Origin of the sequence: Desulfobacula sp. (genome assembly GCF_014237455.1) — a bacterium.
In the GTDB taxonomy this organism is placed as follows: domain Bacteria; phylum Desulfobacterota; class Desulfobacteria; order Desulfobacterales; family Desulfobacteraceae; genus Desulfobacula.
Window position 1 is genome coordinate 1 of sequence record NZ_JABZFL010000093.1, and the last position, 46,524, is coordinate 46,524.

A 46,524-nucleotide genomic window follows, 5' to 3' on the forward strand; every position below is an offset into this window, starting at 1 on the left:
CCTCTTTCGCTGATTAATGTTCAGCAGTTTACCGCAGACAAGTTCATAAAGTTCTTTTATACTGCCGGATATATCAAAATATCCTTTTACATAAGCTTCCCCAAGAGAAAATGCATCGGGAGAAATCAGGGCTTTAAAAAACTTTCGGTCTTTAATTAAAATTTTGTGCTTAATATCCTGCAGGGCAGTTGAATATTTGTTTCCATTTATGTCAATAATTTCAAGGGGAACCATTTCTTTATTAAGCGTTTGAATAATTTTTTTTATGAAAAAAGATTCTTTTTTAACTATAGGTTTCATAATTTCGCCTTTCATAGAAGATTGAGATTATAAAAAACCAATTTTATACTGGACTCAAAAATTTTGAGTTATTATATTAAATATTTTAAAAATATAAAAGGGAATCTTAAAAAAAATGGGTTTTATTTGTTGCAACTGGTTCAGGTTATTGCTTTGAGGATATTTCGAGTTTCCAAAAGGGCCTTGGAAATATTATTTCTTTTCCTTCCTAAATGAATTCGAATACTGTCTTTTTTAATGAATTCAAAAAGGACCAACCCCTTTAGTGTTGTGTTTAAAAAATCCAGCGGTTTTTTTCTGTGTTTTTCAGAAAAAGAAAGGATCAAGGTATTGGGCGTGATATCAAGCCGCTGAACTCCTGCCTGGATACAATAAACCCTCAGCATAATTTTTAAGAGCATATTTTCAGCCTCTTTGGGCAGTTTGCCATATCGGTCTGTAAGCTCTTTTTTCATATCTGTTATATCTGAAATCCTGGTAATTTTTGATAGGCGCCTGTATAGGGTTAATCGCTGTTCAACAGATTCTATATAATGATCGGCAAATCCCGAAGACATAGAGGCGTTGATTTCCGGCTCCAATGGCTCAATGATATCTTCTCCTTTCAGGTCATGCACCGCTTGGTCCAGCAATTTTAAAAACAGGTCATATCCAACGGCCGCAATGTGGCCGGACTGGGACGCACCGAGGGCTGTGCCTGCCCCTCTAATTTGAAGATCCTTCATGGCGATCTGAAATCCTGATCCCAGATCCTTGTATTCCATCAGTGCAGACAACCTTTTTTTGGCATCTTTTGTCAGCCTGGTTTCATCGGAAATAAACAGATACGCATAGGCCTGATGGTCCCCGCGCCCGATTCTGCCCCTCAGCTGGTAAATTTGTGACAGTCCGAATCGTTCAGCCTTGTTAATTATTATTGTATTTGCCGAAGGGATATCAAGACCGGATTCAATAATGGTTGTACATACCAGAACATCAATTTCAAAATTTACAAACTTGAACATCACCGTTTCAAGGTCATTTTCCGAAAGCCTGCCATGAGCCACACCGATCTTGGCTTCCGGAACCAGTTTTTCCAAATTCTGTGCTGTTTTAAAAATGGTTTTGATATTATTATGGACAAAAAAGATTTGACCTTTTCTTGAAAGCTCTCTTTGAATGGCATCCTTTACAATGGAATCTTCATATTTTGAAATATATGAAATTATCGGCTGCCTGTCTGCAGGAGGGGTTGTGATGACACTGATATCCCTCATGCCGGTTAAAGACATGTGAAGGGTTCGAGGAATGGGAGTCGCTGTTAACGCGAGGACATCCACACCAATGCGTTTCTTTTTTAACGTTTCCTTGTGCTTCACACCAAAACGCTGTTCCTCATCAATCACCAAAAGTCCTATGGATTTAAAATCAACATCTTTTTGCAGAAGCCTGTGAGTTCCAATGACAATATCCACAAGGCCTGAACTAATTTTTTTAACTATTTTTATCTGCTCTTTTTTATTGCGAAACCTTGATAAGCATTCAATATTGACAGGATAATTCTCAAACCGATCACTGAATGTTAAAAGATGCTGCTCTGCCAATATAGTGGTTGGCACCACAACTGCAACCTGTTTACCGTCATTTACAGCTTTAAAGGCTGCCCGGACAGCAACTTCTGTTTTACCATACCCGACATCTCCACAGACCAGCCTGTCCATTGGAATACTGGATTCCATATCTAAAAGTACATCATCAATAACCTTTAGCTGATCACGGGTTTCTTCATAAGCAAACGCCGCTTCAAAATCATTATAATAATTATCCGGCCTGCTGAATGCAAATCCCTTGTTAACCTTTCGCTTTGCATAGAGATTTAATAAATCTGCTGCAAGCTTTTCAACTTCTTCTTTTGCTTTGGCTTTTGACTTTATCCATGCCTTGGACCCGATTTTATCAAGAATCGGTGTATAGCCATCCACTCCGATATACTTGCCGATCATTTCAATGCGATCCACCGGCAAATATAGTTTATCGTTATCCTGATAAAAAATAAGGATAAAATCCTGGAAAATTCCATTTAGTTTTAAACTGCACAATCCCTCATATTGGCCCACACCATGTTCAAGATGAACGATAATATCACCATTTTTCAACTCTTCGGGTGTGATGAATTGAGTCTTTAAATCTCTTCTTGCTTTTATCTGTCTGCGAATTCTCTTTTTGCCGAAAATTTCATTATCGGTTACCAAAGAAAATCCCTCTTCTTTTAGAACAAAACCAGATGATAAATTTCCAATTATATAATAAATCCCTGATTTTTCATTTATGGCAGTGCTGAATGTCCGGCAAAATCCTGGTTCAATCCCATAAGGCTTTAACAATGAAATTAATCTTTTTGATTGAGATTCCTGACTGATCACACACAATATGTTCATTCTGTTGTCAAGTTGATCATTGAACCACTCAACCAAAGGCAATAAAGGGTTGTCTTTGGTTCCCTGTCTTTTTAATAATGAAGACAGACCCGTATTGTCCTGATAATCAAATATAACTGCCGGATGATCTGAATTGAATGGTTTGTTTGTAACGTTCAATTGTTTAAATGACGTATGTTTTTTTGTGTTAATGTGAAATTTTATTTTAGTCCATTTTAAGTAGATGGAATCCGGTTCAACACAAAGCCTGCTTTCAGATGCTGTTGTTTTGTAATTGAGCAGTGCTTTATTTTCAAAATCATTTGCATTAAATTCCAGTTCTTCAGGAGAGTCCAACAAAAAATGAGTATTTTCAGGGATATAGTCAAAGAATGTATCAAGATCCTCATAAACAATGGACAACATGCTTTCAATACCCGCGAATCTTCCAAATTCACGGGTTTCATTAACAACCTGTCTTGTTTTTGATGCATCCAATCGGGCAATAGTTCCAGCCTGTCTGATCCGTGCAAGAATATGAGGCAGATTTTCCCGGGTTATGATGGCTTCGGTTGCAGGAATAATAACGGTTTCATAAATTTCTTTAATCCCACGCTGGGTAAATGGTGAAAAATAACGGATAGACTCTGCCAGATCCCCAAAAAATTCAATTCGAACAGGATATGTTTCACCGGGAGAAAAAATATCCAGGATGCCGCCACGGACAGAATATTCTCCCGGATCTTCTACAAGAGATGTCCTGGTATAACCGCCGGATTCAAGTTTTTTGATCAAAGCGTCTCTATCAATCTCCTCATTGGCGATGACCAATTCTGCAAAGTCATTGATTTCTTTTTTAGGAATCAACTTTTGCAAAATTGTATCTACAACTGTTACAATGATTAACGGCTCTGACGTTGAGTTCATGATTTTGGACAAAGCGGCAAGCCTGTTTGTAGATGTCTCTCTATGATATGACAGGGATTTGAATGGCAGTATATGATACCCCGGAAAAAAAACAAGTTGATCTTTTTTATCCGGCAAAAAAAAAGAAAAATCATCAATAAAGCACAGGGCCCTTTTTGTATCTTTTAAAATGACAACGATTGGAACCTTGGCGTCTTTAAATAATTGAGCTGTTAAATAGGCTTTATGAGATCCGTCTGTGGGGGTGATAACCACACAATTGTCTGCGGTTTGAATTTTTTTGATTAATTGATTTGACATGTTTATCTGAAAATACTCTATTAGACGGCTATATAGTTTTCCTTTAACCTTTAGGTCACACGTAAAAAATTATGGTCTTGATTTAAAGGAACTTTTGAAAAGAATCAAGAACTAAATTTAGAAGAAATTATTTGAACTTGTTTGCCAGATCATTATCAATCACATAGATGCATGCCTCGTTCGCCCCTTGGGACGTATACCCGAATTTATGAGAAAGGTTGTCTAAAAGGAATTTCACATCTTTTTTAATCCGTTTGTCATGGGCTTTAAATTTATCCGTGTCAAAATCCTTGATGGCATTCCTGAAATTTTCATTTTCGATAAAAGGTTCGAGCACTCTTTTTTTCAGGTTATACACATACCGGTCATATAAGGATTTAAACAGCTTGGTTTCCGTAATATTTTTCCCCTCTATCATGATTTCCTGGGAAAGAGCTCGGGTTGTATACGCCTTTAACACATCATTTCGGAGTTCATGTCTTCGTTTTTTGTCCATATTCTCAGACAAAAGTCTGTTTTCAATACTTTCAAGAAATTCTTCGGTCACATGGATCTCCTCTTTTGTAAAAATACACTTTATAACTGAATTTAACTCGTTTGTAACAGCAGAAATATAATTTTTGATATCTTTGGCAATCTGTTCCTTATTGTAATAGTACAATGATTCTTTAACCTGCTGAAGAATACAATAATCATACATTCTTAATAAAGATTCAAGGAATCCCTGGGGAATCATACTTTTTGGCTGATCGTCAAGTTTGTTAAAAAAAGTGCATAAATCGGGCATATTGATCAGCTGGTCTTCTTTGGCATATTTTGAGTAAAACTGATCAAATATTTTAATGGACTCTCGACCTGACAGTCCTTCTTTCCCGTAAATTTCCGATTCAGAAATAATTTTTTTAAGCATCTTATTGTCCAGGGATTTAACGTCATCCTCTTCCAGCCATTTTGGAACATTACCTGAAAAGAGTTCCATCTTTAAAAGCATCAACTTTTCATCACAAAAGTTCTTATACTTTGCTGGATCTTTAATCCATTCAGCCAGGGCCTGGGATTTTTTACCGATTCTTGTGCAGATGATAATCCTTGCAAAATTTTCCAGAACCATTGGAAGAAAACTGCCTTCAATATGCCGACCGAAAATATTATTATAAATTTTAACTTCTGTTTTTATATCAAGAACATAAGGGATATCAATATATTGAATCCTGTCTTCAAATGAAGGAAAATCACGGATACTTCTTTTATCTTCAGGGTTCATCAATGCAAAAAACAATGAATTTACCCTTTCTTCGATATCTTCTACTTTATGAAGCCCTTCACTGATAATGTTATGAAGTTCAACCATGCGATCGATGTTATGGGCCTTGATATCCATAAGGGCATAAATCCCATTGTTGATTTTTGCAAATCTTGAATAGAGATAATTGACCACATTGGAATCCTGGAACAGGGTATTGATCCTGTTTTGCAGCATCTCATTTGAAACAACGTTTTGTTTTAGCGGCCTGTCACCCGGATTAAAGACGCTGATACCGTTTCCAAGACGGCGGTTAAAATGGTAAGGCCTGGCATAGAGCATCTTAAACACTTCTTTGGGGTTGCCCAACCGTTCCAGCAAGGAATGATAGATAGACGAGCAAATAGTGCAGACATCTTCTTTAAACACCCACTCATACTCTTTTTCTGTAAAAAGGCGCCATTTGAACTCGTCATTTTTAATCAGTTCATCTAAGAGTATTCTTCGCTGATCTTTAGGTATCACAAGAAATGGATTGTCATGTGAGATGCAGGGCACTTCAATATATTCGGCATCTGTGCCGGTAAATAATTTTTCATTTGATTTTCGTTTAAAACGAGTATCCTCTCCTTGTTCAACATAGTGGAATAGTTTTTCAAATGCAGATACGTTCAGAGACTTATCTTTGTCCTGGAGTTTCTTAATATCCAAGCGCCATACGATCTCATACCTCAGGCCTTCTTCAGTGTTGGCATATTTTTCAAATTTATTTAATAAATTATTTAAGAACGTGCTCTTTCCGCAGCCATGGGGCCCATAAAAAATATATATCCGATTCTGCTGAGCGCCATGTCGCAAATACTCCATCTGTTTCATAAACCGGTTGGCAAAAAGCATATCCGTGAAATAAGAATTTTCAGAATCCTCAACAAAAAGTCTGGAACAATCATAATTTGTAAAGGTTAACCTGTCGATATCCCTTGTTATGGTTTCTTCGGATTCATCAACATAAAATTTTATCATATCATGGAAAGCCTGAAAGATATTTCTTAAAATCCGGGAAGGCTTAGTGTTTAAAATATTTAAAAACTCTTCAAACGGGACAGGCTTAAGACTCTGGTAATCGGTTATATTTTTATCCAATAGATCAAGGGTTTGATCAACTGAAATTTCTTTTGAAGGTTCGATTTCCATATTTAATTATAACTCCCGTTTAGAAAGTTTGCGGTTTTCCATCACATAAATCATTCTTTTCCATTTAACAGGTTCTGGTTTTTTCCCTTTGGTTTTAGAAGAACCAGGGTCCCAAAAATTGGCATGATCCGTTGCAGTCTTTCCTGACACCACGGGTTCGCTGGTCTCAAGATGCACAGGGCCTCCCCATAAATATTCTATGCCTACCATGGTATTTTCAATAAAATCCATCTTTAGAGGTTTGTTTTCAAATTTGTGATTCAGATACAAAATTCCTTTTTTACTGCTGGCCTTATCCACAAATATTTCCGGGGGGTGGTACAGCGTATCAATGATCATTTCCTTGTAATCTTGTGCTTTTTTAGATTTAATATAAAATTCCCAGGTCATCCTGGAGTTATTGAACCGTTTTCCTGCAACAAAAAGATCATGTTCGGCAATAAACTCCTGGTCAATAAATGTATTTATAAAAGTAAAATCATTAAAATTTTCACGAACTTTTAATACAAACTGCGCCCCTGAATTTTTACTTTGGTCATACTTTTTTCTCCCGGCCTCATCGTTTAAAAACATATAATCAAACGAATAACATCCCTTATCTTCCATATTTTTAATATGTTGAAACAGTCTTAGTCCAAGTGCATAGGGATTCAATCCGACTTTTGGCATAGACGTTACAGCGGCATTAACTTTGGCAAAGTCTGTTTCATGGCCGCAGATTCTGTCATCCCTCATAAAAAGATATTCATGCCAATAGCTTGCCCAGCCCTCATTCATAATTTTTGTTCTAATCTGTGGTTGAAAATATAAAGATGTATTTCTAATGATTTGAATTACAGATTTGATCCACTCGTTTTCTTCTTCTTTTAAAAATGGGGAGAACCGGAGAACATACTCCATGACATCCTGATCCGGCTTTGCTTTGATAGAAATCTCCTTTTTATAGAGCTCCTCAAATTCAGGGTATCTCCCGATCACCTGCACAAAAAAGTCTTCATTGGTTTTGCGGATACCATTATATCTTGTAATTTCTTTTAAATACTCATGATGGGATATATTTTTAATCCTTTGTAAAAATATATCAAAATAAAAGTCCGCCTTACTCAAGCGCTGCCTGGTATCCTTCATGATATACTGATTAAGTTCTTTTTGATACCCTACCAGATTATCAATCCCCCGGGAAAATTCAATAATATAATCAACCCATCTGCCCTTTTCAGACCTAAATTGAGCAATCAGCCGTTTATCGGACAATGCCTGCCCTGTTAAATCTATATCCCATGTATTTTTATAAAAAAAATTGTTCTGAAAAAAATCAATGTGCCCGAGGACATGGTAAAAAATCATTACATTAAGCCAATCAGGATTATTATCATTGTAAAATGAAATGGCCGGACGGGTATTTATGACAGTTTCATATGGATTTGAAGGATAGGCTTCGTACATGCCTTTTCCTGACAAGACCCTCACATCATGTACCCAGTAGTCATAAAGAGTCGGAATCATCACTTTGGGACTCAGTTCAATCATATCCCGATTGGTCACAATATATTCAAGCGTTTCATCATCAAACGTCAAGCCGTGATCGCGAGCCCTGAGTTTGCATTCTTCCATAATCCCTTTGACGTGTTGACTTACAAGCTCCATAGTTGTCTCACTTTCGGGTTTAGATCGCCGCCTCTTTCATGAAATAAGTCTTTTGATGCCTTGAATAATTCTCGAGTCATCTGCTTCTTCACCCATTACATCCAGTTTGATCAAATTGCCGTATTTATTAAGTATGCCGGAGGATTTCAAATACTTTTCCACTTCAGTCTGTTTTGAACCGACATAGGAATGTTCTACAACAGAAACACCTACTCTGGACACATAGTTCAGCATTTTTTTAATCTCGGCAATGGTCTGTTTCCCTTCTTTATCCCAGTCATCTCCGTCTGTCCCGTGAAAAACATATATATTATAATCCCGTGCCAGATTTTCTCTTTCAACAATTTCATTTACCATTTTGAAAGCCGTAAATACCTTGGTGCCACCCGCCACTTTATAAGAATAATATTTATAAAAATCAGACACCTCCTTGGCTTCCGTATCATGAAGGACAAACCGTGTTTCCACCTGTTTTTCATATTGGTATAAAAGCCAGGAATACAGCATGACATGCTGAGATACCACAGTCTGGGTCACTTTCCCGCCCATTGATCCTGAATAATCTCTTAAAAAAAACACAAGCGCCTGAGATTCATAATCTTTTTCTCTGGATAAGATCCTGTAAATCAGGTCCTGTGGGGAAATAATAAATTTTGTCATATCAATATTACTGACATCAGGGATATTCCCAAGGGTAATATTGGTTTCAACGATCTGCTTCAACGTTGCTTTTTTGTCAAGTACCTGACCGACACCTTTGTTTTTATCCGTCAAATCGTACACATATCTTGCCAGGGTTCTTTTTTTACCTTTGTCCTTTAAATTCGGCAGTTGAAAATCCTGGGATAATACCTTGCCAAGCTCATAGGCATTGGATTCAAGTTCGTGCTCTCCTCCCTCGCCTTCTCCAGGGCCTTCTCCCGCACCTTCTTCTCCATTTTCACCTTCTTCGGGACGGACCGGCTGTTCCCCAATAATATCACCTTCTTCACCCTCACCTGTTCCACCGGTAGGGTCTCCTTCGCCAGGCTCTTGGTTCAGGTGGATGTCGTCATGGATAAATTTTTCTTCAACCGTAGTGGGGACAATGATAATTTTATCTTTTCCACCAGAACCCGGTTTGACAATTCTTCCGATACGAATTTTTCGCTTAAATCCGTCTTCTTCTCTTCTTCTGTCTCTTTCAAGGAGTTCATCAAGGGTTATCATTATAGTTTACCTCCCTTGGTTATTTGTCATCCTCTTGACTACAGAAATATTCAATGGTTTTTTGGGCGCATGTTCTGCAGTACCCAAGTTTTTCATTCATGGTATAAATCATTCTGTCATAGAGCTTTTGATTTTCTTCATTTGTCCTGTTGGCAAGGGCACCAATTAAAGAACCTGCCCCGGCAATGTCTGATTTCAACCTGACATCGGTAATTGCCTTGACCAGTTCAAGATTGTCCATGAAATCATAGTTTGCATCCACGGAAAGCTTCTGACCATAAATCTTTCTAATGGTGTTCCTGAAAGAAGCTCTTTGCTCTTCAGTTTTCAAGGCAAGTCGTTCTTCAACATTTTTGATATATCTTTCATCTATTTTAAGGGCTTTGAGTTCACCTGTCTGGGGATCTTTATACTTCCACATCATGTCCGGACCAAGATGCTCTGCATCAACGCCAATAATCATGTTTACATAGTTCATCACATCCTTTTTAATCGCCAAAGGTTCATCCATATAAGCATTGAACATCTCGGTCATAATTCTTTCGCGATACAGCCCCCTTGCAATTTTCAAATCTTCCATAAATTTTGCTCGGTCAGAAGGTTCCTGGACATAATCCAGAACCGTTCTTTCAAGGGCATTGAAAATATCCAGGGCAAACATGCACTGGCCTTCATTGGTTTCAGAACTCTCCAACAAAAGCTGTACCGCCCGTCCAAGATTTCTCTGTCCAAGGCCTTTTTGGCCAAATCTCTTGGTGATATCCGTATCCCGATTTAAGGCATCAATCAGCTCGGCAAGGGTTTTAAGGCTCTTTTCTCCGGCCACCTCCCCTGCTGCAAGCTTCATGATTTCAACAGGGGTCAGTTTGTCGGATCTGGGCAATCTTGTCAGAACAACACCCACGGAAGCGGCATGATTCAAATTGGGGTCCTGATGCAGGACTTTTGAATCAAGGGATCTTTTTGTGTCTGTACCAATAGCATACTCTGTTAAGGTTTTCTGGATCTTATAGTCTGTATTATGTGCGACATAACAAATTCTGCACCGGTCAACAATCGGCGCTTCTTCTCTTTCGGAAATAAAGGTATCAAATTCTGAATTATTACTGGTGGCAACAATCAACGTGTCAATTGGCCACTTGAACCCGTCCAGTTCGATCGTCCGGTTTTGAATCACCCCAAGATAAACCTGAACCAGATCTTTTTTGTTTTTAAAAATTTCATCACTGAAATGAATGCCGCCGCCCGCCACCCTGGCAAGTGCCCCTCTCCTTAAATCGAATCGATAGGGGTTGTTTGAATCGGAAATATGAAGAAGCCGTTGAATAGATTCTTCACCCATGAGATCCACAGCAGATGATGTGATCTTATCTTTGGCAGGATATTTGCCTGTAATCGTACCAAGACTTTCAATTAATGGAACCGGCACAATTTCAATAAAAGACAGCATCTTCGTAATATCATTATCCGTATGTTCCCGGATTTGATTAAGGATATAAGCAGAACAGGCGCCCAAAGGGCGATATTTATCATAAAGGGCTTCTATCTGTCTGGCAGTAAATTTAAACTTTTTGGAAAGATACTCTTTTGCCTTGTCCTTGGTTTCACAAAGGCTCATCGCCAGGATCATGGGATCTTCATAGGTCTGGGATTCAATAAAATCAATCTTACCATAGCCTCCAAGCTGATCCAGATTAATATATTTGAATGTATATTTTCTATTTTGAGAGATACTGAGAAATTCCCTGTATCGTGCACAAAGATATTCTACTAAAAAAGTTTTACCATTGCCAGGTTCACCCACTAGAACAAATGCCATTTCCCTTGAAGATCCGCCTTCTGAAGCATCTTTTACAAATGAAACAAAACTGTTTATTTCATCATACATGCCGACCAGATGTTTTTTTCCCTGACTAAATATATCAAACTGATATGTTGTTTTCCCTTTGACTGTAATCTTCTGAATACCCGCATCAAGGATCATCCGGGAAACTCCCTGAAAGGCATCTTCAAACAATCGTTTTCCTTTTTTAACTGCATCGATATGAGATATTAAAGACTTTGGATTGGTTTTGCCGGCCATTTTACCCTCCCTGGGCAGCAAGGAGGCTTATGCTGCCATTCAAAATTGGTTTGAATTTCTGTTCATTTTCTGCCAATGGCAGATGTTATACACATAAGATAGATACTAGCCTACCGTTGTTCATTATAAATAGAGCGGATTGCGATTTCTATTTATACTTGCCTTAAATATAACAATATAAAAAAAATGAGTCAAATGATTTGCTTTCTTCGGAATTTATTTAGACAATTGAAAACGTTCAGCTAAATTATTGGCAACAGCTGTTCCCCCAGAGCAAGGTCCTCGGGAGTCGTGATTTTAATATTCGGTTTAAACCCTTTTATGATAACCACCTTATGACCCAAATGTTCTACCAGAGAGGCATCATCGGTTCCTGAAAAAGACGTTTTTATTGCATGATCGAATGCCCGCAACAGCAAGTCCAGTTTGAAAGTTTGAGGGGTCTGGGCTTTATAGAGATTTTCCCTGTTTACTGTTTTTTGAATAACCAGGCCGCCAGATACCTCTTTTACCGTGTCTGTTATCTTAACAGCGGGAATACAGGCACCATATTCAATGGCATTTTGGATACATTCTTTAATCATATTTTGATTTACAAAAGGCCGCACACCATCATGAATCATTACAATAGCTTTTTTCTCACCGTTTATTTTATCACGAATGTGTATCAGAGCATTTAAGACAGAGTGTTGTCTTTCTTTTCCTCCTTCAACCAGATGAATCTTTTTTTTAAATCCATATGGTTCAACAATACGGCTTTTGCAATAGACTTCGTCACCTCTTGGAACAACAAGAATAATTTCATGAACATGCTCACACGTATCAAACACCATGACGGTTCGAGCGAGAATTGGGATTCCGTCCAAATGAAGATATTGTTTTTTAGTCTTCGACCCCATTCGCAGGCCTTTTCCTGCGGCAACAACGATAGCAAAATGTCTTAATTCATCCATTTCAACTCAAATAAGACAATTCTTTGGGCAAGGGAATTCCTTTTCCCATATGGTCTTCTCCATAATTCACATCAGCAAGAGTTTTTAAATCATTTAATGCCCGCAAGTCACCTTTAAACTGAACGGTTTCTACCTCTTCTTTTTTTATTTTCCCACCGGCCCATTGAATATCCAGAACACTTGCAGCATCAAAAATATCATTATTTACAAGCATCTTGACCTCACCGCCATAATGTTGAACAATTTTAGCGACCAAAAGACTTGGACGACTGTGAAATCCACGATCCATTGGAATTCCAACTTCTATAATCGACGTTTCCATGTTTTCATTCAATATTTCAGAAGCCAGGGTTTTGCCTGAAGATAAAAATTTTCTGGCATAAAACAAGCAGTAATTAACCGCCCGATCCAGTAGAACATCCGGATCGATTAAATCGGATAAAGAGACACTGACATTTTTATATACATCCTTAAACCCAATGTCATACATATGGCGTTCATAAAAATGTAATAATCTGCCTGCCACTTGAAGGAGGTGAAATACAATGGAAAAATGACTGCGGAGTTGCTCAAGCATAATATTTTCTGATGATGATCTTGTATTTACCACATATGAATCAAACGAAGATTGGATATTATGAATCAACATTTCATATCTTCTAATGCTCACCTCATTGATTTGTTCAGGTACCAGTTCATTTATTTTTTTTAAATCATAACGCTCGTAAAATGCCAGTTGATCGAAATCTTTTACAACTTCTAAAAATTCACTGGCAATCCGTGTCAAGTTCTCTCTTTGCTGATTTTTGGCATTAAAATCATCGATATTGTGGTCCAGCTGTTGTGTAGATGAAATTCCAGGAAAATAACTCAGATCATACCCCGTATCCGGTATATTGATCTTCAGACGGAGGGCTTCCTCTATGATCACAGGCGCCGCAAGCTTTATGGATTCCTGTAAGATTTTCAGTGTATCAAATGCTTCAAGCTTAAAGGTCTCGTAACGGTTTTCTTCAAAAAGATAAAATTTAAACCGATTGAGGATATGCCTTTGAGAATAGCAGGCCAATGCAAGATGCCGAATGGTTGCAGACAATTCACGATAAAATACCCATTCTTTATTTTTTTTAGCGCCATGAAAATCCAAAAAATCTTCAAGGATATGAGAGGTGGTAATAAGCTTTGAGTATAATTTTTTTGTGAAGATATAATCATCATCATCAAGTCTAACAATAAGCAGAATGCATTTCAGATATTCATAAGAAAAAATATTGGCTTTTTCCTTAAATGAAATATCACAAATAAAATTCATAATTAATAACCCAATATTAAAAATAAAAAAAGCGGCCTGACCAGTTGATAAGCCGAATTCTGTTACCTGCTCTTGTTACCTTAAACAGGTCAACGATCATTCATCTGGGATGTACGTTGCCGCACACCTCATGCGACCTACCCGAAAACTTGGGCGGACAACCCTCAAGCGTTTCCCTATTTGGTCTTGCACCGAACGGGGTTTGCCAAGCTTTTCCAGTCACCTGGAAAACTGGTGCGCTCTTACCGCACCGTTTCACCCTTACCTGGATTGGATACCAATCCGGGCGGTCTACTCTCTGTTGCACTTTCCTTCACGTCACCGTGACTCCACGTTATGGAGCGTCCTGTCCTGTGGTGTTCGGACTTTCCTCCAGGTTAAAAACCCAGCGATCGTTTTGCCTGGTCAGACCGACTTTTTACGTATTTATATAATAAAGGATTCTACTGCATTGAGGGCATGAAATCAATGAATTACCGCGTTGTACTTCAATATATAATTGAGGGGGTATGTTCATAAAACACCCCATGCATACCTCATTTTTTACATTCACTACGGCTGACCCCTTATTCATCTTTGATATTTTCACAAACCGGGTCATCAACGAAGGATCCAGATTTTTACCAATTTCTTTCTGCCGGGTAAGATATTCATCAAGAAGTTCTCTGTCATCCGTTGATTTTTTTTCAATGTCTTTTTGTTCGCCTTCTATTTGATCCTTAAGAAGATGGTACTCTTTTTCACTTTCCTGGACGATTGCTTCCGTTTTTTCTTTTTCATCAAGATATTCCAACAATTCGGTTTCCAAAGCATCCTTGCGTTTCTTATTATCGTCCACTTCTCTTAAAAAAAGCTGATATTCCTTATTGGTCTTTACCATCCTCAATTTTTCATTACTTTTAATAATACGATCATCAACAACTTGAATTTCTCTCTCAATATCTTTGCAAGCGGTCCTGTCACTTAAAAGGTTTTCTTTATTTTCTTCCAAGGCATTTCCAAACTGCTTTAGCTGACCACTTAATTTCTCTTTTTCCTTTTTAACTTTTTCCAGGACAGATTTCAGCCTGACAATCTGAGTTTCAGCTTCCTGAAGTTTGACCAGGGTTTTTATATTCTGTTTGGAAATATCATTCATAATGTTATCCTTAAACTATAGTAAATGGATCTTTTTCTTTTTTAAATTTTTTTATTTGTATATTTAACCCGGCTGTTTGAATCGCCTGACTTAATTTGTCAGAAAGCAAATCTATCGCCAAATGTTCAGAACCAAAATGCCCTACATCAATAAGCCCCTTTGAATATTCTTCAACACGCCTTGCTTCGTGATATTTAATATCCCCGGTGATATAAACATCAGCATCAGATCTTAGAAACACATCAACCAGGGAGCCGCCGCTGCCCGTACAGATAGCAATAGTAGTTACGGGTAAATCCATGTCTCCCGTTACTCTCAGATGGGTCAAATTAAGCTTTTCTTTTACCTGGTGAACCACTTGTTTAAGCGAAGTTTTCGATTTAAGGTACCCGATTCTGCCGATACCGATCATTTCATCCATTGGCATAGATGACGGACTTTCTATCAAAAAAACTTTTGTTTTTTTGATACCAATTTTTGTTGCAAAATAATCATTTAACCCGTCATTGGCTTTATCTAAATTTGTGTGGACTGAAACAATACTGATTTTATGTCTTGCGGAAATTTCGATTGCACTGCCCGGCATTTTATTAAAATCAATAGATTTTTCACCCCGGATCATCAAAGGATGGTGAGTAAGCACAAGGTCACAATTGCTTTCTTTTGCAGCAGTCATTAATGCCATGGAAACATCAAGTCCAATCATCACTTTTTTCACTTCCCAGTTCAGATTACCAGCCTGAAATCCTGAGTTGTCCCAATCTTCAGCGATATCAAAAGGTGCGATTGTATTAAGCAGTTCCACTATATCCTTTGCTCTCACCATGATAAACCCATCTAAAAATAAAAAAAGCGTGGTAAAATACCACGCTTTTGATTTTGTATATCCGATTGATATTCTTCAGGCACATTCATATATGAATTGAGTATCCTTTTGAGTTTTCAGTTCCAATCATAAAATATGCCTTTAATCTATTTAAATGGTGGGCCCACCTGGAATCGAACCAGGGACCGACCGGTTATGAGCCGGTGGCTCTGCCAAACTGAGCTATGGGCCCGTTCACTCACACAATCCTGGAATATATATAAAAACAAATTTTGTGTCAAGATTTAATTCTCAACCAATTTAATTTTCAATAAAGGTCTTGAGCTTCTTACTTCTTGTCGGATGTCTGAGCTTTCTTAACGCTTTTGCTTCAATCTGACGAATCCGCTCTCTTGTCACAGTAAAATCCCTTCCAACTTCTTCTAATGTATGATCTGATTTTTCGCCAATACCAAACCGCATTCGAAGAACCTTTTCCTCACGTGGTGTCAAAGTGGCAAGGATCTTCCTGGTTTGCTCTGCCAAGCTGAAATCAATGGCTGCATCTGAAGGAATGGAAAACTTCTTGTCTTCGATAAAATCGCCAAGATGGCTATCTTCTTCTTCTCCAATAGGGGTTTCAAGAGAAATAGGTTCTTTGGCAATTTTTAATACCCGTCTAACTTTTTCAATGGGGATTTCCATCTTTTGAGCAATTTCTTCCGGCGACGGCTCCTTTCCCATTTCCTGTACAAGGTATCGGGATGTTCGAATAAGCTTGTTTATGGTTTCAATCATATGGACGGGGATTCGGATGGTTCTGGCCTGATCTGCGATAGCTCTTGTGATGGCCTGCCTGATCCACCATGTGGCATATGTAGAAAATTTATATCCTCTTCTATATTCAAATTTATCGACCGCCTTCATCAAGCCGATATTGCCTTCCTGAATTAAATCAAGGAATTGTAATCCTCTGTTCGTATATTTTTTTGCAATACTGACCACCAGTCTTAAATTTGCTCTCACCAGTTCCCTTTTTGCAAAATCGGCATTTCTACGCCCTTTGTTGATACACTCGGTAATCTGTTTTAAAAACCGGGAATCTCCTTTGATTTCATTTTTTCTCCAAGAAACCTGAGTTAAGATAGAACAGATATCCTGATATAATATTACAAGTCGTTCCTTTTCAATATCAGACCTGGATGATGCCCACTTTATAAATATTTTTTCATCAGAGAGTTGATCAAGCATTTTTTGAGTTTTAACATTAAAAGTTCCAGCACATTTTTCAAACAGATCATCAACTTTGTCAAACCAGTCAATGGTATTCTTAATATTTTTTTCAATATTATTAATAACATTGGATTCAAATCGCCATCTTTTTAATTCCGTAAATATGATTTCCGTGTTATTGAATATCTCTTTGGAAAAGGTTTCATATTTTTTAGATCCTTTTTTCTCTTGGTACAATAGATCTCTTTTATTTAAATTTTTCTGATGAATGTCTTTTATTATTTTTATAGAATTTAAAAATTTTTCCTGTTTGGAAACCTCATCAACGACTCCATCCCCTTCATCCACATCCCTTAAAACATGCTTAGGGCGCATGGATTTTTTTTCCATTTTATCTCCATAAATAAAAATTGTGGATAATGATATCGGACAATCCAACATGGCTCGCAGGATGTTGCGTTCCCCAAGCTCAATTTTTTTGGCAATTTCAATCTCACCCTCACGGCTGAGCAAAGTAACCATTCCCATTTCTTTAAGGTACATTTTCACAGGATCAGTAACAGCACCAAATTCAATATCCGAACGGGTCTTTTTAGAAGAAAAAAGATCTTTGGCTGCTTTTTTCTTCTCATTTTTATCATTCTTTTCCTTTTCTTTTTGAGATATTTTTTTGGTTTTGCCTTTGGTGGTCTTTCGGGTTGCTTTTTTAGTCGTCCCTTTTGCAATTTTCTTGGCTGTAGTTTTCTTGGCTGTAGTTTTCTTGGCTGTGGTTTTCTTGGCTGTGGTTTTCTTGGCTGTGGTTTTCTTGGCTGTGGTTTTCTTGGCTGTGGTTTTCTTAGCAGTAGCTTTCTTTATTTTTTCCTTTTCCTTATCCACAAGCTTGATCCCAAGCTCTTTAAATCGCACAACAACATCTTCAATCTGATCCAATGATTTTAGATCATCGGACATTGCATCATTAATTTCAGCAAAAGAGAGAGAACCATTTTTTTCACCTTTTTTAACAAGTTTTTGTAATTCTTTCTTGCTAATCATTACATTCTCTCCAGATTTATTTGTCTTACCTGCCATAAAATGCCTCCCAAAGGCTTAAAGTTAGAACCGATCATGTAATTGCTGAATTTCTGCCTGCTTTTGCTTCAACAGATCCATCAAATCAGAATCACAGCCCTTTTCCGCACTTATAATTTTACTGTTTAAAGTATTTTCCTGTTTTGTTCTTACTCTTATAATTCTATTCATTAGAGACAGAGCTGTTTTACGAATATCTTCTGAAGCAGAATCATTCATGGCATAAGACGCTATAAATTCTTGATCCTCATTAGTTTCCATTCTTGCCATAACATCTGTAATGAAGGCTTTTTTACCAGGATCTACACTTATAATTTTCTTTGCTATGCGCTTTAGTTTTTCAGAATAAAAATAATCTAAAACTTCTCTGTTTTTTATTTCATCTATGATTTCAGGATAATTCAGCATCAGTGAAATCATCTGTTCTTCTCTTCGATCAGATTCCAGCTTATCATCATCTTTTTTTTCATCTATCAAAGATGACCTTTTCGCAGTACGGTTTAAATAGAGTTCTCTGACCTTCTCCAAGACTGCTTTTTCATCTATGTTCAATGTTTCGGCAAGTTCTTTTACATATAAAGATCTTAATGCACTATCCTGAATCAAAATTAACTGCTGTTTCATATCATCTAAAATTCTGATCCGGCCCTCAACAGACAGCCCGTGTGTATCAATGGAGACCTGTAAAAGAAATTGCATGATGGTTTTGGCATTTTTTGCCAGTTCATTAAATGCTTCGTGTCCATGTTTTACCACATAGGAATCCGGATCATCCCCCTCCGGAAGCACAAGCACTCTTGTATCAACGCCCTCTTTCAAAAAAATTTTAATACTTCTTTTTGCTGCACTGATTCCGGCAGCATCAGAATCAAAAACAAGCACTATTCTGGAAGCATATCCTTTAAGTATCCTCACGTGATCTGGTGTTAAGGCAGTGCCAAGACTTGCTACGGTATTTTTAATACCGTGTTGATAGAGTGACAAAAAATCAAAATAACCTTCAACAATATAAACAAACCCTGCCTGTCGGCAAAATTGTTTTGCTGCATGAAGGCCATAAAGAATACGACTTTTGTTATATACAGGTGTTTCCGGGGAGTTCATATATTTGGGCATAGCATCATCCATCACCCTGCCGCCAAAACCAGCCACCTGCATATTCACATCAAAAATGGGGAACATAATCCGGTTTCTGAACCTGTCATAATACCCGGTTTTTTGTTTTCTTTCCAAAATCAAACCGCATTGAACTGCCATATTTTTAGAAATTTTTCGATCTCTTAATACCTTAACAATGGATTCCCAGTTGTCAGGAGCAAAACCCAGTCTGAATTGCTGAATAATATCTTCAGAAATATCTCTTTGTTTCAAGTATTTGCTTGCCTTATCCCCCGGGTTTAAATTTTTTAACTCATCAAAATAAACCCCCATAACGGTTTTATTTAACCGGAACAAGCCCTCTTTAAGGTGAAGTTCTCTTCTTTTTGCAGGATCAATTTCTTTTGTTTCAATTGTTATATTATACCTGCGAGCCAGCATTTTTGCAGCCTCAGGAAAAGTAATCCCGTGATATTTCATAATAAAGGACAATACATTTCCACCCGCAGTGCAGCCGAAACAATGAAAAATCTGTTTGCTTGCATTTACCGAAAAAGAGGGGGTCTTTTCAGAATGGAATGGACATAAGCCAAAAAAATTTCTCCCGGATTTTTTTAAAATAACGGTCTCTGAAATGACATCAACAATATCTGAAGTATTTAGGATCTCTGAAATTTTTTCTTCAGGAATATACATCTTGGTGGCGTTGACTCCAAAATTTAACGGTTATGCAAGTAAAATAAGCTAAGTATTTAAAATCACATGTCAATAATTATCTTTAGGGATAATTGTTATTTTGAAATCCCAATGGCCTCTTTTAAATCAAGGCTTCCTTCGTAAAGAGCTCTACCGGTAATAACACCGGTTACACCTTTATTTTCTATTTCAAGAAGGTTTTTAATATCCTGAATAGTACTGACCCCGCCGGATGCTACAATGGGAATTGAAACTGCATCTGCCAGGGCTGCTGTTTCTTCAATATTCGGACCTGTCTGCATGCCGTCCCTGTGAATATCAGTAAAATTGATTGCCGCAACACCGCAGGACTCAAACTCCTTTGCAAGATCAATGGCGCGGGTTTCAGATGTCCGGCTCCATCCTTCAACTGCAACCATGCCATCTCTTGCATCAATCCCAACGACAATTTTACCTTGAAATTGTTGACAGGCATCTTTGACAAGGCCTGGATTATAGAGAGCTTCGCTTCCAATAATGACTTTTGAAACGCCTGCATTAACATACATTTCAATGGTATTCAGATCTCTGATGCCGCCCCCCACTTGTATGGGAACATTAATCCCTGCTAAAATATCCCGGATGGTTTGAAGATTTTTTACTTGTTTTGCAAAGGCACCGTCAAGATCTATAACATGAATAAGAGCGGCTCCTTGAGATTCCCATCTTTGAGCCATTTTTACAGGATCATCCGAATAATGAGTAGTCTCTTCCATCCGGCCCTGTAACAGTCGGACACATTTGCCTTCTTTAATATCAACAGCAGGTATAATTATCATTGACTTCCACTATATTTTTTATAAATTCATTAACCATTTGGTATGTATAAACCAATTACAATAGGGTTCCCTTGCTGGACAGTGCACCGGAAATATTTTTGTCAATTCTGGTGGACATATGCAAGGATCTTCCAAAGGCTTTGAAAATTGATTCAAGAACATGATGCTCATTTACACCATAATACGAATTAATATGAAGATTAAGTGCGCCTTGAACACAAAAGGATTGAAAAAATTCTTTGGCAAGATAGGTGTCGAATTCCCCTTTTGCTCTAAGATCATCTGGAAAATTATAGACAAGATACGGCCTGTTTGACAAATCTATTGTAACCCTGGACAAGGCATCATCCATAGGCACACTGCTGTCACCAAACCGGACAATTCGCTTTTTGTTTTCAAGTATTTTTGAAAGCGTCTGCCCAAGGACCAGCCCGACATCTTCTACCGTATGATGGTAATCAACGTCAAGATCCCCCTTGGCATTGATCGTAAGATCAAAAAACCCATGAACGGTGAAAGCTGTCAGCATATGATCAAAAAAAGGAATTCCGGTTGAAATATCAACCTTGCCTGAACCATCCAAATCAAAACGGATAGAAATTTCAGTCTCTTTTGTTTTTCGGAAAACGCTCGTCTTTCGATCCATAAGAAACTCCTTGAATTGTGATTAAACCAGTATTAACCAACTCATACATGAATAAAATTCAATAAAAACGAATCTTTGATGATACATAAATCAAAAATTTTTGTCAAATATTTTATTTTGCATTGAACAGAAATGAAATCCATTAATTCTTTCATCACAGGAAGCAACACACATCATCTGGAAATTTTTTGAACCAATTGCTTCAATTATATAAATGTATCCTTTATTACAGATCAAAATTCGTTTATATATAAAAAAAATAACCACTATCAAAAATCAAAAAAGGATGGAATTATGGGACACCAGGATAAAGGACATTTTGCGGCAAAACATAAAGGCAGACAAATCAATAAAACCATAGCTGAAAAAATACGAGCATTGTCCGATGATAGTTGCCTCAGGTGTGCTTCAGCTCATCGGGCTGGGAAAGCACTTAATATATCTCCATCTGAAATCGGTGTGCAGACCGATCTTTTAGAATATCGAATTGCAGAGTGCCAGCTTGGATTGTTTGGCTATAGCGATGGGAAAAAAAGAATTGATCCGAATATTGAAATTGCACCTGATTTAAACAAACAACTGGACAAAACAGACAAAGACGGCAGGATATCTTGTTTGGAATGCTGGAATATCGCAAAGAATCTAAAAATTAAAAAAGTTGATGTCGGATCGGCATGTGAGAAAAAAAACATCCGAATAAAACCCTGTCAACTGGGTGCTTTTTAAACATTCAAGTTTGTGACCATGATTTCAGATGTCTGGATTGAAATCATCGTTTGTAGAAAGTTTTTTGTGTGTTTTTCGCTTTCTTCTTTGTTTTTGTTTTTTTATTTTTTCTATTCTTTTTTGTTCTTTCTCATTCTTACCTGTCATGTTTTCTTCTATTTTTTCAATAAGATTCCTCAAGGCAAGGAACCTGTTTAAATGTTGGGATCTTGCTTTTCCGCACTTCACCGATAAATTGGTTTTTTTATGTTTGAGAAACACGGCAGAAGAAGATTTATTGACTTTTTGCCCTCCCCTGCCCGCTGATTTGATGAATTTTTCTTCAATGTCTTCTTTTTTGACTCCCAGGGCTTTCATCCTCTTTTCGAGATTCAATAATTTATCTTTATTGGGACCCATTATTCTCCTGTCTGCCTGTTATTGTTATCATGAATATTTTTTTGAGTATTTGTTTAAAACAAAAAAAAATTCCATTGATATTGTTATATAGAGCACCAAAAGGAAATCAACAATTGTTTTTATAAAAATTTTTTATAAAAACAACTATGCAAACCGACTAGATACCTGTATCATTATAAATAGGCGTAATTGTTTTTACACACGCCTAAGATTGTGCCAAACTCATTTTTAAGATCATTTTAACCTTTGAAAGGAGATTGTCATGGAAAAAAGCATTTACAAAATAATCGAAGTTGTAGGATTTTCTGAAACGTCTTGGGAAGATGCTGCTAAGGTTGCCGTTACTGCCGTTGACAAATCCGTTCGCGATATGCGTGTTGCTGAAGTTATCAAGATGGATATGCGTTTGGAGGATAACAGAATCGTTGGTTACCGTACCAAATTAAAAGTCTCATTTAAGCTTGAATAATTATCCTCTTCACTGTCCTAAGATCTGACAAAAAGACATGGAAATAGTCAGAGACCGGGGCCTGTAAATAATTCTGTGTGCGGCATTTACTCCTGATTGGTTTCTTATAACGTCTCTTCTATCTTGTGTACAGGAAAAAAAATGATACAATCATTACCACTATTAAAATCAATGTAACACCACCGGCTTCGCCACCTGATAAGTTTAAGCCTAACTTTGCATATAATTTTTGTAATGGAATTAAAGCAGGGTCTATTAAAATTAAAAAATTTTTTCCTGATACAACAGCATATTCAATCATAACTACTCCTTTTACCGTAGGTTCTGTCAATCATTTCAAAAATCCCCTCTTACTTCTGAGTATCGTCGGGGGCCGCCCAGATGATATGGCTTTTATTTAAAAAAAGGGCTTTATGCTTTATTGAATCTTCAAGATCAGATCGATTAATAGTTACATTGAATAAAATCAAAAAGGGCTCTCTATAACTTGTTACAAGGTCACTTGCTCTGTCATAACCAGGGTCACGGTTTATATTTACCTGCCCAGATACTTGGGAGCCATCAATGAGCCTAATCCTAATGGACCGGCCTTTAATTTCTTTGCTTTGTGTTTGCTCACCCATTTTGAGTCTCCTTTGAAAAAGGTTGTTTGGAAAGTGAGTGAGACTATAATTATTAAACCTCAAGGAACTTGTCAACCACGGGATAATTTTAAATTCTTTTTGTGAACCGATGCAGGAGAGTCAGAAACCTTCAAAAATAGATAAAGGCCTTTGTATTGAACGTGGTCACTGTGTCTCAGTATGCCCTGAGAATTCAATATTTTTGCAAGCGATTCCTGGTGTTGAAGATCCTCCAGAATTTTTAAAAAATGTTTTTTCAACAAATTATAGTAGAAAGACAATTATAAACAACAATTTTAAACTCCTTATATTTTAGAACTCCCGGAAGACCGGATCTCAAAAAACCTTCCATTGTATTTAATGTTATCCTTATGTTTAAAAGTATGAACATCATAATTTTCAATATCCGAATCTACAAAAGTATTTATATTATACAGCTGTAAACGCTGAAGGATAGTCTCCAATTTTTTATTTACTCGAAAGAACCTGCTAATTTTTTAATTCTATCGGAGATATTCCGAACAGTTATTTTTCTATTATCTATCCACCATTTGGCATCTGTTTTTTCCTGCCACTCCTGTAAAAATAAACTAAATGCCAGATCTGATGTTTCTTTTTCTTTATCATCATTAAATACAAGACTTTTTTTTAAGAAGCTTACTTTGTTGATCAGGTCAGCCCTGATTTTTTCTGCCCAGGAAACTCTCTTTGGGGTCCCAATGAGTGTAGGAAAGCCTATTTTAGCATGAGATTTTGCCAATTTGGATGTCTGTTTTTCGAAATGCTCAATTTTGCATGTTTCGCAATACCAGTCTTTTTTGTCCACAAGCCATAAATTTTTCTCATGGCTTTCAAATAGTTGGGTTGTAAATTTTTTATAGCAGGTCTTACACCTGACTTCATAATCGCAAATTTCTTTTGTCATTATAATTAGGCCCCAAATTTTTAGTATTTGTTTTTAAAGGGTTGGCCTCCTGATACAAAACGAGTTACACCAACCTAACAGTTACAGATACTTGCATCATGACTTCACCTTTTATTAAAAAAAAGTTTTGCTTTACTCCTGGCACTCTATAAAGAACACTGTGGGAAAATACTCGAATTGAAACTTATCAGTGAATAAAGTTGAACGTGAAGTTCAGGTTACGTATCTTGTCCAATTGGAACGACACCGGAATGTATAGCACATCCAATGGTGAGAATGCTACACAATAAAATAAATGACTTAATTTTAGTGACTCCTTATAATTATTTGTACATAAGGGACGGCCATGATAGAACGGCCTGAAAAGGCGTCAGAATTAAGCGTGGCTGATGGGATGGCCTTTTTTTATAAAAAGTTAAATGGCACTGTGTTTTTTATATTGGTACCTTTAAAAAATAATTGATGGTGTGAATTTGTGAGAGTATTTCAAAGTGTCATATACCACATATTGGGGTTCCCAGGTTTTGTCTGGGCTGAGTCTTTAAAATACCAGTGAACGCTGATAAATAGGGCCTCATCCTAAGCTGTTATAGACACATTAACCACCTTTTTACTATTCTAAAATCCATTCCCAACGGGGATATTTTCTATTTAAAACCATTAAGAATACAAATGGTATCTTGTACAATTTCAGACTCGGAAAAACCTTGGATAGGATCCAATAATGCTTGACTTCTATTCGACATTCTTATATTTTAAATAAATTGTGTTATATTGTATTAACACGTAGGTTTCTCTTCCAAGGTGTATATTCCCGACAACCAAAGCGGTATTATCCCCCAAAGTTAGAAACTTGTATTTTTTTATTTTTTTTAGGAGATTGCCAACATGGCTAATGGTACAGTAAAATGGTTTAACGACTCAAAAGGTTTTGGATTTATCGAACAAGAAGATGGTGGAAAGGATGTATTTGTACATCATTCAGGCATCAATACAACAGGTTTTAAATCCCTCAACGAGGGAGACCGTGTTTCATTCGACATCGAAGATGGACCAAAAGGTCCTTCAGCAACAAATGTAACAGTGGTTTAGTTAACCATTTTTTTGCAAAAAAAAGTCATTTTGATGACTTGAAAAATAAAAGACCCTGAACAGGATATCGTTCGGGGCCTTTCTGTTTTTACGAAAGGCACTCATCGTTTTCGTAGAGATTGATGTGGATAAAAAACACTAAAAGCAAAATAGAGAATTTTATATCTATGAAAATGTGTAAAAAATGCGCTGAATGTTGTAAAAACTATCCTTTAATAGGAATATCTAAAAATGAAATCAATTCATTAGAACTATTGACAGGATTACATTTTGGTATACCCATAAACTCAAAAGGTAAAGCATATGAAGGATATCTTTTACAATTTAAAGAAAATGGCGATTGTTTTTTCTTAAATGAGAATAATGGCAATTATTCTTGTGATGTGTATGAAGTGCGGCCAGAAATTTGTAAAAAATATCCATCAACCCTCAGACAGCAAGAAGTCTGCGCCTTAAATAAGGAAAAATTATTTTCTTGAGTTTAAACAAAAATTATTAAAATGATGAATAGATATTAAGGGTCTGTTCACTAGTATTTACAGTTAAAAAATTCGAGGGATGGGATAATAATTTTCAATCCCCTGTATAATATTTTTCCAATGGCTTGAAGCTCCAGTACTCACCTTTTAAAGGTAGGGAAATAGGCTATGGCCGTCATCATGATGACAAAAACAAACCACGAATTAAAAGTCATCGTAAAGTAATCCTATTTTTGTTTTCAAAGACATTGTTGCCTTAGGATTTATTAATTTCAAATATAGTTTCAAAATTACTGAAAAAGAACATTATATTAAAAAGTTGTATGTTGCAAAATAATAATGATTTGATCCGATTTTTACTGAGTACTAATGGTATGATCAAACAGGAGTCAAATTCCCCAATTTACCGAGTGCTTCTTTCACCAGTCAGGGTTTTTTGATTTTCCCAAAATACCACATATAGTAATGACAGTTTTTTTATCCTTGGAATTAAAAATCAACTGAAATCGAGAAGAATCAAATATTTCAAGATTCTATGAAATTATATTGGAGAGTAAGGGGATTTTTGTTCAACTCCCCGGAAAATAATTTTCCAAAACCTGCTAAATTACGATGAATATAAATGTAATCTGAGAGGATGTTTTTTTGTGCTGTTTTTTTTAACACATGAGAAGGATTTTGTTAAAATCTATTTGTTCTCAAAAGCTAAAAGAATGCCTGCTTTTAGCAATATAAAGACAAATAGTTGCTATAAAAATTCATTGGATTCTATACGGACTATTTCATTGGAAGAATTGCGTTCTGATTGATCAAAAGAGCTTCACGAATCTGTTGTTCTTTCGATTTTAAAAAATCCACAATGGAACTGTTATTAAACCCGTCCCAACGTTTCCACCCGATCTTTATAAATATTCTGGCGGTCCCTGTATCAATGATAAAGTCGTATGATAATGTTATTGAGTTTTTGCGAGAATCAATATTATATTCGTTATAGACATTGTTAAGGAAGTCCAGAACCGTTTCTTTTTTTGTTGCAGCGATATCGTTTCTCCTTTGTGTGAATGTGGATTAGCTTTTAAGAATACAAAGAGTCTTATTTTCCACAGCATTTTTTATATTTTTTACCGCTTCCGCATGGGCAGGGTTCATTGCGTCCCACTTTCTTTTCGACAATCTTTGTTTTGAGGGGATTCAACAATATCTCTAAGTCTCTAATATCTTCAGGTTTATCTGGTTCCAATTCAATCGTATATTTCCAACCATTTTCTTCAAATACTGATTCTAATTCTTTCACTCTTTCTTCTGTTTGTACATTCACGACAGCGGGATTCTTTTCAGTGCCCAATTTTGCAGTCTTTTTTCCATCAAATATTTTTTCCATCTTTTCACCTTTAAAGTATTATATGGTTCATCTACCGCATAACAATTAATTCTACAGTTTTTTTCTAGTGAAGATACAAAAATAACAAACCGGATAACACTCAAATCGCTATCAGAACTGCATAGAGATTACAACAAAATTCTTTAAAAAAAATACCGATTCTTAACAGTATAACATTCAAAAAATCATGATAAACAGAATTCTGGGTATCTCCAGTTTATAAAAAAATCTGTATATATAAAACCTGGCCTGCGGGTTGATACCATTCTGTAAAGCCAGGTGTTCTGCATTCCATCGGTCCAGGGTTTTTATCAAATGGGTTCCTCTCCTTCTCCCTCTGAAAGAGTTCTCTTAATCCAGTTAATCTGGATCTATAATTGGCTTTTCATCCTTATTAAAAGCGGGCTCCGTACCGCAATCATACACTGCTGACCCCGTAAAGTCGCTCTTCGGACTTTGCGAGAACAGCAGTATGATCTTGGCGTATGCCGATTTTGTCAGAGAGCACTCCTTTAAGCTTTATCGGCTGACCCCTGACAAATCAGTATACACATATGAAGAGCGGCTTCATCCGCATATTCTGTCAAGTTCTTGCTCTTTCTTCTCAATGTTGCTGGGCAAATGAGGCCGTTTTGTTCGCTTCAAATGTTGAAGGATATCTCCAATAGTTCCTGTTTCTCTTAAACCCAGAAGAATATTGCCAGTTCCAGAATGATACCGCATCACTATGTGTCAGGATAGTTGTCCATTAGCCGAAAAAATGTTCTAATAATAGAAACATGGCGGAATGGAGGTCCAATGCACTACAGCAAAAAACGAAAAGAAACTGTTTTAAAAAAGATGATGCCCCCAAACAATAAGAGTATTCCTCAGATATCCCAGGAAGAAGGCATACCAGAATCCACTCTTTATACCTGGCGAGTCAAAGCAAGGGTGATATCATGAGGTCAGCACATAGTCAGCACCTTTTAGTGGTATACCAAAAACAAAAAAAAAGCCCGAAAACATTGGTGTTTCGGGCTATATAATGGTGGAGGCGGCGGGAGTTGAACCCGCGTCCGAAAACGATCAACCCAGGCTTCTACATACTTATCTCAAAATTTAAATTTTGCTGTAACGTCTCCTTTGAGATGGATACAAAACAGTATAGCCCGAAAAGTTTAACCTTTAAGGTCCAGGCACCCTTAAAAGGCGGTCTTGCAAAGTCGACGCCCTGACCTGAAATCTGCAAGAAGGATATCAGCAGGACGGAAGCTGCTCTACGCAGCTACAGCGTAATTATAATCATCTGCGATTATGTTTATGCATTGCCAAGTTTACGAGCTGACAAAAGACTCGGTATGCTACCTCAGGCCTCAAAATCTCCGTCGAAGCCATTTCGCCCCCAAATTGTAAAAGATCAAGTATTTTTTAATATAAGCTTAAAAGCTTAAAAAGTCAATAAAAACAAGCCAATCTGGATACTTGATTTAAGGTTATCAAAACCAGGTCGCTTTTCCATCACTTTTAAATCTCATTGACAAATTGGGCAATATTTGAAATAAAACTAAGATTTAAATCATTGTCTGTTTGAGGGGGTAAGTCTTGACCGGGATAAGTGAAATTCTTGTTTTAGTGCTGCTGATTGCCTGTATCTTGATTTTGCCAAGACTGTTTAAAGGGGAACCTGTAAAAGAGGAACCTTCTTCAAAAAAGCTAACGCGGCTTCCTGCAAAAATCCGATTCGGTATCGTACTTACCCTTGTTTATCCTACGGTCGCAGCCCTTTATCTGAAGCCATGGAATGAAAATATAATTTCTTATCTTTCCTATGGAATTATACCTGTCTTTCTTGTCTGGGCTGTTGCCTGGATCATGTCTGGAAGAAAAAAATAAGCTATATTACTTTTTAATTTAAACTTATTTTAGTAATATATTAAAAAAATTCCATTATTTTACTTGACGCATTTTATTTTATGATTAATTTTGTTTCAAATGAAGGCGAAGAAATGAAGGCACAACAACCTAAACAGGAGAATTAATCATGAGACTTGTAAGATACAACCCACTTAACGAACTGGCTTTCTGGGGAAATTCATTTAATGACTTTTCTTCCTTTTTTAACACAAAATCCAAAACCGATGAATCCTGGTATCCCGCGGTAGACATCCTGAACGAGAAAGACAATGTGGTTCTCAATATTGAACTGCCGGGTGTCAAAAAAGAGGACATTTCTGTGAATATCGAAGACAGGGTTCTGACCATAAAGGGTGAAAGAAAGTTTGAGAATGAAGAAAAAAAAGATAGCTATTTCAGAAAAGAAAGATCATACGGAAGCTTTAAACGATCCTTCAGCCTTTCCGATGATGTGCTGATCGATGATGTTGATGCAGATTTTCGGGATGGCATCCTTACCCTAACCCTGAAAAAAGACACCACCAAAGAAGAGGTTAAGCAAATAACAATCAACTAATTTAAGACAATCTCAAATCATTTTTGCCAAATGGGGACTGATCAATTCAAACATGGGCAGTCCCCATTTTTTTATTTGAAGACTCTTAGTAACACGCCCGCATCACTGCTTCAGGCGATACGAAAGCCGGGTATGCCGCCTGGATGATTTATCCGTATTGATAGCCATGGCAAGGGCTTTTTTTGTCCCCACAAGAACAACAAGTTTCTTGCCCCGGGTCACTGCCGTGTAAATCAGATTTCTTTGCAAAAGGATATAGTGTTGAATCACAACAGGTATGATTACGACAGGATACTCGGACCCCTGAGATTTATGGACGGAAACTGCATAAGCATGAACAATTTCATCCAGAGAGGAGAAATCATACTCCACTTCCCTTCCGTCAAAATTGAGCAGCACTTTTTGATCGATAAAATTAATATCAACAATCCTGCCGATATCCCCATTATAGACATGCTTGTCATAATTATTCCTGATCTGCATCACCTTGTCAGACACTTTAAATTCTCGGTTCCCCCTTTGGAGTATCCCCTTGTTTAGATTCAGGATTTTCTGCAGTTCATGATTCAGGTTGCCAGCCCCGACAATACCTCTGTGCATGGGGGTTAAGACCTGGATATCATCTACCGGATCCACCTTGAATTTTTGGGGTATTCTGTTTTGCACCAGATCAATAATGGTGTTTAAAACATCTTCCGGCTCCTCTTTCTGGACAAAATAAAAATTGCTTTTCTTATTATCATTTGCCAGTACCGGAAACATCCCCTTATTGATTCTGTGCGCATTGACAACAATCAGGCTCTTTCTTGCCTGTCTGAATATGGTATCCAGCGTAACAACAGCAAAAGCATTGGATACGATCAAGTCATTCAAGACATTTCCAGGGCCCACTGACGGCAGTTGATTGACATCTCCAACAAAAATAAGGGTGGCCTTGGGAGGAACGGCCTTTAAGAGATGATGCATTAAGACCGTATCAATCATGGATGCTTCATCAATGATCAGCACATCACATTTTAACGGATTTTTATTGTCCTTTTTAAAGCCCGGCTTCTTCATGGAATAATCGAGCAGCCTGTGGATGGTCTGAGCTCGTTCCCAGGTGGCTTCGCTCATCCTTTTAGCGGCTCTTCCCGTAGGCGCAGCAAGTAAAATTTTTGCCCCGGCTTTTTTTAAAATTTTGATAATGGCATTAATAATGGTTGTTTTACCGGTACCAGGTCCCCCCGTAATAATTAAGACCTTTTCCTCCAAAGACTTTTTAACGGCCTCTTCCTGGTTTTTGGCAAGCGTTATCTTAATCTGACCCTTAATCCATTCAACGGCTTTTTTTGAATCAATCTTTCTAACACTTTTGGAAAAATTTTTAAGTTGTTCAAAATTTTTGGCAATTTCCGTCTCACAAACATGAAATTTTTTTAAAAAAACAAGTTTTTTATTTTCACTGATATCTTCAATAACAATCCGCTCGGCTGAAAAAGAATCTGCAACAGCCTTTAAAACGATATCCCTGTCTACTTCCAGCATGTGTTGAACTTTCCGGCAAAGCTCATTATAGGGATAACAGACATGACCGTCATCGGAAAGCTGGTGCAGCACATATTCAAGCCCTGCTTCAATGCGCTGGGGGGCATGCTTTTCCATACCAAGTTTTTCAGCAATACTGTCTGCAATGATAAACCCGATACCAAAAATATCTCTGGCAAGCCTGTAAGGATTTTCTCTCACAATATGAATAGAATCCTGGCCATAGGTTTTAAAAATCTTGGCTGCATAAGCAGTACTGACCCCATGGGACTGCAAAAAAAGCATTACGGTTCTGACTTCTTTTTGGTCATCCCAGGCCTGGGCGATCATCTCAATTCTTTTTTTGCCGATTCCCTCGACTTCAGACAGTTTATCAATACTCTTTTCAATAATATCCAGTGATTTTATCCCGAACCGCTTTACAATCCGTTTGGCCATAACAGGACCAATCCCTTTAATCAGTCCCGACCCCAGGTATTTTTGGATGCCGAACTGGGTAGCAGGAACAAGGGTTTTATATTGCCGGATCTGAAACTGATTGCCGAATTTGGTATGGGTGATCCATTCTCCATCCAGTTCAACAAACTCACCAGGGACTGGATTCACCATATTCCCTACAATGGTTACAAGACCCCTTTCACCTTTCACCTTAAGTTTGCACACACAAAATGCAGTTTCTTCACTTGAAAAGGTAACGCGTTCAATATGTCCGTTAAGTTTCGGCATTTTAAATTTTGTGTTTTATTCCTGAAAAATTTTTGCCGGATTTAAACTGTTTTGTAAAAACAAAAGCGCAGTCCAGGACCTTTAAGATATAGCCATAGAATGCGCTTTGTTCAAAATTGTGGGGACAGATTTAAAAATCTGTCCCCAGTTGCTATATTCAGTGTCTAATGATGAGAGTCTCCGCTATCATTCATGGTATCATAGGCTGCCTTTAAAATACAAAATGTCATACCGGCACCCAAGATGGAAACGGCATACCAGAATCCACCAAAAAACACCATATGTCCTATATCCCATGCCCATTCAAAACTAAATGGAAACATAATTTTTCTCCTTTAAGTCACAGAATTTATTCTGTTTTTGATACCGGTTCTATCGTATTGAGTTCCTGTTCCTGAGGGAATACAGGAAGGTAGCGATACGCAACCGAAATCAGAATAATTCCATAGGCAACAGGAAGAATAGTTGTTGCAATTTCCTGCCAGCTTGGAAAGTAAAGGGCCCAAGTATCAAAACTCATTACCGGAACCGCCATAATCTGAAGCACCATGACCCATCTGTTCAGACAGATACCAATTGTACCAAGGATAATGGCGACAAGCCGCAGAGTCGGATTTTCCCGGGTAGACTTCATGATGAGAATAGCACCCGGAACTACACCGCATAGTACAATTTCGGTAATTAGAATCCAGTAACCGTAAAATCCGTTGTTACTGTAAAAATGGCTCAGGGTAAATCCAAGGCTGGGTGCCGTTACCATTGCCCAGTAAATGGTGTCTATAATTTTGGCAATGATATAGGTAACAATCATCCATCCTGATATTTTAGCTAACAGATGAACCACATTATCTTTGACCAGTTTTTTGCCGGTAACCGTTTCAGTAATCTTTGTCACCAGAAGGGTAAAGCAAGGGCCAAATGCAGCTGCAGACCATGTGAACAAAAAGAAGGTCCAGGGCCAGATCAACAAGCCTTCTCTGACAGCAAAGGGTCGACCGTACAGAACCCCGGCAACACCGCCAAGGGATCCTTGATGAAAAAAGGACAGGAAGGCGCCGGTTGCAGCAAATACTGCCATGACACCATGCATGTTATGGGCAAGGTGGTGAAAAAATGGCACTTTGTTGGCTTGTCTGTTTTCCAGAATATTCGGTATAAACTCAATGGTTAACACAGCAAAATAAGCAGACAGACAAAAGGCTACCTCTGTCAACATTGAATGGACATTGGCATGCCAGAAAATAAACCAGCCTCGCAGCGGCTGCCCAATATCAATGGCAAGAATTAATAATGCCGAACTATAACAGATAAAACCGATGATCACGGCAAAATTGATAATATTTTTCAGTTCATCAATTTTAAAAATATATCTTAACAGACCTGTAAAAAATGCTCCACCACCAACAGCGATGACTGCAAGGTCAGCCCAGATCCAGAGGGCAAACCCGTAGTAATCATCCATATTGGTCTGGTTCAGGCCTTTAAACCAGCAAAGGAACATGGCAAAAACGCCCCAAAGAACTACGGCACTAACGATAGCAATTCCAATAGCAAACTTTGGAAATGAGCAACGTTTTGCACCTTCAGGTATTAATGCAGAATCCATATTTATTCACTCCTAACATAGGGTTTGGATTGCTTAACCATGGGATGCGGCCCCATGATGATTCTTGATTTTATCCCATTCACCGTCCAGATAGTTATCACCTTGTTTCCTTACCCATTCCCGTTCGGAAAGATAATAGACTTTCGGATTGGTTCCAAGTCTTTCAAGCAGCCTGAAAACCTTGGGATTTCTTGATTTTCCGACAACATGCTTGTTTCTTGGATCCGGGTGCGGGTCAGGTTTAACAATCTGGTGTACCTTATGGGCGGGATTATTAAGATCTCCGAATACAATGGCACCTGCAGGACAAGCTGTAGTGCAGGCGGTCTGATATTCATGTTCTTCGATATCATCTCGCCCTTCATAGTATGCTGTATCTCTTGCAGCCTGGTATCTGTGATAACAGAAACTGCATTTTTCAACTACCCCTCTCATTCTCGGAGATACATTAGGGCTCAGGTAATTTTCCATACCTTCAGGCCATTTGGGATCCCACCAGTTAAAATACCTTGCATGATAAGGACATGCCCCCATGCAATATCTGCATCCAAAACAGCGTGTATAAATCTGGCTGACAATTCCTGTATCATAGCCATAATCAGTCGCAACCGCAGGACAAACGGAAACACATGGTGAATGACCATGATCCCCTTTTCCACCACAATGCTGACAAGGTCTTGGCATATATACGATCTCAGTATCAGGAAAGGATTTACCATTGGTTAATTTATAAACACGCATCCAGGTGATGCTATCCTTTTTATTGGATTCATCCTCCTTAAACGGAACATTATTCTCAGACATGCACGAAACCATGCAGGAACCGCATCCGGTGCATTTGTCCAGATCAATAACCATCCCGAATTTATGTGCTTTATTATTATTTTGTTTCATTAAGAACCTCTTTAGCAATTTATCCTTGAATTTTAGGCCTTGGAAATTTTTACTTTAATTCCAAAGGCAGCATCCAGTCCTGAACCGGATTCAATTACCGGGCCTATTAAGTCATTTACATTTATACCCTTGTTTGACACATACTTATTATCAAATGTATGACCCAGACCTTCAACCATTCCAATTACGCCTGGCATCATACCTTCATTCAGGTTTATCATAACCCTGGCTGTGTCCGTTGGGGTAGTCAAAGTTGCATATCCACGATCTTTTAGGCCCTTGGCTGTTAAAGGATTAATCTCTACAACAATATCACTGCCCTTTAAGACTTTATCGGAAACAGTCTTAATTGCAAAAGGAGATGCGGCAATTCCTGCGTTGATCAATCTCATGTTGTCAATTGGGATCAGTGTGAGCTCGTAATCACCCCGAGCCTGAACCGTTGCGGGATTATCAGCAAGAAAAGAGACGTTAACTGCCACAGATCCAAAAGGAACACCTTCGGATATAATCGCATAGCCGTCTTCTGATAACGAGTCCCAGATTCCTGCCGCCACACTTTCAAGGCATTCATCATAGGTTTCCCATTCAAAACTTTCGGCGATACTTCCTTCCAATGCTTTTGCAATAAGAATAACAGCGTCTCCCGCATGCTTCGTGTCAAATACAGGTTCAATGACAGGCTTTGTAAGCCCTACAACACTCTTTGCAAGCCCTGCGCAGGAGGGGACATCTTCAAGCCGTTCCAGAAATGTATGGCTTGGCAGAACAATATCCGCTTCTTTAGCTGTTTCATCAAGAAACGATGAAAAGCTTACGACAAAAGGAATTTTTCCGATTGCCTGTTTAACACTTTTGGAATCATGCAGAGAATAACAAGGATTTGCATTGTAAACAAAAAGGGCTTCAACAACAGGTTTTGAAGATTCGTTTACCTTTTCAACAAGCTGGTTCACATAACGCCCGGTTTTATTTTTTGCAAACCCTGCATCAGCTATGGTGTCCATTGATTCATCCGGGAACTCAAGATAGTCGCTTTTTAGTTGAACAAAAGCACCGCCTTTTTTATTAATATTGCCAACCAGGCAGTTCAATGTATGAACCGCCGCAAGCTCTTTTAAACTTTGGGCACCGTCGCCTCTGCCTTTACCAAAGACAGCAACCGGCATTTTTGCTTTGGCAAACAGGGTGGCAATCTTTTCAATATCTGATGCTTTCACGCCGGTAATTTCAGCAGTTTTTGAAGGGGCGTACTCCTTTTGAATCATAATGGCAAGTTTATTGAACCCGCCTATGAAATTAGCTGTAGCCCCGCCGTCAAACAGATTATTTTTCAAGATAACCGCGCACATACCCAAAGCCAGGTCCGCTTCGGTACCCGGTTTTACTGGAATCCATTTATCTGCATTGGCAGCGGTATTAGACAAGCGCGATTCAATTTGATAAAGCTTTGCGTGTCTGGCTTTTCTTGATGCATTTGCTTTAAAACAGTTTACAGGTGATCCCCACCCTTCGATGATCCCTGAACCAAAGCTTAAAACAAAATCTGAATTCTCAAGATCAAAGCCAATGGTCATTCCCTCACCATGCAGTGCTGTCGCTGTCACTTCAAGATAAGATTCAAGACTTGGCATGGTATAAAAATTGGGTGATCCAAATGTTTTTAACAGTCGTTGAAACAATCCTGAAACCGATCCTTGTTCCTTATCTGCTATACAGGCCAGTTTTTCAGGAGATCCTTTTTTACGGAGATCAGCCAGTTTCCCGGCAACAAGCGCAATGGCGTCATCCCAGGATATTTCTTCAAATTTATCACCATTTTTTTTCAATGGTGTTTTTACCCTTGCGGGGTCATATAAATACTGGAGACCAGCAATTCCGTGGAGACAGGCGCCTCCATCATTTACAGGGTGCTCGGCCAGCCCTTCAATTTTAACCGGTCTGTCATCTATCTTCCTGACACTTAACCCACAGCTTCCAGGACAAAGGCTGCAGACCGAATTTTCATAGGTTACTTCTCCGTCAACGGGGACAGGAGTCCATGGCCAGTTCTGGGTCCAGATGGAAGAATCATCTGTCAGTTTCATCCCGATAGGGGAAACTGCAACACCAGCAACTGCGCCAAGTCCCAATCCCAAGAAGCTTCTTCTGTCAACTTTCATAAATAATTCCTCTATAAAGTTTTTGAATTCTTGTGTTTTAGGTTTCTTATTTGTGACACTGGAAACAATACCCCTTGTGGCCTGTTTCTTTTTTGTGACACTCTGCGCAGTCATCCATCTTCATACGATCCCAGGAATGTTTCTTAATCCCAAAGATGTTTTTACCCCAGATATCACGGCTGTAACCTGTAATCCTGTTCTCTTCATAGGGTTTTAAAGAAGTGGATTCTCCGATATGACCATGACATGTTACACAATCCATACCAGCAGTCTGGGTGTGTGCAGCATGGGAGAAAAAGACACAATCCGGTTGTCTTGAATAGACATACCAGGGGACTTCTTTTTCTTCTAATACATACTCTTCTACAAATACGGCTTCATCATCTGTCTCACCCAAAGCTTCTTCAGAATGACAGTCCAGACATGTATCAAGCTTGGGTATTCCGGTAAAACTACCGTCCTCCCGGAAAGAATGACAGGATTCACAATCACCTGCTTCTCCAACATGAAGCGCGTGATCAAAGTTAAAAGGCTGCTCTTTTTTTGAATAGAGCAATTTGGGAAACAGCAACGTACCGGACAGGAAACAACCAACAAATGCCACAATAAAAAAGATGACACCGAGTCCTAAACCCTTGTCATCTTTTGTGTCTCCGGTTGTGCATTCCCCTGCACTCTCCGTGGAACCATTTTCAGTTTTGTTTTCTATTTCGCTCATGAAAACTCCATCAATTTAAAATGTTGATGATACTTTAACCATTTTGTCCAGGCAGAAACCTATCTAAGTTATAACCTGAACTATTTCCTTTGCAGACAGTAATCTTAAACCGTCTTGCAATAACGTCCAAAATTTGCGTTAATCTATATTAATATCTTGTTTTCTTGTCAAGACAAATTAAGACAATACAAATGATGGCCGATTATGGTTAAGCGTAACTGTGAAGTCCGCTGAGCACATAATTTACTCCAAAATAAGTAAACATGACAGCAATAAAACCGATAATGGATACCCAGGCAAGGTTCTTTCCATGCCAGCCCTTCATCATTCTTAAATGCATGAAAATAGCATAAACAAACCATGTAATAAGAGACCAGGTTTCTTTAGGGTCCCAGCTCCAGTACTTGCCCCAGGCCGAATTAGCCCAGACCGCGCCGGTAATAATGCCGATGGTGAGAAAAAGAAATCCGAAAACCACCATCTGATAAGTCAACTCATCAATGAGTTCCACTGAAGGCAGTTTTGCAAATATAGATGTGGCATCAGGATCTTTTGGCTTTACAAAATATATGATACTGAACCCGAATGCCAGGGCAAAGCCGGAATATCCTAAAAAACAGGTGATGACATGGGCAATGAGCCAATTGCTTTTAAGTGCAGGGATTAAAGGACTTATTTTACTGCTGATGTCAGGAGAAAGTGAAGCATATGCAATGGCAAGAAATATCAAAGGCGATGCAAACACGCCGATAATGCTTTCTTTGTATTTGAGTTCAACAAAAATATAAAGGATGGCAACCGTCCAGGAAAAAAAGACCAGAGACTCATACATATTGGCAAAGGGTGCGTGCCCATACCCCATCTGGTAGGATTCAATCCATCTTAAAATGATGCCAAGGGTATTATCTAAAAATCCTATAACAAGAACGATAAACCCTGCTTTTGCAAGGACCTGCTTTTTAAAGGCAAACGATCCGATATAAAAAACTGAAGCCAGTGCATAAATAAACGTTGCCGAAGATAACGCTAAAGAACTGTTCATAAAAATTATTTATCCTTTAATTTTGTTACAATTTTTTGAATCTCAAGTTTCATTCCCTGGCTGTTTCGGTTAGTTGTCCCTGAAATACTGATTTCTGAATTATTGGTTTTATTTTTTTTAATTTCAACAAAATAGGACCGGTGAGACATAAAAAAGGTGATCCAGCATCCGATGATCATTAAGATAAATCCTGAATAGACATACCATACCCCGGGGTCTTTGGTGACCTGAAGACCGGTATAATATTTTTGTTCAAATTCTTTAACCACAAAGGCGAATATTCCCTTCCTCATTTTATCAAAGGCGGGAAATTTTGTTGGGAGAGCAATTTGAAAACTGTTGCCATCCTTTTGGGTAATCCTTCCAACAAACGCCTCCCCAAGGTTATTACCCCTGAAATCAAAATGCGGCAAAAACCCTTCAAGCTTAAATAAGCCCTGATCTTCCGGTAATTGAATTTCTTGTCCTATTTTAATGGTTTTTGTTGTTACATCCTTATCAGGCAGCATGATAATATCAAGGACAACACTGTCCAGCCTGGCCGTACCGTAAGAGGACTGAAAAATATTGATCCCTTTGTATCTGAGCGGATGATTGACACGGATATCCTTGGTAAAGCTTTCTTTACCATTCTCAATAATTGTAAGATTTGATCTGAATTCTTCAGGTGCGCCCGTATCATAAAATTTCACATCAAACTCATTACATTTTATTGAAAAACCCATATTTACCGGTGTTCTTTTTTTGAAAAGAAACGCAACATCCGATGTTGCACCCTCATCCAGCTGCAGGCTGGCCTTAAACCCGAAAATCCCGCCGATCAATGCGCCGATGATAAGCAAAATAATACTGGAATGGATCACATATACGCCGATTCTTGTCCATCTTCCTTTTTCCGCATACATGACCATGCCTGATTCAGTCTGCTTTTTTATTACCTTTCCAACCGTTTTGGATAAAAAGGTTTCATAATCCTTAGATATTGATTCAAAAGTTTTATCAATAGTAAACGTTTCAAGGTTTTTTAGTTTTCTGAACCTTTCAGGGTTAAACTTAAGTTGCTTTGGAAAAATAATTTTCCAGGTAATGGAAAGACGCTCAATTGAGCATACAACTATATTAATGCATAGAATGACAATCAATAACAAGAACCACCAGGCATGGTACATATCATCAATATTGAACACCTTGATCAGGTTATAAAAAGCTTCGCCATAAAGACTTATGTATTGTTGCTGGGTTCCATTCTGGAGAATAATAGTTCCGATAATAGATGTGGCTGCGATAAGCACAAGCGTATAAACAGCCAGCTTTACAGAACAAAAAAACTGCCAGATTAACTCGGGAATTGTTTTATTTTTTTTCAAAATATTTTCTTTCTCATTAATTTTTCCAGGCACATGGGCAAACCCGAATTTCTTTTGACAGACAGATTTATGGCCTTTTTAATAATATCTATATTCCCAACAATAATTATTTTTGTTTTTGCCCGTGTCACTCCCGTATACAGCAACTGACGGGTAATGACAGGAGAAAGTTTATCAGGAATTATAATTAAAACCGTTTCAAACTCAGATCCCTGGCTTTTGTGGATCGTTATTGCAAACGCAGCATCGTGCCCGGGAAGGTCTGAAGCCCGATATTGTTTTACAGTGTTATCCAGCGTCTTAAAAAAAACGTTAACTTTTCCATTTTCTTCAAAAGCAATGCCGGTATCTCCATTAAACAACCCTTTTTTATAATCATTGGTATTCACCATGATTATCTTTTTAAAAAGTTTTCCCTGTATATCAAAATTATTGTTTGACCGCAAAATATTTTCACATACATGATTAACTTGTAATGTTCCGTATTCTCCGGAATTATGCGCACATAATATTTTAAAATCATCCAGTTCATTCAATGCGGCTTCAACCGTGTCTGAAGTGACAAATGATTTATACCCCTCTAAAATATATTTCTTAACAATGCTGGCAACCGGAACGTTACCCTTAAGACTTTCAAATACGACATCCGGATACCGACCAGATGTCAATAAGTCCTCAAGACACTGTGCATCGTTCCCGGTGATTGCTTTTGACAGATTTTCAATTCCGGTTTTTCCTTTTGACCTGAAATTATATTCAAGAAGAAACAGGTTAAAGGATACTCCTTTCACGCTGCAGATATCACTGAATACAGACCCTGCCTGTATGGATGATAATTGTTGCTTATCCCCTAAAATAATCACTTTTGCTTCCATTGGAACAGCTTCCAAAAGCCGGGTAAATAATAAAATATCAATCATCGAAGCTTCATCAATAATGATCACATCAGTTTGTAATGGGTTGTTTTTATTATAATAAAATCCAAGGCTATTTTTTAACGGCTTTAAAATGGAATGGATAGTACTCCCCTGCTCCATTTTAGATGCAGCCTTTCCTGTCGGTGCCACACAAATGATTTTCGGTTCGGGCAGTCTGCGTTTTTCTGCATATGAAAGAAACATTTTTTTTATCACGGTCGTGATATATGTTTTCCCGGTCCCGGGCCCGCCTGAAATAATCGTAAGATGACTGCATAATGCATTTCTCACTGCGTTTTTTTGAGGCATGACATGGTTGTCAGTCCTGGTGAAATATGCTTCAAGCATCTCATCAATTGCTGCTTTATCCATCTTTAAAGATTTTAACGAAACCCGTTGAGCGATATTTTCACTCAGTCGGTTTTGAAAATCATATTGTTTTGAAAAATAAAGCTTGTAATCGGAATCCAAAACCAGAGGGGTTTGAATAGTGTCTGAAATCATTAAAGAATTTTGTAATGCCTTTATCCAGGTATCTAAATCAGGGAATTTAACCCGATCATTACGGGTTTGGGATACAGGCCTGACGATTCCAGACATTCCTTTGATATCAAGGCAGATATGTCCTTCAAACAGTGATTTCGAAACAAGTGCGCAGGACACCAAAACAATGGGGTCTTTTTCATCAAAGGCTTGGGACATTGATCTGGCAAAAAAATAATCCAGATTTGAAAAAAAATGTTGGTCAAATAAGGTATCGAGACTAAAGGCGGTATATTGACTCATGCTCTATTTAATTTTTCTATTTTGATTCTTCTAAATATTTATGGATTCTTAAAAACGGAACATAGAAAGCATCTAAGGTAAGTATGTGATTTATCATCCAGCCTCTTAATTCCATTATCACACCTTCTGTTAAATTTTCTATATCTTCCGAGATCTCCCGTCTTAAGCCAATAAAACTTTTAACAAATTGGCGGTGGGTCTTTGAATGGGTTTCAAAATCAGGATATCCGGTTTTTTTCAAGTAGTTTTCTTCTGTTCTGAAATACAATTTACTGTGTTCGCTTATCTCGGCAATCTTATTCATATATATTTTGGTATCTATTTCCGATCTCTTAATGTCAATCAACTGGTTGAACAACTCAAACATTTTTTTCTGGTGGGTGTCTATTTCTTCAATATCGACACTATATTTGGGATCCCATTCCATTTTCTCAATAGTATTCATTTTTATCTCCTTTTATTTTTTCTTTCAAAAAATATTGTTCCCAAAACAGCTATGGAAATAATAACGGCGACAGCAATAGTAAATTCAAATCCATTCTTACCAAACTTTGGATAAATCACAAAGGGAACAATATATAAATACAAAACCATATGGAAAATACCTATTCCAATAATCCGAAGAATTATTTTTTTCTTCATCCAATTTTCTCAAGTAATTTTATGTGGATATTATCAAATCCTCCATTTGACATTATTAAAACAAGATCTCCCGGTCTTAATTTTGATACCAGGAAACCGATAACTGCATCACAGTTTTCAAAATAATATGCATCAATCCCCTTTCTTTCAATGTCTGCCACAAGTTGTCTGGTGGAAAATTTATCTTCTGGGGGTATTTTTTTTTTAACGCCGGGCTCGCAGATACACACCATGTCTGCATCCAGAAAAGAATCAGGATATGTGTCCTGAAAAATATTTCTCATGCTTGTGTTGGTTCTGGGCTCAAACACAGCGATCACCCTGCCGTCTTTATAGAAGGGTTTTACTGCCTTGATCGTTTCCCTGACCGCTGTCGGATGATGGGCAAAGTCATCCATTACAGTGATTCCATTTTTTATACCCCGAATCTCCTGCCGTCTTTTTATACCGGAAAAAGTTTTTAAAGCAGTATATATAGATGTATCACTGACACCTATTCTATTGGCCGCAGCCATACAGGCAACACAATTAAACAGGTTATGCCGGCCGATCAGATTTGTTTCAATTGAAACTGCTTTACCCGGGCCTTGAACATCAAAAAAAGTTTTTGAATTTTGCTGCATATGGTTTGAAAATGACCATTGGGCCTGTTCGCCATATGTCTCAACAGATGCAGCACAAGAGCCAAGAATCTCTTTTAAATTGTTATTATCATTAAACGCTATGATATGACTGTCTTTTTCTATTTTCTTCACAAAAGCTGAAAAAATTCTCTTGATATGGTCAATATCAATGAAAATATCTGCATGATCAAATTCAATCCCTGTCATGATGGTAATATCAGGGTCATAATGCATAAACTTCGGCCCTTTATCAAAAAAGGCCGTGTCATATTCATCCCCTTCAATCACCATATACTCGCCGCTTCCTATTCTGAAACTTGAATTAAAATCCCTTAAAATGCCACCGATCATAAACGACGGGTCCATGCCTGCCGCATACAGGATATGGGCCATGATGGAAGAAGTGGTTGTCTTCCCATGGGTTCCTGTAACCAGGATAATCTTTTTGTCTTTTGCAATAAATTTATTCACGGCCTGGGGCATTGATAAATAGGGAATTCTCTTTTGCAACACTGCCCGGGCTTCAACATTCAGCTTTGTTACCGCATTGCCGATAATCACAAGATCAGGCGCGTGGTCTAAATTTGAAGGATCATATCCGGAAAAGAGCTGAACTCCCTTTTCATTCAAAAAATCACTCATGGGCGGATAAACATTCTGGTCGGAACCGGATACGATATATCCCATCTCCTTAAGGATGCAGGCAAGGGTTCCCATCCCTGTCCCGCAGGCAGCAATTAAATGTATGGTTTTTATCATTGTTATCTAAAGAGCAGCCATTGCCTGTCTTGCAGCATCAATTGTCTGGTCAATATCTGCATCAGAATGTGCCAGAGAAACAAAACAGGCTTCAAATTGTGACGGGGCAATGTAAACACCTTTTTCAAGCATGATTCTGTAAAATTTTGCAAACCGGTCCAGATCACACTTTTTAGCATCGTCAAAATCATGAACATCTTCATCTGAAAAAAAGAACCCGGCCATGGATCCCACATGATCGGTTTTCAAGCTGATTCCCGCAGCATCTGCGGCAGACTGCAATCCATTCATCAGCCTCTCGGTCTTATTATCAAGCGCTTCATATACATCATCGTTCTGAAGCGCTTTCAGAGTGGCAATTCCCGCAGCCATTGCCAAAGGATTACCCGAAAGGGTCCCTGCCTGGTACACACTTCCAACAGGTGCGATTATATCCATAATGTCGCTTCGGCCGCCATAAGCCCCAACCGGCAGGCCACCGCCAATCACCTTGCCGAAACAACTCAGATCCGGTGTGATGCCAAACAATCCCTGGGCAGAGCCTTTAGCCACCCTGAATCCTGTCATAACTTCATCAAATATCAGGACGGCTCCAAATTTTAAGGTATATTCCCGCAATGTTTCAAGAAACCCGTCCACAGGTGTTACCATGCCCATATTTCCGGCAACAGGTTCAAGAATAACTCCGGCAACCTTATCCCCCTTTTCTTTCATGATTTTTATAAATCCCTCGATATCATTGAATTTCAGGGATAAGGTATTTGAAATAACAGACTCGGGCACACCAGGACTCCCTGGAATACCAAGGGTTGCAACTCCGGACCCTGCTGCGACAAGAAGCGTATCTGCATGGCCATGATAACAACCGTCAAACTTTATAATAATGTCTCTGCCGGTATATCCGCGGGCAAGACGAACCGCACTCATGGTCGCTTCAGTACCGGAGTTTACCATTCTTATTTTTTCCACCGACGGCACCATATCAATAACAAGACGGGCAAGATCTGTTTCAAGTTCAGTGGGTGCCCCAAAACTGGTACCAATTTCAAGAACCTTTTTCAAGGCTTCAATAACACCCGGGGGTCTGTGCCCCAGAATTAAAGGCCCCCAGGAAAGCACGTAATCAATATATTCGTTTCCATCAACATCATAAATCCTGGCCTTATTTCCCTTTTCTATGAATACTGGCTGTCCTCCCACAGAACCACAGGCTCTTACCGGAGAATTTACACCTCCGGGAATTAAATTTTGAGCTTCTCTAAAAAGATTTTCTGATTTTGATCTAGACATATTTTATTCCTTACAGTATTAAAAAATCATTATTTTATCACCTATAAACATTTAAATATATCAGACCTGTAATTAAAGGGTCAACCGCTTTTTGACAAGGTTCAAAAATCAAAAATATATTGACATTTTTAAGATCGGCTGTTAGATTCACTGCGTTGATTTTATGGGCCGTTAGCTCAACTGGTAGAGCAACTGACTCTTAATCAGTAGGTCCCGGGTTCGACTCCCTGACGGCCCACCATATAAAACAAAGCTCTCAGCGTTTTTCGTTGAGAGCTTTGTTGTTTTTTATATCTTTTTGTCCACCTATTGTCCACCATTTTCAATTTATAATAGATGATATTTTGTGAATATTAAAATGTGTGAAGAATCCTCGTCTGCCCTCTTTTGAAGGTTCACTCTTTGTCTGCCATTCCAACTCCTCCATGCGTCCTTATTCCGCCGCCTGATGCCTCCTGCGGTCTTCCTTGAGGACCTTATCGGCAGGAGCCTAATCATGTCAATAATAAATCGGGCCTTTAAATCCAGCATTGAGGGAGAAAAATCATAGACATAATCTACACCATATAAGAATGGATATCGCTTGATTTTTATCTCCAATATACAGTAATGTAAGCTTGATTCATTTGATTGTGCTTGGTTAAATATACTTGAATATCTCTTTACATAAATTAGAAACATTGATACTGATTTATAAATTAAATTTTTTAATCGTTGCAGGTTGGAAACCATTCCAAATTAAATGATATATAGGTCTGCACAATAACAGCTTATACGGCTTAGAATTGAAATAACATGAATGCAGAAATCAGAACAGAGTTTGTAAAAGCCAACGGCCTGAATTTTGAAGTCGATATGTGCGGTGCAGGCAAGAAGTTCGCTATCTGCCTACATGGCTTTCCAGAACATTCATTCTCCTGGCGTTATCAACTGCCTCTTCTCGCCAAGCTCGGCTATACAGTCTGGGCACCGAACTTACGAGGATATGGCAATTCAAGTCGTCCTACAAAAGTGAAAGATTATTCGATTGACCATCTATTTGCGGATGTCGCCAGTTTGATCGATGCATCTGGAGCGACATCAACGCTTCTTGTTGGTCATGACTGGGGTGGCGCTATTGCATGGGGTTTTGCGCTTCAAGCCATACGTCCGGTCAATCGTTTAATTGTCATGAATTTTCCGCATCCATCTCTATTCCTCAAACGTCTGATGAAATGGCCTCAGATAGTTAAGTCCTGGTATATTTTTTTCTTCCAAATTCCAATGATCCCCGAATTATTACTCGGTTTGTGGGATGCAAAACCTATTGGAAAGATATTATATAATATGGCTGTTGATAAAAGCCGATTTCCTGATAAAATACTGGAAATATATTGCAAAAATGCCAGTCAACCAGGGGCATTAACCGCTATGATTAACTATTATCGAGCCTTCTTTAAGATGAAACTAATTTCTGAAAAAAGGCGGGTAATGGAATTGATCCTTGAGATGCCCACACTGATGATCTGGGGGGAAGAAGATACTGCGCTTGGTAAGAAACTAACATATGGCACCGAAAAATTGGTGACCGATTTCACCATCAGATATTTACCTGATGTTTCTCACTGGGTCCAACAAGAAGCTCCAGAAACTGTTAATGAAATGATTGAAGCTTGGATTATAGGGAAAGAGGTTCCGAAAGTTGGAACTGCAGGAAAGTTGATTGAGGTAAAGTAAGACGAAATCACATAACACACATATGAGCCACCCTATAGTCAATAGGCAATAAAAATTTTTAGGGAAAAAGCCATTTTCCCTTAATATAGCGTTAACAAAAAGAATCTCCTGACTTAAATTCAAAATATGCAGTC

General features: G+C 38.1%; 40 protein-coding genes, 2 tRNA genes and 2 other RNA genes. 9 read left to right on the forward strand and 35 right to left on the reverse strand.

The genetic code is table 11. The annotated features are described in order from the left end of the window. From HGJ91_RS13275 to hisB, 16 genes are all read right to left on the reverse strand, one after another. Nucleotides 1–300 (reverse strand): hypothetical protein (locus HGJ91_RS13275; protein WP_291348297.1); only part of this gene is annotated, 300 nt, incomplete at its 3' end. A gap of 140 nt (nt 301–440) precedes the next feature. Continuing rightward, a complete protein-coding gene (gene mfd, locus HGJ91_RS13280; RefSeq protein WP_291348298.1) occupies nt 441–3,923 on the reverse strand; it encodes a transcription-repair coupling factor in 3,483 nt (1,160 codons plus the stop codon). A gap of 127 nt (nt 3,924–4,050) precedes the next feature. Further along, a complete protein-coding gene (locus HGJ91_RS13285) occupies nt 4,051–6,360 on the reverse strand; it encodes a serine protein kinase PrkA (protein ID WP_291348299.1) in 2,310 nt (769 codons plus the stop codon). A 6-nt stretch (nt 6,361–6,366) separates the two neighbouring features. Further along, nucleotides 6,367–8,007: a SpoVR family protein gene (locus HGJ91_RS13290; protein ID WP_291348300.1), complete on the reverse strand. Its 1,641-nt coding sequence runs from the start codon at nt 8,005–8,007 to the stop codon at nt 6,367–6,369. 36 nt (nt 8,008–8,043) lie between these two features. Next, a complete protein-coding gene (locus HGJ91_RS13295; protein ID WP_291348301.1) occupies nt 8,044–9,216 on the reverse strand; it encodes a DUF444 family protein in 1,173 nt (390 codons plus the stop codon). Between the two features lie 19 nt (nt 9,217–9,235). After that, the gene (locus HGJ91_RS13300) at nt 9,236–11,299 is read right to left on the reverse strand and encodes a serine protein kinase PrkA (protein ID WP_291348302.1); all 2,064 of its coding nucleotides are present in this window, start codon (nt 11,297–11,299) and stop codon (nt 9,236–9,238) included. A gap of 242 nt (nt 11,300–11,541) precedes the next feature. After that, complete coding sequence (ispD, locus tag HGJ91_RS13305; protein ID WP_291348303.1) at nt 11,542–12,252, reverse strand: 2-C-methyl-D-erythritol 4-phosphate cytidylyltransferase; 711 nt, start codon at nt 12,250–12,252, stop codon at nt 11,542–11,544. 1 nt (nt 12,253) lies between these two features. Further along, a complete protein-coding gene (locus HGJ91_RS13310; RefSeq protein ID WP_291348304.1) occupies nt 12,254–13,564 on the reverse strand; it encodes an HPr family phosphocarrier protein in 1,311 nt (436 codons plus the stop codon). A gap of 32 nt (nt 13,565–13,596) precedes the next feature. Further along, nucleotides 13,597–13,973: RNase P RNA component class A (rnpB, locus tag HGJ91_RS13315), an RNA gene on the reverse strand. 9 nt (nt 13,974–13,982) lie between these two features. Beyond that, a complete protein-coding gene (locus HGJ91_RS13320; RefSeq protein ID WP_291348305.1) occupies nt 13,983–14,702 on the reverse strand; it encodes a C4-type zinc ribbon domain-containing protein in 720 nt (239 codons plus the stop codon). Between the two features lie 10 nt (nt 14,703–14,712). After that, nucleotides 14,713–15,528 carry a Nif3-like dinuclear metal center hexameric protein gene (locus HGJ91_RS13325; protein WP_291348306.1) on the reverse strand — a complete coding sequence of 272 codons (816 nt, stop codon included), beginning with the start codon at nt 15,526–15,528 and terminating at the stop codon, nt 14,713–14,715. 155 nt (nt 15,529–15,683) lie between these two features. Next, nucleotides 15,684–15,760: transfer RNA gene (locus HGJ91_RS13330), tRNA-Ile, on the reverse strand. A 68-nt stretch (nt 15,761–15,828) separates the two neighbouring features. After that, entirely contained in the window at nt 15,829–17,811 is a 1,983-nt protein-coding gene (rpoD, locus tag HGJ91_RS13335; protein WP_291348307.1) for an RNA polymerase sigma factor RpoD, read from the reverse strand. A 24-nt stretch (nt 17,812–17,835) separates the two neighbouring features. Then, on the reverse strand, nt 17,836–19,605 hold the full coding sequence (dnaG, locus tag HGJ91_RS13340; RefSeq protein ID WP_291348308.1) for a DNA primase: 1,770 nt from the start codon (nt 19,603–19,605) through the stop codon (nt 17,836–17,838). Between the two features lie 95 nt (nt 19,606–19,700). Then, nucleotides 19,701–20,423, reverse strand: coding sequence for a 1-(5-phosphoribosyl)-5-[(5-phosphoribosylamino)methylideneamino]imidazole-4-carboxamide isomerase (gene hisA / locus HGJ91_RS13345; protein WP_291348309.1), 723 nt, complete (start codon nt 20,421–20,423; stop codon nt 19,701–19,703). A 55-nt stretch (nt 20,424–20,478) separates the two neighbouring features. Next, nucleotides 20,479–21,069, reverse strand: coding sequence for an imidazoleglycerol-phosphate dehydratase HisB (gene hisB / locus HGJ91_RS13350; protein WP_291348310.1), 591 nt, complete (start codon nt 21,067–21,069; stop codon nt 20,479–20,481). 294 nt (nt 21,070–21,363) lie between these two features. Here hisB and HGJ91_RS13355 point away from each other — a divergent pair, with 294 nt between their 5' ends. Further along, complete coding sequence (locus tag HGJ91_RS13355; protein WP_291348311.1) at nt 21,364–21,795, forward strand: hypothetical protein; 432 nt, start codon at nt 21,364–21,366, stop codon at nt 21,793–21,795. Between the two features lie 24 nt (nt 21,796–21,819). On the opposite strand, the gene HGJ91_RS13360 is transcribed toward HGJ91_RS13355, so the two are convergent. Continuing rightward, a complete protein-coding gene (locus HGJ91_RS13360; protein WP_291348312.1) occupies nt 21,820–22,194 on the reverse strand; it encodes a peptide chain release factor-like protein in 375 nt (124 codons plus the stop codon). Nucleotides 22,195–22,456: 262 nt separating this feature from the next. Here HGJ91_RS13360 and HGJ91_RS13365 point away from each other — a divergent pair, with 262 nt between their 5' ends. Next, nucleotides 22,457–22,663: a dodecin family protein gene (locus HGJ91_RS13365; RefSeq protein ID WP_291348313.1), complete on the forward strand. Its 207-nt coding sequence runs from the start codon at nt 22,457–22,459 to the stop codon at nt 22,661–22,663. 118 nt (nt 22,664–22,781) lie between these two features. On the opposite strand, the gene HGJ91_RS13370 is transcribed toward HGJ91_RS13365, so the two are convergent. From HGJ91_RS13370 to HGJ91_RS13380, 3 genes are all read right to left on the reverse strand, one after another. Beyond that, nucleotides 22,782–22,964 carry a hypothetical protein gene (locus HGJ91_RS13370; protein ID WP_291348314.1) on the reverse strand — a complete coding sequence of 61 codons (183 nt, stop codon included), beginning with the start codon at nt 22,962–22,964 and terminating at the stop codon, nt 22,782–22,784. Between the two features lie 49 nt (nt 22,965–23,013). Next, nucleotides 23,014–23,286, reverse strand: a complete 273-nt coding sequence (locus tag HGJ91_RS13375) for a hypothetical protein (protein ID WP_291348315.1) — start codon at nt 23,284–23,286, stop codon at nt 23,014–23,016. 472 nt (nt 23,287–23,758) lie between these two features. Continuing rightward, the gene (locus HGJ91_RS13380; protein ID WP_291348316.1) at nt 23,759–24,211 is read right to left on the reverse strand and encodes a hypothetical protein; all 453 of its coding nucleotides are present in this window, start codon (nt 24,209–24,211) and stop codon (nt 23,759–23,761) included. An 888-nt stretch (nt 24,212–25,099) separates the two neighbouring features. Between HGJ91_RS13380 and HGJ91_RS13385 the strand changes: the two genes are divergently transcribed. Both HGJ91_RS13385 and HGJ91_RS13390 read left to right on the forward strand, forming a co-directional pair. After that, nucleotides 25,100–25,303: a cold-shock protein gene (locus tag HGJ91_RS13385; protein WP_291348317.1), complete on the forward strand. Its 204-nt coding sequence runs from the start codon at nt 25,100–25,102 to the stop codon at nt 25,301–25,303. A gap of 167 nt (nt 25,304–25,470) precedes the next feature. Next, a complete protein-coding gene (locus HGJ91_RS13390) occupies nt 25,471–25,782 on the forward strand; it encodes a YkgJ family cysteine cluster protein (RefSeq protein WP_291348318.1) in 312 nt (103 codons plus the stop codon). A 1,093-nt stretch (nt 25,783–26,875) separates the two neighbouring features. Here HGJ91_RS13390 and HGJ91_RS13395 read toward each other — a convergent pair. Further along, a complete protein-coding gene (locus HGJ91_RS13395; protein ID WP_291348319.1) occupies nt 26,876–27,163 on the reverse strand; it encodes a PBPRA1643 family SWIM/SEC-C metal-binding motif protein in 288 nt (95 codons plus the stop codon). A 798-nt stretch (nt 27,164–27,961) separates the two neighbouring features. Here HGJ91_RS13395 and HGJ91_RS13400 point away from each other — a divergent pair. Then, nucleotides 27,962–28,108: a hypothetical protein gene (locus HGJ91_RS13400; protein WP_291348320.1), complete on the forward strand. Its 147-nt coding sequence runs from the start codon at nt 27,962–27,964 to the stop codon at nt 28,106–28,108. Between the two features lie 83 nt (nt 28,109–28,191). Here HGJ91_RS13400 and ssrA read toward each other — a convergent pair. Further along, nucleotides 28,192–28,549, reverse strand: a transfer-messenger RNA (tmRNA) gene (gene ssrA, locus HGJ91_RS13405). 198 nt (nt 28,550–28,747) lie between these two features. Between ssrA and HGJ91_RS13410 the strand changes: the two genes are divergently transcribed. Together HGJ91_RS13410 and HGJ91_RS13415 are read left to right on the forward strand one after the other, a co-directional pair. Beyond that, nucleotides 28,748–29,038, forward strand: coding sequence for a hypothetical protein (locus HGJ91_RS13410; protein WP_291348321.1), 291 nt, complete (start codon nt 28,748–28,750; stop codon nt 29,036–29,038). Nucleotides 29,039–29,186: 148 nt separating this feature from the next. After that, nucleotides 29,187–29,615, forward strand: a complete 429-nt coding sequence (locus HGJ91_RS13415; RefSeq protein ID WP_291348322.1) for an Hsp20/alpha crystallin family protein — start codon at nt 29,187–29,189, stop codon at nt 29,613–29,615. A gap of 102 nt (nt 29,616–29,717) precedes the next feature. Here the strand turns inward: HGJ91_RS13415 and HGJ91_RS13420 are convergent, their stop codons facing one another. The 13 genes from HGJ91_RS13420 to hemL form a co-directional block, all read right to left on the reverse strand. Continuing rightward, on the reverse strand, nt 29,718–31,868 hold the full coding sequence (locus HGJ91_RS13420) for an ATP-dependent RecD-like DNA helicase (RefSeq protein ID WP_291348323.1): 2,151 nt from the start codon (nt 31,866–31,868) through the stop codon (nt 29,718–29,720). A gap of 164 nt (nt 31,869–32,032) precedes the next feature. Beyond that, nucleotides 32,033–32,191 carry a hypothetical protein gene (locus HGJ91_RS13425; protein ID WP_291348324.1) on the reverse strand — a complete coding sequence of 53 codons (159 nt, stop codon included), beginning with the start codon at nt 32,189–32,191 and terminating at the stop codon, nt 32,033–32,035. A 26-nt stretch (nt 32,192–32,217) separates the two neighbouring features. Beyond that, the gene (gene qrcD / locus HGJ91_RS13430) at nt 32,218–33,474 is read right to left on the reverse strand and encodes a menaquinone reductase integral membrane subunit QrcD (RefSeq protein ID WP_291348325.1); all 1,257 of its coding nucleotides are present in this window, start codon (nt 33,472–33,474) and stop codon (nt 32,218–32,220) included. 33 nt (nt 33,475–33,507) lie between these two features. Continuing rightward, nucleotides 33,508–34,368: a menaquinone reductase iron-sulfur cluster-binding subunit QrcC gene (gene qrcC / locus HGJ91_RS13435; RefSeq protein WP_291348326.1), complete on the reverse strand. Its 861-nt coding sequence runs from the start codon at nt 34,366–34,368 to the stop codon at nt 33,508–33,510. Between the two features lie 32 nt (nt 34,369–34,400). Beyond that, nucleotides 34,401–36,530, reverse strand: a complete 2,130-nt coding sequence (gene qrcB, locus HGJ91_RS13440) for a menaquinone reductase molybdopterin-binding-like subunit QrcB (protein ID WP_291348327.1) — start codon at nt 36,528–36,530, stop codon at nt 34,401–34,403. Nucleotides 36,531–36,576: 46 nt separating this feature from the next. Beyond that, nucleotides 36,577–37,248, reverse strand: coding sequence for a menaquinone reductase multiheme cytochrome c subunit QrcA (gene qrcA, locus HGJ91_RS13445; RefSeq protein ID WP_291348328.1), 672 nt, complete (start codon nt 37,246–37,248; stop codon nt 36,577–36,579). Between the two features lie 208 nt (nt 37,249–37,456). Beyond that, on the reverse strand, nt 37,457–38,290 hold the full coding sequence (ccsB, locus tag HGJ91_RS13450) for a c-type cytochrome biogenesis protein CcsB (RefSeq protein WP_291348329.1): 834 nt from the start codon (nt 38,288–38,290) through the stop codon (nt 37,457–37,459). 5 nt (nt 38,291–38,295) lie between these two features. Next, nucleotides 38,296–39,657 (reverse strand): cytochrome c biogenesis protein ResB, encoded by a 1,362-nt coding sequence (locus HGJ91_RS13455; RefSeq protein WP_291348330.1) that lies wholly within the window; start codon nt 39,655–39,657, stop codon nt 38,296–38,298. Beyond that, nucleotides 39,654–41,360, reverse strand: coding sequence for an AAA family ATPase (locus tag HGJ91_RS13460; RefSeq protein ID WP_291348331.1), 1,707 nt, complete (start codon nt 41,358–41,360; stop codon nt 39,654–39,656). The genes HGJ91_RS13455 and HGJ91_RS13460 overlap by 4 nt, the downstream gene beginning before the upstream one ends. A 16-nt stretch (nt 41,361–41,376) precedes the next feature. Further along, the gene (locus HGJ91_RS13465) at nt 41,377–41,805 is read right to left on the reverse strand and encodes a bacteriohemerythrin (RefSeq protein WP_291348332.1); all 429 of its coding nucleotides are present in this window, start codon (nt 41,803–41,805) and stop codon (nt 41,377–41,379) included. A gap of 2 nt (nt 41,806–41,807) precedes the next feature. Then, nucleotides 41,808–42,002 (reverse strand): hypothetical protein, encoded by a 195-nt coding sequence (locus HGJ91_RS13470; RefSeq protein WP_291348333.1) that lies wholly within the window; start codon nt 42,000–42,002, stop codon nt 41,808–41,810. Further along, entirely contained in the window at nt 41,999–43,384 is a 1,386-nt protein-coding gene (gene mpl, locus HGJ91_RS13475; protein WP_291348334.1) for a UDP-N-acetylmuramate:L-alanyl-gamma-D-glutamyl-meso-diaminopimelate ligase, read from the reverse strand. The genes HGJ91_RS13470 and mpl overlap by 4 nt, the downstream gene beginning before the upstream one ends. 6 nt (nt 43,385–43,390) lie before the next feature. Continuing rightward, nucleotides 43,391–44,674, reverse strand: a complete 1,284-nt coding sequence (gene hemL / locus HGJ91_RS13480) for a glutamate-1-semialdehyde 2,1-aminomutase (RefSeq protein WP_291348335.1) — start codon at nt 44,672–44,674, stop codon at nt 43,391–43,393. A gap of 165 nt (nt 44,675–44,839) precedes the next feature. On the opposite strand from hemL, the gene HGJ91_RS13485 reads away from it, so the two are divergent. Both HGJ91_RS13485 and HGJ91_RS13490 read left to right on the forward strand, forming a co-directional pair. Continuing rightward, nucleotides 44,840–44,915 (forward strand) — tRNA-Lys (locus HGJ91_RS13485). Nucleotides 44,916–45,469: 554 nt separating this feature from the next. Beyond that, a complete protein-coding gene (locus HGJ91_RS13490; protein WP_291348336.1) occupies nt 45,470–46,390 on the forward strand; it encodes an alpha/beta hydrolase in 921 nt (306 codons plus the stop codon). Nucleotides 46,391–46,524: the final 134 nt, after the last annotated feature.

Bases quoted from the DNA above. Each gene is read 5' to 3' on its own strand.
- hisB (WP_291348310.1), bottom strand. From the start codon at position 21,069: ATGGATCGAAAGACGAGCGTTTTCCGAAAAACAAAAGAGACTGAAATT.
- HGJ91_RS13470 (WP_291348333.1), bottom strand. From the start codon at position 42,002: ATGAAGAAAAAAATAATTCTTCGGATTATTGGAATAGGTATTTTCCAT.
- qrcB (WP_291348327.1), bottom strand. From the start codon at position 36,530: ATGAAAGTTGACAGAAGAAGCTTCTTGGGATTGGGACTTGGCGCAGTT.
- mpl (WP_291348334.1), bottom strand. From the start codon at position 43,384: ATGATAAAAACCATACATTTAATTGCTGCCTGCGGGACAGGGATGGGA.
- HGJ91_RS13415 (WP_291348322.1), top strand. From the start codon at position 29,187: ATGAGACTTGTAAGATACAACCCACTTAACGAACTGGCTTTCTGGGGA.
- HGJ91_RS13355 (WP_291348311.1), top strand. From the start codon at position 21,364: ATGGGACACCAGGATAAAGGACATTTTGCGGCAAAACATAAAGGCAGA.
- HGJ91_RS13425 (WP_291348324.1), bottom strand. From the start codon at position 32,191: ATGTTTCCATTTAGTTTTGAATGGGCATGGGATATAGGACATATGGTG.
- HGJ91_RS13385 (WP_291348317.1), top strand. From the start codon at position 25,100: ATGGCTAATGGTACAGTAAAATGGTTTAACGACTCAAAAGGTTTTGGA.
- HGJ91_RS13380 (WP_291348316.1), bottom strand. From the start codon at position 24,211: ATGACAAAAGAAATTTGCGATTATGAAGTCAGGTGTAAGACCTGCTAT.
- HGJ91_RS13465 (WP_291348332.1), bottom strand. From the start codon at position 41,805: ATGAATACTATTGAGAAAATGGAATGGGATCCCAAATATAGTGTCGAT.
- ccsB (WP_291348329.1), bottom strand. From the start codon at position 38,290: ATGAACAGTTCTTTAGCGTTATCTTCGGCAACGTTTATTTATGCACTG.
- HGJ91_RS13420 (WP_291348323.1), bottom strand. From the start codon at position 31,868: ATGCCGAAACTTAACGGACATATTGAACGCGTTACCTTTTCAAGTGAA.
- HGJ91_RS13400 (WP_291348320.1), top strand. From the start codon at position 27,962: ATGCACTACAGCAAAAAACGAAAAGAAACTGTTTTAAAAAAGATGATG.
- HGJ91_RS13310 (WP_291348304.1), bottom strand. From the start codon at position 13,564: ATGAATTTTATTTGTGATATTTCATTTAAGGAAAAAGCCAATATTTTT.
- HGJ91_RS13360 (WP_291348312.1), bottom strand. From the start codon at position 22,194: ATGGGTCCCAATAAAGATAAATTATTGAATCTCGAAAAGAGGATGAAA.
- HGJ91_RS13460 (WP_291348331.1), bottom strand. From the start codon at position 41,360: ATGAGTCAATATACCGCCTTTAGTCTCGATACCTTATTTGACCAACAT.
- hemL (WP_291348335.1), bottom strand. From the start codon at position 44,674: ATGTCTAGATCAAAATCAGAAAATCTTTTTAGAGAAGCTCAAAATTTA.
- rpoD (WP_291348307.1), bottom strand. From the start codon at position 17,811: ATGGCAGGTAAGACAAATAAATCTGGAGAGAATGTAATGATTAGCAAG.
- HGJ91_RS13490 (WP_291348336.1), top strand. From the start codon at position 45,470: ATGAATGCAGAAATCAGAACAGAGTTTGTAAAAGCCAACGGCCTGAAT.
- qrcA (WP_291348328.1), bottom strand. From the start codon at position 37,248: ATGAGCGAAATAGAAAACAAAACTGAAAATGGTTCCACGGAGAGTGCA.
- HGJ91_RS13285 (WP_291348299.1), bottom strand. From the start codon at position 6,360: ATGGAAATCGAACCTTCAAAAGAAATTTCAGTTGATCAAACCCTTGAT.
- HGJ91_RS13295 (WP_291348301.1), bottom strand. From the start codon at position 9,216: ATGATAACCCTTGATGAACTCCTTGAAAGAGACAGAAGAAGAGAAGAA.
- dnaG (WP_291348308.1), bottom strand. From the start codon at position 19,605: ATGTATATTCCTGAAGAAAAAATTTCAGAGATCCTAAATACTTCAGAT.
- HGJ91_RS13290 (WP_291348300.1), bottom strand. From the start codon at position 8,007: ATGGAGCTTGTAAGTCAACACGTCAAAGGGATTATGGAAGAATGCAAA.
- HGJ91_RS13325 (WP_291348306.1), bottom strand. From the start codon at position 15,528: ATGGTGAGAGCAAAGGATATAGTGGAACTGCTTAATACAATCGCACCT.
- HGJ91_RS13395 (WP_291348319.1), bottom strand. From the start codon at position 27,163: ATGGAAAAAATATTTGATGGAAAAAAGACTGCAAAATTGGGCACTGAA.
- HGJ91_RS13320 (WP_291348305.1), bottom strand. From the start codon at position 14,702: ATGAATGATATTTCCAAACAGAATATAAAAACCCTGGTCAAACTTCAG.
- HGJ91_RS13390 (WP_291348318.1), top strand. From the start codon at position 25,471: ATGAAAATGTGTAAAAAATGCGCTGAATGTTGTAAAAACTATCCTTTA.
- qrcD (WP_291348325.1), bottom strand. From the start codon at position 33,474: ATGGATTCTGCATTAATACCTGAAGGTGCAAAACGTTGCTCATTTCCA.
- hisA (WP_291348309.1), bottom strand. From the start codon at position 20,423: ATGATAATTATACCTGCTGTTGATATTAAAGAAGGCAAATGTGTCCGA.
- mfd (WP_291348298.1), bottom strand. From the start codon at position 3,923: ATGTCAAATCAATTAATCAAAAAAATTCAAACCGCAGACAATTGTGTG.
- HGJ91_RS13375 (WP_291348315.1), bottom strand. From the start codon at position 23,286: ATGGGTGAGCAAACACAAAGCAAAGAAATTAAAGGCCGGTCCATTAGG.
- HGJ91_RS13300 (WP_291348302.1), bottom strand. From the start codon at position 11,299: ATGGCCGGCAAAACCAATCCAAAGTCTTTAATATCTCATATCGATGCA.
- ispD (WP_291348303.1), bottom strand. From the start codon at position 12,252: ATGGATGAATTAAGACATTTTGCTATCGTTGTTGCCGCAGGAAAAGGC.
- HGJ91_RS13370 (WP_291348314.1), bottom strand. From the start codon at position 22,964: ATGATTGAATATGCTGTTGTATCAGGAAAAAATTTTTTAATTTTAATA.
- qrcC (WP_291348326.1), bottom strand. From the start codon at position 34,368: ATGAAACAAAATAATAATAAAGCACATAAATTCGGGATGGTTATTGAT.
- HGJ91_RS13365 (WP_291348313.1), top strand. From the start codon at position 22,457: ATGGAAAAAAGCATTTACAAAATAATCGAAGTTGTAGGATTTTCTGAA.